General features: G+C 68.1%; 50 protein-coding genes (2 of these 50 running past the window's edge). 34 read left to right on the top strand and 16 right to left on the bottom strand.

The window, feature by feature from the left end:
• Both ABD255_RS21415 and ABD255_RS21410 read right to left on the bottom strand, forming a co-directional pair.
• Positions 1-376: the start of a LacI family DNA-binding transcriptional regulator gene (locus ABD255_RS21415; RefSeq protein ID WP_344216628.1), read on the bottom strand. The gene continues 683 nt to the left of window position 1, outside the view; only the first 376 of its 1,059 coding nucleotides appear in the window; its start codon is at positions 374-376; the stop codon falls past the left edge of the window.
• A gap of 4 nt (positions 377-380) precedes the next feature.
• Entirely contained in the window at positions 381-2,750 is a 2,370-nt protein-coding gene (locus ABD255_RS21410; protein ID WP_344216626.1) for a glycoside hydrolase family 3 N-terminal domain-containing protein, read from the bottom strand.
• A 208-nt stretch (positions 2,751-2,958) separates the two neighbouring features.
• Between ABD255_RS21410 and ABD255_RS21405 the strand changes: the two genes are divergently transcribed.
• The 4 genes from ABD255_RS21405 to xylA are packed head-to-tail and all read left to right on the top strand — an operon-like array spanning position 2,959 to position 7,331.
• A complete protein-coding gene (locus tag ABD255_RS21405; RefSeq protein WP_344216623.1) occupies positions 2,959-4,302 on the top strand; it encodes an extracellular solute-binding protein in 1,344 nt (447 codons plus the stop codon).
• Positions 4,299-5,213: a carbohydrate ABC transporter permease gene (locus tag ABD255_RS21400; protein ID WP_344216621.1), complete on the top strand. Its 915-nt coding sequence runs from the start codon at positions 4,299-4,301 to the stop codon at positions 5,211-5,213. The genes ABD255_RS21405 and ABD255_RS21400 overlap by 4 nt, the downstream gene beginning before the upstream one ends.
• A 1-nt stretch (position 5,214) precedes the next feature.
• Entirely contained in the window at positions 5,215-6,105 is an 891-nt protein-coding gene (locus tag ABD255_RS21395; RefSeq protein ID WP_344216619.1) for a carbohydrate ABC transporter permease, read from the top strand.
• 56 nt (positions 6,106-6,161) lie between these two features.
• Entirely contained in the window at positions 6,162-7,331 is a 1,170-nt protein-coding gene (gene xylA, locus ABD255_RS21390) for a xylose isomerase (RefSeq protein ID WP_344216617.1), read from the top strand.
• On the opposite strand, the gene ABD255_RS21385 is transcribed toward xylA, so the two are convergent.
• The gene (locus ABD255_RS21385) at positions 7,328-7,879 is read right to left on the bottom strand and encodes a PadR family transcriptional regulator (protein WP_344216615.1); all 552 of its coding nucleotides are present in this window, start codon (positions 7,877-7,879) and stop codon (positions 7,328-7,330) included. The genes xylA and ABD255_RS21385 overlap by 4 nt on opposite strands.
• 73 nt (positions 7,880-7,952) lie before the next feature.
• Here ABD255_RS21385 and ABD255_RS21380 point away from each other — a divergent pair, with 73 nt between their 5' ends.
• From ABD255_RS21380 to ABD255_RS21370, 3 genes are read left to right on the top strand one after another with little or no spacing between them, the layout of a single operon-like run.
• Positions 7,953-8,333 carry a nuclear transport factor 2 family protein gene (locus ABD255_RS21380; protein ID WP_344216613.1) on the top strand — a complete coding sequence of 127 codons (381 nt, stop codon included), beginning with the start codon at positions 7,953-7,955 and terminating at the stop codon, positions 8,331-8,333.
• Positions 8,326-8,742: a hypothetical protein gene (locus ABD255_RS21375; RefSeq protein ID WP_344216611.1), complete on the top strand. Its 417-nt coding sequence runs from the start codon at positions 8,326-8,328 to the stop codon at positions 8,740-8,742. Before ABD255_RS21380 ends, ABD255_RS21375 begins: the two co-directional genes overlap by 8 nt.
• 4 nt (positions 8,743-8,746) lie before the next feature.
• The gene (locus ABD255_RS21370) at positions 8,747-9,859 is read left to right on the top strand and encodes a DNA glycosylase AlkZ-like family protein (RefSeq protein WP_344216609.1); all 1,113 of its coding nucleotides are present in this window, start codon (positions 8,747-8,749) and stop codon (positions 9,857-9,859) included.
• Positions 9,860-9,930: 71 nt separating this feature from the next.
• Here the strand turns inward: ABD255_RS21370 and ABD255_RS21365 are convergent, their stop codons facing one another.
• Positions 9,931-10,158: a hypothetical protein gene (locus tag ABD255_RS21365; RefSeq protein ID WP_344216607.1), complete on the bottom strand. Its 228-nt coding sequence runs from the start codon at positions 10,156-10,158 to the stop codon at positions 9,931-9,933.
• 104 nt (positions 10,159-10,262) lie between these two features.
• Between ABD255_RS21365 and ABD255_RS21360 the strand changes: the two genes are divergently transcribed.
• Both ABD255_RS21360 and ABD255_RS21355 read left to right on the top strand, forming a co-directional pair.
• The gene (locus ABD255_RS21360) at positions 10,263-11,129 is read left to right on the top strand and encodes an exodeoxyribonuclease III (protein ID WP_344216605.1); all 867 of its coding nucleotides are present in this window, start codon (positions 10,263-10,265) and stop codon (positions 11,127-11,129) included.
• Positions 11,130-12,281 (top strand): hypothetical protein, encoded by a 1,152-nt coding sequence (locus tag ABD255_RS21355; protein ID WP_344216603.1) that lies wholly within the window; start codon positions 11,130-11,132, stop codon positions 12,279-12,281. It abuts the gene before it with no gap.
• Here ABD255_RS21355 and ABD255_RS21350 read toward each other — a convergent pair.
• Complete coding sequence (locus ABD255_RS21350) at positions 12,274-12,774, bottom strand: mycothiol transferase (protein ID WP_344216601.1); 501 nt, start codon at positions 12,772-12,774, stop codon at positions 12,274-12,276. The two genes, ABD255_RS21355 and ABD255_RS21350, sit on opposite strands and share 8 nt — an antisense overlap.
• 122 nt (positions 12,775-12,896) lie before the next feature.
• On the opposite strand from ABD255_RS21350, the gene ABD255_RS21345 reads away from it, so the two are divergent.
• Entirely contained in the window at positions 12,897-13,928 is a 1,032-nt protein-coding gene (locus ABD255_RS21345; protein WP_344216599.1) for an aldo/keto reductase, read from the top strand.
• Here ABD255_RS21345 and ABD255_RS21340 read toward each other — a convergent pair.
• Positions 13,925-14,629, bottom strand: a complete 705-nt coding sequence (locus ABD255_RS21340) for a M50 family metallopeptidase (protein ID WP_344216597.1) — start codon at positions 14,627-14,629, stop codon at positions 13,925-13,927. The two genes, ABD255_RS21345 and ABD255_RS21340, sit on opposite strands and share 4 nt — an antisense overlap.
• Before the next feature lie 111 nt (positions 14,630-14,740).
• Here ABD255_RS21340 and ABD255_RS21335 point away from each other — a divergent pair, with 111 nt between their 5' ends.
• Entirely contained in the window at positions 14,741-16,711 is a 1,971-nt protein-coding gene (locus tag ABD255_RS21335) for a S41 family peptidase (RefSeq protein ID WP_344216595.1), read from the top strand.
• 163 nt (positions 16,712-16,874) lie between these two features.
• Positions 16,875-17,708, top strand: coding sequence for a phosphatase PAP2 family protein (locus ABD255_RS21330; protein WP_344216593.1), 834 nt, complete (start codon positions 16,875-16,877; stop codon positions 17,706-17,708).
• Here ABD255_RS21330 and ABD255_RS21325 read toward each other — a convergent pair.
• Together ABD255_RS21325 and ABD255_RS21320 are read right to left on the bottom strand one after the other, a co-directional pair.
• Entirely contained in the window at positions 17,651-19,861 is a 2,211-nt protein-coding gene (locus ABD255_RS21325; RefSeq protein WP_344216591.1) for a SulP family inorganic anion transporter, read from the bottom strand. The two genes, ABD255_RS21330 and ABD255_RS21325, sit on opposite strands and share 58 nt — an antisense overlap.
• Positions 19,862-20,016: 155 nt before the next feature.
• Entirely contained in the window at positions 20,017-21,216 is a 1,200-nt protein-coding gene (locus tag ABD255_RS21320; protein ID WP_344216589.1) for a mandelate racemase/muconate lactonizing enzyme family protein, read from the bottom strand.
• A 66-nt stretch (positions 21,217-21,282) separates the two neighbouring features.
• Here ABD255_RS21320 and ABD255_RS21315 point away from each other — a divergent pair, with 66 nt between their 5' ends.
• Entirely contained in the window at positions 21,283-22,056 is a 774-nt protein-coding gene (locus ABD255_RS21315) for an SDR family NAD(P)-dependent oxidoreductase (RefSeq protein WP_344216587.1), read from the top strand.
• Between the two features lie 68 nt (positions 22,057-22,124).
• Here the strand turns inward: ABD255_RS21315 and ABD255_RS21310 are convergent, their stop codons facing one another.
• Positions 22,125-24,311 (bottom strand): fibronectin type III domain-containing protein, encoded by a 2,187-nt coding sequence (locus ABD255_RS21310; protein ID WP_344216585.1) that lies wholly within the window; start codon positions 24,309-24,311, stop codon positions 22,125-22,127.
• A gap of 280 nt (positions 24,312-24,591) precedes the next feature.
• On the opposite strand from ABD255_RS21310, the gene ABD255_RS21305 reads away from it, so the two are divergent.
• Complete coding sequence (locus ABD255_RS21305; RefSeq protein ID WP_344216583.1) at positions 24,592-26,091, top strand: lysyl oxidase family protein; 1,500 nt, start codon at positions 24,592-24,594, stop codon at positions 26,089-26,091.
• A gap of 168 nt (positions 26,092-26,259) precedes the next feature.
• Here ABD255_RS21305 and ABD255_RS21300 read toward each other — a convergent pair whose 3' ends face one another.
• Complete coding sequence (locus ABD255_RS21300; RefSeq protein WP_344216581.1) at positions 26,260-26,877, bottom strand: GNAT family N-acetyltransferase; 618 nt, start codon at positions 26,875-26,877, stop codon at positions 26,260-26,262.
• A gap of 134 nt (positions 26,878-27,011) precedes the next feature.
• Between ABD255_RS21300 and ABD255_RS21295 the strand changes: the two genes are divergently transcribed.
• Both ABD255_RS21295 and ABD255_RS21290 read left to right on the top strand, forming a co-directional pair.
• Positions 27,012-27,602, top strand: coding sequence for an ArsR/SmtB family transcription factor (locus ABD255_RS21295; protein WP_344216578.1), 591 nt, complete (start codon positions 27,012-27,014; stop codon positions 27,600-27,602).
• Positions 27,599-28,291 carry an SRPBCC family protein gene (locus ABD255_RS21290; RefSeq protein WP_344216576.1) on the top strand — a complete coding sequence of 231 codons (693 nt, stop codon included), beginning with the start codon at positions 27,599-27,601 and terminating at the stop codon, positions 28,289-28,291. The genes ABD255_RS21295 and ABD255_RS21290 overlap by 4 nt, the downstream gene beginning before the upstream one ends.
• On the opposite strand, the gene ABD255_RS21285 is transcribed toward ABD255_RS21290, so the two are convergent.
• Positions 28,282-29,820, bottom strand: a complete 1,539-nt coding sequence (locus tag ABD255_RS21285; RefSeq protein WP_344216574.1) for an MFS transporter — start codon at positions 29,818-29,820, stop codon at positions 28,282-28,284. The two genes, ABD255_RS21290 and ABD255_RS21285, sit on opposite strands and share 10 nt — an antisense overlap.
• 122 nt (positions 29,821-29,942) lie before the next feature.
• Between ABD255_RS21285 and ABD255_RS21280 the strand changes: the two genes are divergently transcribed.
• Entirely contained in the window at positions 29,943-30,818 is an 876-nt protein-coding gene (locus tag ABD255_RS21280; RefSeq protein ID WP_344216572.1) for a LysR substrate-binding domain-containing protein, read from the top strand.
• A gap of 42 nt (positions 30,819-30,860) precedes the next feature.
• Here ABD255_RS21280 and ABD255_RS21275 read toward each other — a convergent pair whose 3' ends face one another.
• Entirely contained in the window at positions 30,861-31,676 is an 816-nt protein-coding gene (locus ABD255_RS21275) for a UbiA family prenyltransferase (RefSeq protein WP_344216570.1), read from the bottom strand.
• Positions 31,677-31,706: 30 nt separating this feature from the next.
• Here ABD255_RS21275 and ABD255_RS21270 point away from each other — a divergent pair, with 30 nt between their 5' ends.
• From ABD255_RS21270 to ABD255_RS21260, 3 genes are read left to right on the top strand one after another with little or no spacing between them, the layout of a single operon-like run.
• A complete protein-coding gene (locus ABD255_RS21270; RefSeq protein WP_344216569.1) occupies positions 31,707-32,753 on the top strand; it encodes a type III polyketide synthase in 1,047 nt (348 codons plus the stop codon).
• Positions 32,753-33,280: an isoprenylcysteine carboxyl methyltransferase family protein gene (locus ABD255_RS21265; protein WP_344216567.1), complete on the top strand. Its 528-nt coding sequence runs from the start codon at positions 32,753-32,755 to the stop codon at positions 33,278-33,280. Before ABD255_RS21270 ends, ABD255_RS21265 begins: the two co-directional genes overlap by 1 nt.
• A complete protein-coding gene (locus tag ABD255_RS21260; RefSeq protein WP_344216565.1) occupies positions 33,277-34,296 on the top strand; it encodes an NAD(P)/FAD-dependent oxidoreductase in 1,020 nt (339 codons plus the stop codon). The genes ABD255_RS21265 and ABD255_RS21260 overlap by 4 nt, the downstream gene beginning before the upstream one ends.
• Positions 34,297-34,606: 310 nt before the next feature.
• Here the strand turns inward: ABD255_RS21260 and ABD255_RS21255 are convergent, their stop codons facing one another.
• Positions 34,607-36,160 carry a PucR family transcriptional regulator gene (locus ABD255_RS21255; protein ID WP_344216563.1) on the bottom strand — a complete coding sequence of 518 codons (1,554 nt, stop codon included), beginning with the start codon at positions 36,158-36,160 and terminating at the stop codon, positions 34,607-34,609.
• 90 nt (positions 36,161-36,250) lie between these two features.
• On the opposite strand from ABD255_RS21255, the gene ABD255_RS21250 reads away from it, so the two are divergent.
• Positions 36,251-37,519: an NAD(P)/FAD-dependent oxidoreductase gene (locus ABD255_RS21250; protein WP_344216561.1), complete on the top strand. Its 1,269-nt coding sequence runs from the start codon at positions 36,251-36,253 to the stop codon at positions 37,517-37,519.
• A gap of 626 nt (positions 37,520-38,145) precedes the next feature.
• Here the strand turns inward: ABD255_RS21250 and trxA are convergent.
• Both trxA and ABD255_RS21240 read right to left on the bottom strand, forming a co-directional pair.
• The gene (trxA, locus tag ABD255_RS21245) at positions 38,146-38,535 is read right to left on the bottom strand and encodes a thioredoxin (protein WP_344216559.1); all 390 of its coding nucleotides are present in this window, start codon (positions 38,533-38,535) and stop codon (positions 38,146-38,148) included.
• A gap of 95 nt (positions 38,536-38,630) precedes the next feature.
• Entirely contained in the window at positions 38,631-39,506 is an 876-nt protein-coding gene (locus ABD255_RS21240; RefSeq protein WP_344216557.1) for an aldo/keto reductase, read from the bottom strand.
• 896 nt (positions 39,507-40,402) lie between these two features.
• Between ABD255_RS21240 and ABD255_RS21235 the strand changes: the two genes are divergently transcribed.
• The 8 genes from ABD255_RS21235 (at position 40,403) to ABD255_RS21200 (ending at position 50,269) form a co-directional block, all read left to right on the top strand.
• Positions 40,403-41,218 carry a conjugal transfer protein gene (locus ABD255_RS21235; protein WP_344216555.1) on the top strand — a complete coding sequence of 272 codons (816 nt, stop codon included), beginning with the start codon at positions 40,403-40,405 and terminating at the stop codon, positions 41,216-41,218.
• Between the two features lie 52 nt (positions 41,219-41,270).
• A complete protein-coding gene (locus tag ABD255_RS21230) occupies positions 41,271-41,555 on the top strand; it encodes a hypothetical protein (RefSeq protein ID WP_344216553.1) in 285 nt (94 codons plus the stop codon).
• On the top strand, positions 41,555-42,118 hold the full coding sequence (locus tag ABD255_RS21225; RefSeq protein ID WP_344216551.1) for a hypothetical protein: 564 nt from the start codon (positions 41,555-41,557) through the stop codon (positions 42,116-42,118). The genes ABD255_RS21230 and ABD255_RS21225 overlap by 1 nt, the downstream gene beginning before the upstream one ends.
• Positions 42,115-45,045: an ATP-binding protein gene (locus tag ABD255_RS21220; protein WP_344216549.1), complete on the top strand. Its 2,931-nt coding sequence runs from the start codon at positions 42,115-42,117 to the stop codon at positions 45,043-45,045. Before ABD255_RS21225 ends, ABD255_RS21220 begins: the two co-directional genes overlap by 4 nt.
• Positions 45,046-45,230: 185 nt before the next feature.
• On the top strand, positions 45,231-47,033 hold the full coding sequence (locus tag ABD255_RS21215; protein ID WP_344216547.1) for a hypothetical protein: 1,803 nt from the start codon (positions 45,231-45,233) through the stop codon (positions 47,031-47,033).
• 182 nt (positions 47,034-47,215) lie between these two features.
• Positions 47,216-47,959 carry a hypothetical protein gene (locus ABD255_RS21210; RefSeq protein ID WP_344216545.1) on the top strand — a complete coding sequence of 248 codons (744 nt, stop codon included), beginning with the start codon at positions 47,216-47,218 and terminating at the stop codon, positions 47,957-47,959.
• Between the two features lie 18 nt (positions 47,960-47,977).
• On the top strand, positions 47,978-49,126 hold the full coding sequence (locus tag ABD255_RS21205) for a VldE C-terminal domain-containing protein (RefSeq protein ID WP_344216543.1): 1,149 nt from the start codon (positions 47,978-47,980) through the stop codon (positions 49,124-49,126).
• A gap of 285 nt (positions 49,127-49,411) precedes the next feature.
• The gene (locus tag ABD255_RS21200) at positions 49,412-50,269 is read left to right on the top strand and encodes a M48 family metalloprotease (RefSeq protein WP_344216541.1); all 858 of its coding nucleotides are present in this window, start codon (positions 49,412-49,414) and stop codon (positions 50,267-50,269) included.
• A gap of 394 nt (positions 50,270-50,663) precedes the next feature.
• Here ABD255_RS21200 and ABD255_RS21195 read toward each other — a convergent pair whose 3' ends face one another.
• Complete coding sequence (locus ABD255_RS21195) at positions 50,664-51,767, bottom strand: winged helix DNA-binding domain-containing protein (protein ID WP_344216539.1); 1,104 nt, start codon at positions 51,765-51,767, stop codon at positions 50,664-50,666.
• Positions 51,768-51,986: 219 nt separating this feature from the next.
• Here ABD255_RS21195 and ABD255_RS21190 point away from each other — a divergent pair, with 219 nt between their 5' ends.
• From ABD255_RS21190 to ABD255_RS21170, 5 genes are all read left to right on the top strand, one after another.
• Positions 51,987-53,471 carry a M4 family metallopeptidase gene (locus ABD255_RS21190; protein ID WP_344216537.1) on the top strand — a complete coding sequence of 495 codons (1,485 nt, stop codon included), beginning with the start codon at positions 51,987-51,989 and terminating at the stop codon, positions 53,469-53,471.
• A gap of 41 nt (positions 53,472-53,512) precedes the next feature.
• A complete protein-coding gene (locus ABD255_RS21185) occupies positions 53,513-54,427 on the top strand; it encodes an oxidoreductase (protein ID WP_344216535.1) in 915 nt (304 codons plus the stop codon).
• A 94-nt stretch (positions 54,428-54,521) separates the two neighbouring features.
• On the top strand, positions 54,522-56,105 hold the full coding sequence (locus tag ABD255_RS21180; protein ID WP_344216533.1) for a CocE/NonD family hydrolase: 1,584 nt from the start codon (positions 54,522-54,524) through the stop codon (positions 56,103-56,105).
• A 93-nt stretch (positions 56,106-56,198) separates the two neighbouring features.
• Entirely contained in the window at positions 56,199-57,296 is a 1,098-nt protein-coding gene (locus ABD255_RS21175; protein ID WP_344216531.1) for a lactonase family protein, read from the top strand.
• A 133-nt stretch (positions 57,297-57,429) separates the two neighbouring features.
• Positions 57,430-57,671, top strand: the start of a protein-coding gene (locus ABD255_RS21170; protein WP_344216529.1) for a LamG-like jellyroll fold domain-containing protein. Its footprint extends 2,245 nt past the window's final position; 242 of the gene's 2,487 nt are visible here — the first part of the coding sequence; it begins with the start codon at positions 57,430-57,432; the stop codon falls past the right edge of the window.

Below are 57,671 nucleotides of genomic sequence, written 5' to 3'. Positions count from 1 at the left end.
TCGCGGTCAGTTCCCGGATCCACTGCGTCGCCCGCCCACCGGCCGCAGCCCGGTCGGCAGCGGCTCGCGACCGCGGTGGCCGCGAACTCAGTACTACGTCGACGTCCGCCGCCGCGCCTGCCTCGAGGACGCCCTGGATGACCTCTATCGAGTAGCTGTTCACCACACCCTGGAAGAAGAGCTCGACCGTCGCGCGCTCGACCGGCTCGGGGCGCCGGCCGACGTACTCGTGCTGCCGGAGCACCTCCTGCACCCGGGCGCGGGTCGACTCGGAGACGTCGCTGCGCCCGTTGAGCACCTTCGAGACGGTGGCAACGGAGACCCCCGCGGAGGTCGCGACGGTGGCCAAGGTGACACGGCCACTCAAGGGCGGCACCTCCTCACGCTCCGGGGATAGCGGTCAGCTCGACGGGAGTCACCATCGTACGATCGTGCCCGACCACGCGCACATCTCCGGTCAACCGGACGACAGCGCGGCACGGCAGGTCCTGCGACGACGTTCCGACCAGTACTTCGAGGTCGCCCGGCTCGACGATCCGGCGCAGATCAACCCCCGTGTACGCCGTACGGTCGGCGTGCACCGAGAACGTCACGTCCATCGCCGCACCAGGCTCCGAAGTCACCCGAGCGAAGCCGGTCAGGAACTTCAACGGCCGCGCGACCTGGGCAACCACATCGTGCAGATAGAGCTGCACCACCTCATCGCCCGCCCGAGCCCCGGTGTTCCGGACCCGCACGGTCGCCGTGAACTCACCATCCGTCGGAACCTCGGTGGCACTCAGCCGCAGGTCCTCCACCGAGAAGGTCGTGTAGGAAGCCCCGAAACCAAAGGGATACAGCGGTACTGCGTCCAGCCCGCTGATGCCCGCGCTCTCCACACTCCCAAGCGCCGGCTGCAGATACGTACCAGGCTGCCCGCCAACGTGCCGCGGGATCTGCACCGGCAACTTGCCACCAGGAACCACGCGCCCACTCAGCACGCCCGCAATCGCAGCGCCACCCTCCTGACCGGGAAGGAACGCCTGCACCAACCCAGCCGCTCGGTCCGCGAACTCGCCCAGCGCATACGGACGGCCGGACACGACCACCACGACGACAGGCGTCCCGGTGTCCAGGAGTTGCGTCAGCAGTTCAGCCTGTACGCCGGGCAACCGTAGGTCCTCCGCGTCACATCCCTCACCAGACGACCCATGCCCGAACAACCCCGACAGATCCCCGACATAGGCGACGCAAATCTCCGCACCCCGAGCCGCCTCGACGGCCGCGGCGATCCCGGACCGGTCGTCGCCGAGCACCGCACAACCCTGCTCGTGCACGAGTTCGACGCCATCCAACTCCACCCGCAACGCTTCGAAGGCACTCTGTACGTCGAGGCCGAGTCCGCGATCCGGGTACCTCGGCAGTACGTGATTGGGAAACGCGTAGCACCCCATGAACGTCCGGGGAGCTCCAGAACACGGGCCCACCACCGCAACCCGCCGCAAAGCCGAGGAGTCCAGCGGCAAGACGGACCCGGCGTCGAGCAACACGATCGAGCGCTCCGCCAACTCGCGGGCGATCGCGCGATTCCCCTCGGAGTCGAGATCCACCTCGACCGGATCGACCGAGCCCTTCGGCGTCCAGTCGGGATCGAGCAGCCCGAGTTCCACCTTCTGCTGCAACACCCGCAAGGCAGCACGATCGACCAGGTCCTCGGCGAGCTCTCCCGACCGAACCTTGTCGATCAGCCCCGGCCCGAACCCCAGCGTGTCCGGGAGTTCGACGTCGGTGCCGGCGGTCAGCGCGAGAACGCCCGCCCCGGCGGGGTCGGCGGCGACGTGGTGCATCGTGGCCAGGAACGGCACCGCCCCGTAGTCGGAGACGACCGTGCCGGTGAAGCCCCACTCGTCTCGCAGCAGTTGGGTGAACAGCCACGGGTCGGCGCCGGCCGGCAGCCCGTCGACATCGGAGTACGAGCTCATCACCGAGCCGGCGCCGGCGGTCGCGATCGCGGTCTCGAAGGTCGGCAGGATGACGTCGAGCAGTTCACGGCGCCCCATCGACACCGGCCCGTGGTTGCGCGCGGCCCGCGACGCGGAGTACCCCGCGAAGTGCTTCAGCGTCGCGATCACGCCGGCACCCTGCAGACCCCGCACGTACGCCGAACCGAGCATCGCCACCAGGTACGGGTCTTCGCCGATCGACTCCTCGACCCGCCCCCACCGGTAGTCGCGGACGACGTCGAGTACGGGGGAGAGGCCCTGGTGGACGCCGACGGCGGCCATGTCGCGCCCGATCGCGGCGGACATCCGCTCGACCAGATCGGGATCGAAGGTCGCACCCCAGGCAAGAGCGGTCGGATAGACAGTCGCCCCGTACGTCGTGAACCCGGTCAGGCACTCCTCATGAACCAGCGCCGGTACTCCGAGCCGCGAGCCCTCGAGCACGACCTCGTGCTGGCGGACCAGTTCCGCGACGCCCTCGTCGACCGTCAGCGGCACACTGCCCCAGATCCGGGTCAGTTGGCCGAGCCCGTGCCGGCTGGCGTCCTCCAGTGAAATGGTTCCGCCGGCGGTGAAGACATCCTGCAGGGGAGCGACGTTGAACTGCTCTTCGGCGGGGACGTCGGCATCGGCCAGGTCGTTGCCCACCCAGCGGCTACCCAGCTGAGCGACCTTCTCCTCCAGCGTCATCGCCCGAAGGAGCAGCTCGGCCCGGGTCCCGGCCGGCAGGGCAGTGTCCTGCCATGGGTGGTGGCTAGAACTCGTCACGAAATTCTCCCTACTGCTGGATTGTCGCCGTTGGAAAGTATCGAAAAGTTTCGAGACTCAAGCAGGCGCATCTGCCGCGTAACTTAGACGGTGATGAGCGCGATGATCAAGATCTTGACAGGTTGATCTCCGAAACCTACGTTACGAAACATTACCCATCGGCCGTGGAGGTTTGCGGCCACGGAGTACGGAGATCAGGGTGGATCCCATGACGACATCCCGGCGAAATTTTCTCCGCCTGACCGCCGGTGGCGTCGCTGCCGCCGGGCTGGCGGCCTGCGGCACCTCCGGTCCGCAGAGTTCCGGTAGCTCCACTGGTGGGGCGGCTACCGGCAGTGCGACCTACTGGTTCCTGACCGGCCAGCCGCAGCAGGCCATCCGCGAGGCCCAGGTCAAGCGGTTCAACGACGCGAACTCGGGCACGCAGATCAAGCACACCGAGTTCCAGAACGACGCGTTCAAGCAGAAGATCAAGACCGCGATCGGCGCGGGCCAGGGTCCGACGCTGATCTGGGGCTGGGGTGGCGGCGGCCTGAAGAGCTACGTCGACGCCGGCCAGGTCGAGGACCTGACCGGCTGGTTCGGCGAGAACGCCGAGTTGAAGGACTCGATCTTCCCGTCGGCCTTCGGCGCCGCGACCGTGGGCGGCAAGATCTACGCGATGCCGGTCGAGACCACCACCCCGATCGTGCTGTTCTACAACAAGACCGCCTTCGAGAAGGCCGGCGCCGAGCCGCCGAAGTCGTGGGGCGACATCACGGACCTGGTGCCCAAGTTCAACGACAAGGGCATCGCGCCGTTCTCCCTCGGCGGCCAGTCCCGCTGGACCAACATGATGTGGCTGGAGTTCCTGTTCGACCGGATCGGCGGCGCCGAGGTCTTCCAGAACATCTTCGACGGCAAGCCGAACTCCTGGTCCGACCCGTCCGCGCTCAAGGCGCTCGACGAGATGCAGAAACTGATCAAGGCGAACGGCTTCATCAAGGGCTTCTCCTCGATCACCGCCGACTCCAACGCCGACCAGGCCCTGCTCTACACCGGCAAGGCCGCGATGATGCTGCACGGCGCCTGGACGTACGGCGGGATGAAGGCCGACGGCGGCAAGTTCGTCACCGGCGGCAACCTCGGCTACATGAACTTCCCGCCGGTCGACGGTGGCAAGGGCGACCCGAGCGACACGGTCGGCAACCCGGGTCAGTACCTGTCGATCTCCTCGAAGGCGAGCCAGGCCGAGAAGGACGTGGCGAAGAAGTTCCTGTCCACCTCCACCCTCGACGACGCCTCCGTCGAGGCCTGGGTGAAGTCGGGCAACATCCCGGTGGTCAAGAGCGCCAAGGACAAGCTCGGCTCGGTCACCGACAAGTTCGACTCCGAGTGGCTGAACTTCGTCTACGACACCTCCAGCAACGCGAAGAACTTCGCCCAGTCCTGGGACCAGGCGCTCAGCCCGACCGCGGCCGAGACCCTGCTGGACAACATCGCGAAGCTCTTCCAGTTGTCGATCTCGCCGCAGCAGTTCGCCGACAGCATGAACGCGGTGATCGGCAAGTGACGGCAGCCGCTCCGTCCGGGGTGCGGGCCGCGACCTCCCACGCCGGGCGGAGCGGCCCGGTCGCCTGGATGGTGCTCCCGGCGCTCGCGATCTTCCTCGTGTTCGGCGTCGTCCCGCTGGTCGGCGTACTGGTGCTCAGCTTCACCCAGTGGGACGGTCTCGGCGCCATCAACCCCGCCGGCCTGTCCAACTGGCGCACGGTGCTGAGCGACCCCGCGCTTCCGCACACGATCCTGGTGACCTTCCAGATCATGATTCTGTCGTGGGCCGTGCAGACCCCGATCAGCCTGCTGCTCGGCGTGTTCCTCGCCGGTCGCCAGCGGTACCGCGCGCTGCTGGCCGTGCTGTACTTCATCCCGCTGCTGCTCAGCTCGGCCGCGATCGCCATCACCTACAAGGCTTTGCTCGACCCGAACTTCGGCCTCGGCGCCGGCCTGCACCTGGACTTCCTGACCCAGGACTGGCTCGGCAAGGGCAATCTCGCCCTCGGTGTCGTCATCTTCGTCGTGTCCTGGCAGTTCATCCCGTTCCACTCACTGATCTACCAAGGTGGCGTGCGGCAGATCCCGACCTCGATGTACGAGGCCGCGTCGATCGACGGCGCCGGGCGGATCCGGCAGTTCTTCAGCATCACCGTTCCGCAACTGAAGTACACGATCATCACCTCCTCCACCCTGATGGTGGTCGGGTCGCTGACCTTCTTCGACCTGATCTTCGTCCTCACCGCCGGTGGTCCCGGTGACGCGACCCGGGTGCTCGCGCTGGACATGTACAAACGCGGCTTCCAGGCGAACCTGATGGGCCCGGCCAGCGTGATCGCCGTACTCCTCGTTCTGCTCGGCCTGGCCTTGGCTCTCCTGCTGCGCAGGCTCGGCGGCAGTACGACGGCCAGCCAGCAGGAAGGGGCCTGAGATGGCAGTGGCGACCAGCGACGCCCGTACTGCGGCCCGCGGCGCGAGCGGCGGCGTGTTCCGCCCCCGCAAGCTCCTCCAACTCAACTGGTTCGGCGGTACCGCGGGCTGGCTGTGGCTGGTGATCGTGCTGATCCCGCTCTACTGGATCGTCGTCACCAGCTTCAAGGACCAGAGCGCGTACTTCACCCAGAACCCGTTCGCGCTGCCGTCCGAGCCGACGATCGAGAACTACAAACTGGTCATCCAGTCCGACTTCCCGCGCTACTTCCTGAACAGCGTGATCGTCACGGCGGGCACGATCCTGCCCGCGGTCGGGATCTCGTTCATGGCGGCGTACGCGATCGTTCGCGGCGCCGGCGGCCGGTTCCTTGCCGGGGTCAACGGCCTGTTCCTGATGGGACTCGCGATCCCGCTGCAGGCCACCATCATCCCGGTCTACCTGCTGATCATCCGGATGCGCCTCTACGACAGCCTGCTCGCGATCATCCTGCCGTCGATCGCGTTCTCGATCCCGCTGTCGGTGCTGGTGCTGACGAACTTCATCCGGGACGTGCCAAAGGAACTGTTCGAGTCGATGCGGGTGGACGGCGCCACCGAGTGGGGAATGCTGCGCACGCTGGCGTTCCCGTTGACCCGGCCCGCGCTCGTGACGGTCAGCATCTACAACGGCCTCGGCGTCTGGAACGGCTTTCTGCTCCCGCTGATCCTGACCCAGAGTCCGGAGCAGCGAACGCTTCCGCTGGCGCTGTGGACCTTCCAAGGCCAGTACTCCGTGAACGTGCCGGCCGTGCTCGCCTCGGTCGTGCTCACCACGCTGCCCATCGTCATCCTGTACGCGCTCGGCCGGCGCCAACTGCTCAGCGGCCTGACCGCCGGCTTCAGCCGATGACCCGTGGCGCCAACGACGACGCCTGCTTTCGTGAACGACCAGAATCGAGGATCTCCATGACCGACGACGCCTTCACCCCCACCCGTGAGGACAAATTCTCCTTCGGTCTGTGGACGGTCGGCTGGCAGGGCGTCGACGTGTTCGGCGGTGCGGTCCGGCCGGTGCTCGACCCGGCCGAGGCTGTGCACAAGCTGAGCGAGCTCGGCGCCTACGGCATCACCTTCCACGACAACGACGTGTTCCCGTTCGGGAGTACGGCAGCCGAGCGCGACGCGGCGCTGAAGCCGTTCCGGGCCGCGCTCGAGGAGACCGGGCTCAAGGTCCCGATGGTGACCACGAACCTGTTCTCCCACCCCGTCTTCCGCGACGGCGGCTTCACCAACAACGACCGCGACGTCCGCCGGTACGCGATCCGCAAGACGGCGGACCAGCTCGACCTGGCGGTGGAGCTCGGCGCGGAGACGTTCGTCGCGTGGGGCGGCCGCGAGGGCGCCGAGTCCGGTGCGGCCAAGGACGTCCGGGCCGCCCTCGACCGCTACAAGGAGGCCTTCGACATCCTCGGCTCCTACGCGATCGAGCAGGGCTACGACATCAGGTTCGCGATCGAGCCCAAGCCGAACGAGCCGCGCGGCGACATCCTGCTGCCGACGATCGGCCACGCGCTGGCCTTCATCGAGTCGCTGGAGCACTCCGAGCGGGTCGGGCTCAACCCGGAGGTCGGGCACGAGGAGATGGCCGGCCTGAACTACGCGCACGGGATCGCGCAGGCGTTGTGGCACGGGAAGCTGTTCCACGCCGACCTCAACGGGCAGACCGGCCCACGGTACGACCAGGACCTGCGGTTCGGTGCGGGCAACGCGCGCGGTGCCTTCTGGACGGTCGACATCCTGGAGCACGGTGGTTACGAGGGTCCGCGGCACTTCGACTTCAAGCCGCCACGGACCGAGGACATGGACGGCGTCTGGGCCTCAGCCGCCGGTTGCATGACCAACTACCTCGTACTGCGCCACAAGGTCCGCGCCTTCCGCGCCGACCCCGAGGTCCAGCAGGCCCTGCTCGACGCCCGGCTGGACCAGTTGGCTCAGCCGACTCTGGCTGCGGGCGAGACTCTCGCGACACTCCGCGCGGAAAGCGACTTCGACCCCGAGGAAGCCGGCCGCCGCGGCATGGCCTTCGAGCACCTCGACCAACTCGCCCTGGAGTATCTGTACGGCGTGCGCGGCTAGGCGCGCTGATCGAGCAGCTCGAGCACGGTGGTGCACCACGCGATGTTCTGCTGCTCGAACATCCGGCCGCCGATCAGCGTGAGGTAGGGGCCGATGCGGTCGGCCGTGCGGAGGTAGGTGTCCTCCGCCTGGCCGGCCAGCAGGTCGTCACGAAGCTTGTCGTACAGGGTGAGCTTCTGGCGGGCCTGTTCCAGCCGGATGAGCAGTTGCTTGCGGATGGCGTCCTGGTCGGTGCTGTCGAAGGCCTGGATCTTGACCAGGAGATCGTCGCGGATCGCGGTCGGCTTGGACGGCTGCGCGGTGAACGCGTGCAGGTGGTCGCGGCCCGCGGTGGTGAGGGTGAAGACGCGCTTGTTGGGCCGGCCCTGCTGCTCGACCACCCGACCCTCGATCATGCCGTCCTGCTCGAGGCGGTCCAGTTCGCGGTACAGCTGCTGGGGGGTGGCCGACCAGAAGTTGCTGACGGACACGTCGAAGCGTTTGGCCAGTTGGTAGCCCGACGCCTCACCCTCCAGCAGGGCCGCGAGCACGGCCTGGCGCAACGCCATCTGGACACCTCCGGAGTCGCGACGTAGTCTCATTGACACCTATTCAACTTGTTGACTATCAAGGGGTCAAGTCGTGCATCCGTTCCGGACCGCCATCGAAGCCCGAGACATCGACGCCGCCGTAGCGCTGCTCGCGGAGGACGTCGTCTTCCGCAGCCCTGTGGTCTTCACGCCGTACTCCGGTCGCGAGGCGGTGCGGCCGATCCTCCAAGCCGTGATCCAGGTCTTCCAGGACTTCTCCTACCTGCGCGAGATCGGCGCCGAGGACGCGGCTGATCACGCCCTGGTATTCCAGGCGCGAGTGGGCGACAAGCGGCTCGAGGGCTGCGACTTCCTGCACGCCGGCGAGGACGGCTTGATCGACGAGTTCACCGTGATGGTCCGCCCGCTCAGCGGTGTCATCGCGTTGGCCGAAGCGATGAACGCGCTCCTGACCGACCCGACCCATGCCTGACGACCTGCCGTACGTCGACGAGCATGCCGTCAGGATCGCCGCGCCCCGCGATGTCGTCTGGCCTGTTCTCGAGCGGCACGGCAAGAGCCTCGGCCTACCCCGCGGCAATCTCCTGGCGAAGGTGTTGGGCACTCGACCCGAGGCCGGCTTCGAGATCACCGCGAGCGTGCCGGGCGAGAGCCTCGACCTGACCGGCAGTCACCGCTTCTCCAACTACTGCCTGCGTTTCGAACTGGCCGACGCTCCTGGTGGGTCGACCCAGCTTCGGGCCCAGACCTACGCGGCCTTCCCAGGGCTCACCGGCGAGATCTACCGGACTCTGGTGATCAGATCCCGCCTGCACGTCATCGCCACGATGTACGTTCTGCGTTCGGTCGAGCGAAACTGTCGGCCGCTTCCTCTACGTTGACGCCATGTCCTCGCATGCGTGGTTGCGGCGTCAGGCCGTCGGGTGGTCGTTTCCGCGGGCCGGCAGTCTGGCCGCGGTCCTGCAGGACATCGAGTTCGTCCAGGCCGACCCGATCCGGTCACCGGCACGGGCGCAGGATCTGATCCTGCGGCAGCGCGTCCGCGGCTACCGCGTCGGCGATCTCGACCGGTACTACCCGAAGCTCGAGCTCGACGAGGAGCAGCTCTACGCGTACGGATTCGCCGTACGCCGGTTGCGTCCCTACCTGCATCCGCGCCGCGATCGGCACGCGCCGGACGGGAAGTACGTGCTCACCGGCCGGGTCGCGGAGGTGCTGGAGTTCGTCCGGGAGCACGGGGTGACGCATCCGCGCGAAGTACAGGAGTACTTCGGGCATCAGCGTGTCACCAACGACTGGGGCGGCAAGTCGTCGGCGACCACCCTCGACCTCGAAGTACTGCGGCACTACGGGTACCTGCGCGTCGCCGATCGCATCGCCGGAGTACGCCGGTATGAGCCGGCTCCGCCGCTGGGCGACCCGATCGAGCCGGAAGAACGAGCCCGGGTCCTGACGCTGCGGGTGGCCCGGACTCTGGCGCCGGTGCCGCTGGCCAGCCTGAGCTCGGCGGTGAGCTATCTGATCAGGATGACGCGTGGACCCAGTAAGAAGCCCGGTGGGCGGCCGGTGGTCCTGGATCTCCTCGCGCGAGGAGAACTGGAGGCGGCGAACGTCGGCGGCACCCGCTACGTCTGGCCGGCCGACCTGGTGCCGGTCGAGGCGGATCCGGCGGCGCGGGTGCGGATCCTGGCGCCGTTCGACCCGGTGGTCTGGGATCGGAGCCGCTTCGGTGAGCTGTGGGGCTGGGACTACCGCTTCGAGGCGTACACGCCGGAGGCCAAGCGCGTGATGGGGTACTACGCGATGCCGCTGCTGTGGCGGGACCGGGTGATCGGCTGGGCCAACTGCGCCGGCGCCGGACAGGACATCGAGGTCGGCTACGTGGATCGCGCGCCCGCCGGTACGACGTACGCGAAGGCGCTCGACGCGGAGATCGAGCGGCTGAGGGCGTTCCTCAGAACTGGACTGAGCAGACCGGCGCAGACCAGTACGGCCTGATCGGTGCAAACCGGGTCCACCCGCCGTCGCAGTACGCAGGCGGGAGGACCGGTCCGTGAAGCTGAGTTGGATCAGAGGTTGTGGAGCTTGGCGAACGGCGCCACGACCCGCAGCAGCCGACCGCCGCCGAAGTCGACGACAACCGCACTGGTGCCATCCACCGAACTGATCCGGCCCAGCCCTTCCTTGTCGTGGGAGACCTGCTCGCCGACCTCGAAAACCTTGATCGGGTCAGGCACGCGGGGCTTGAAGGGACTCGTGGACAGGTGACGACGCGTCGTCGCGCGAGAAGACTCCATCAGACCTCAAGTATGCGCCTTCACCCCAGCCGCTGTCTCCCGGCCGCGACGTCTTCACCGTCCGTCACGGTCGAGGAGGCCTCCGGCGAGCTAACGTAGGGCGGGTGCGAGTAGCTACCTGGAACGTGAACTCGGTGAAGCAGCGGATGCCGCGGTTGCTGGAGTGGCTGGACGAACGGCAGCCGGATGTCGTCTGCCTGCAGGAGACGAAACTGGCGGACGACGCCTTCACGAAACTGCTGGGTGACGAGTTGGCCGGGCGTGGGTACGAGACCGCCCTGTACGGCGAGGTGCAGTGGAACGGGGTCGCGCTGCTGTCCAAGGTCGGTCTGGAAGATGTCGTCACCGGGGTCGCCGAGGCGCCCGGATTCCCCAACCCGGAGGCACGGGCGGTGGCTGCCACGTGCGGCGGGATTCGAATCCACTCGTTGTACGTGCCGAACGGGCGGGTGCCGGACTCGGACCACTACCAGTACAAGCTCGCCTGGCTGGCCGCGTTGAAGAATGTCGTCGCCAGTGGGCCGGACGCGGCGATCGTCTGCGGTGACATGAACATCGCGCCGACGGACGCGGACGTGTTCGATCCGGCCGCGTTCGTCGGTTCGACCCACGTGACCGCGCCGGAGCGGCAGGCGCTGGCCGACCTGATGTCGACCGGCCTGCACGACGTCGTCCGCGAGCGCTGGCCGGAGGAGCGGGTCTTCAGCTACTGGGACTACCGGGCCGGCATGTTCCACCAGGATCTGGGGATGCGCATCGACCTGGTGCTCGCGTCGGATCCGGTGGCCGAGCGGGTGAAGGCCGCGTGGATCGACCGCAAGGCGCGCAAGGGGACCGGGCCGAGTGACCACGCGCCGGTGATCATCGATCTGGACACCGCGCCGGACGGCGACATCGGACCGGTCGTCCCGCCGCCGTCGGCGCCCCGCGGCGCGAAGAAGAAGACCCCCAAGCTCCCGCAGAATCGCTGAATGAACCCGCTCCGTCACGGCGCCCGACTGCCCCTCCGGATGGGCCTGATCGCGTTGGCTGCCGGCGTGCTGCTCGCCGGGTCCGCCTGTAGTGAGGACAAGGCCGCGCCGCCGCCGGCCCCGATTGCCTGGACAAAGGTCGACCTGCCGGCGGAACCCGTAGTACTGACCGGGCACGGCACCGAACTGCTGATCGGGCTGCGGGATCGTGGTGCCGAAGTCGTGCCCCGCTTGCTGATCCAGCAGGAGGACGGCAGCCGGCAGGAGGTCAAGGTCGAGGCGAAGAGCCCGTACGCGCTCGAAGCGATCTGGCAGTCGATCGCGTACGACGGCCGGCGGCTCCTCGCGCTCGGTGGCGCCGCGGGCGGGGCTCACTCCAACACCCGCTGGACGGTGTGGTCCGGCTCCGCGAAGACGCTGACGGAGTATCCGCAGGAGTTCAACACGTTCGGCGGCCAGACCGCGGGCGCCCTGTACTCCGCTCTCATCACTCCCGCCGGCGAGGCGCTCGCCGGGTCGTGGGGCTCGGCCCAGACCGGTCTCGACGCCGCGATCTGGTTGCCGCAGGGGCCCAGCAAGTGGGTTCGTCAGGATTCGGCGAAGACCTCGCTGCAGAGCGTGCCGTCGCTGCTGGTCGGCCCGAACTACGGCACGGTCGCCGGGGACGGGATCGTTCTGGTCGGATCGCAGGTGCGGCTGGCTCCGAACGTCGTTCAGCAGGAAGCAGCGGTGTGGCGGTCCACCAGTGTCAACAAGGGGTGGTCCCGGATCGCACTGCCGGAGCCGGGGAACCGCAGCCAGGGGAACACGGCGAGTTGCACGGAGACGGTCTGCACGATCACCGGCTTCGCGGACGGCAAGTTGGCGATGTGGAAACTCGAGGGTTCGCAGGGCAAGCGGCTCGCCGGGGTGCCGGCGATCGCGGTCGGGGACAAGGACAAGCAGCCGCCGCCGATCGACGTCGACGGGCGGCTCTACCAAGTGGTTGCTGAAGGCAATAAAGTCAAGGTGGTCAGCGGGCAGGACGGCAACTGGACCGTGCAGGAGTCGACCGGCCCCGAGGGTCTGGTGACGGGCGCCGCCGCGATCGGCAAGACGCTCTACCTCCTGGCAGGCCAACCAGCCACACTCTGGAAGTCGACCCTCAGCTGAGCAAACCTCGGACGTACGCCGCTTGGCCGGCGTGCTGGAGGTCGTCGGACAGGACGCTGACCAGCCGGACGCCGAGGGTGACGGGTGGCTTCCAGCGCTTGTCGACGATCCGGTCGAGGTCGTGGTCGGACAGGCCCTTGAGGTAGTCGAGGGTGCGCTCGTGCACGGCGTCGTAGTACCCGGTGAGCTGCTCGGCGGACAACTGGACAGCCGCGACCTGGGCGGCGCCATGCCCGTAGCCGGTGTCGGCCGGGTCGAACGGCAGGCCCAGCCGCTCGTGCCAGCCCTTGGCGGTGTAGATCTGCTCGTAGCCGCCGGCGTCGGCCAGGTGGTCGTCCTGGATCCGGGTGAGGTGCCAGGTCAGCCAGGCGATCGAGTTCCCGGTGTCGTCGGGGCGGGCGCCGAGAGTCTTCTCGTCGAGCCCGTCGACGGCCTCGTGCACGATCTCCCGGATCCGGCCGAACGCGTCGAGCAGCAGTTCGCTGGTGTTCATCGTCTTCCCCTTCGTCCCGCGGACCGTGCCAGGCTACTTCCCGCCTCGGACGGTTTCCCGCGCGATCGCCACAACCGCCGGGACTAAGGTGGTCAGGACAAAGTCTCGAGCGAGGAGCAGTCGTGGAATACCGCACCCTGGGCAACAGCGGCGCAGTCGTGTCCACCTATGCGTTGGGCACGATGACGTTCGGCAACGAGACCGACGAGGCCGGCGCCCACCAGCAACTCGACCGGTACGTCGAGGCCGGCGGCAACTTCGTCGACACGGCCGACGTCTACACGGCCGGCGCCTCGGAGGAGATCATCGGCAGTTGGCTGGCGAAGTCCGCGGCCCGCGACAACGTCGTCCTGGCAACCAAGGGGCGGTTCCCGACCGGGGACGCGCCGAACGACGTCGGCACCTCCCGCCGGCACCTGCGCCGCGCCCTCGACGCGTCGCTCTCGCGGCTGGGTGTCGACCACGTCGACCTCTACCAGTTGCACGCGTGGGACCCGATCACCCCGCTGCAGGAGACGCTCAGCTTCCTGGAGGACGCAGTACGGGACGGCAAGATCTCGTACGGCGGTCTGTCCAACTTCACCGGGTGGCAGTTGCAGAAGGCGTGCGACCTGATCGACCGGCTCGGCTGGTCGCCACTCGTCACGCTGCAGCCGCAGTACAACCTGCTGGTCCGGGAGATCGAGTGGGAGATCGTCCCGGCCGCCCTGGAGAACAAGCTCGGCCTGCTGCCGTGGTCGCCGCTCGGAGGTGGCTGGCTGACTGGCAAGTACTCCTTCGACGAGGAGCCGACCGGCGCCACCCGGCTGGGCGAGGACCCGAACCGGGGCGTCGAGTCGTGGCACCGCCGCAGCAAGAACCAGCGCGTCCGCGACGTGGTCGAGGCAGTCCGCACGATCGCCGAGTCCCGCGACATCTCGATGGCCCAGGTCGCGCTCGCCTGGCTCGTGGACCGCCCCGCGATCACCTCGGTCATCCTCGGCGCCCGGACCCTCGAGCAACTGGACGACAACCTCGCCGCCGCCGACCTGCACCTCACGGCCGAGGAGACCCAGCAGTTGGACAAGGCCAGCGACCCGGGCGCCGCCGACTACCCGTACGGCGGTCCGGGCACCACCCAACGCGACCGCCCGATCGCGGGCGGACGCGCCTAGTCAGGCAGTACGCCGGACCAGACGACGCCGAGGGCGAGGCAGGCGAGGGTCAGCAGGCCGAAGAACCCAACCCAAAGCAGAGCCGGTACTCCGGTCAGCCGGCGCAGTTGGTCCGCGTCGGAGTTGCGGCCGCCTCCTCCTCGGCGAGAGTGCTGCAACTCCAGTACCGCGCGCGGCGCCGCGAGCAGCAGGAACCAGGTCAGCAGCTGGGCGAATCCGGACTGCACCTGCTCCGACCCCCACCACGACACCGCGAACACCAAGGTGCCAAAGGCAACTACCGACCACAGCCCGAAGAGGTTGCGGATCTGCAGGAGCAGCAGAACGAGGAGCAGGAGCAGCCCCCAGAGCAGCGCGACCGGATATCCCCGGCTGAGCACGAACGCCGCGCCGAGCCCGAACAGCGCCGGCCCCGGATAGCCGGCCAGCAGCACCGCGATCATGCCGGGACCGGTCGGGTGCCCACGAGACACGGTGACACCCGACGTGTCCGAGTGCAGCCTGATCCCCGCCAGCTTGCGGCCGACCAGCGCGGCGATCAGCCCGTGCGCGCCCTCGTGCGCGATCGTCACGACCTGCCGGGTATGCCGCCAGACGGGCCGCCACGCGATCAGCAGCAACGCGGCGACCGCGGTCCCGATCACCACGCGCACCGACGGATCGGCCTGCGCGGTGGTGATGTTGTCCCACACCTCACTCATCGCCCCATCCTGACAGGCGACCGGTCGCACCGAGCCGTTGACATCGGGAAAGCGGCGGCGGACGGTAAGAGGATCGCGGCCCAGGGGAGGGGCCGCCTCCTTGGGGGAGTCATGTCGCAGCCTCGTAAGACCGTCGCCAAGCCAGCCCGGAAGACCACCACTCGCAAGTCCACCAGCAGGAAGACAACGGAGGCAGCGGCCGCCGTGCCGTTGCCGCAGTTCCTCGCGTCGGCGGGAACGCTGACGCTCGGGCAGCGGAAGCTGCTTGTGGACCAGGCCCTGTTGATGCTCGAGCAGAACTACGTGCACCTGCCGTTGAAGGCCGCGATGCACGTCGTCAATCCGCTGCAGCGGCTACGGGTGATGCGCGCCCGGGTGGAGCGCCAGACCGCGGAGACGATGGAGGCCGAGTGGATCTTCCACCGGCAGATGTCGACCATCTTCCACTCGGTCCGCGACCTGCACACGAACTACCTGCTGCCGGTCCCGTTCGCGGGCAAGATCGCGTTCCTGCCGTTCCTGATCGAGAAGTGTTTCGACGGGACCGGCGAGCACTACCTGATCACCAGGACCGTCACCGGTTTCACCGCGCCGCAGTTCGGGCCGGGCGCCGAGGTGACGCACTGGAACGGTACGCCGATCGCCCGCGCGGCGGCGCTGAACGGAGCCCAGTTCGCCGGCAGCAACGAGGCGGCGAACCTGGCTCGCGGGCTGGAGTCCCTCACCCTGCGGCCGCTGGTGATCCAGTCGCCGCCGGACGAGGACTGGGTGACCTTGAGCTACATCGGCCTGGACGGTTCGAGCCAGGAACTGCGCGAGCAGTGGAAGGTGACGACCAACCTGCCGCCGATGACCGACCTCGACGCGATCACCCCGGCCTCGGCCGCGATGGGTCTCGACCTGGACTCCGACGAGAAGTCGCGGGCCAAGAAGGCGCTGTACGTCCGCGAGGTGGTCGAGTTGGAGCAAGGCCAGAGCTCGGCCGAACTGACCCACGCGGTCGCCGTCGGTGGCGCCGACCTGGCGACCACGATGCCGGGCGTCTTCCGGGCCCGTGAGGTGGTCACCGCGCACGGCACCTTCGGGCACATCCGGATCTTCACCTTCAGCGTGCAGGACCCGGTCGCCTTCCGCGACGAGTTCGTCCGGCTCGCGGCCGCGCTGCCGCAGAACGGGCTGATCGTGGACGTCCGCGACAACGGCGGCGGTCACATCTACGCCAGCGAGTTCACCCTGCAGACGATGACGCCGCACCGGATCGTGCCCGAGCCGGTCCAGTTCATCAGTTCTCCGCTCAACCTGCGCCTCTGCCGGCGGCACAAGGACAACCCGTCCGGGATCGACCTCGGCCCCTGGTTCGACTCGCTCGACCTGGCCACCGAGACGGGCGCCGTGTACTCCGCGGCGAAGCCGATCACCCCCGAGGACGGCGCCAACGAGATCGGCCAGACGTACTACGGCCCGGTGGTGCTGGTGACGGACGCGCGCTGCTACTCCGCGACGGACATCTTCGCGGCCGGGTTCGCGGACCACCGGATCGGCAGGATCCTCGGCGTCGACGACAACACCGGCGCGGGTGGCGCGAACGTCTGGACCCACGGACTCCTCGCCACCCTGCTGAACGAACCACCGCCGGCCGACCCGACGTCGCCGTACGAGGCGCTGCCGAACGGGGCGAACCTGCGGGTCTCGATCCGCCGTACCCTGCGCGTCGGCGAACTGTCCGGTACTCCGGTGGAGGACCTCGGCGTGCGCCCCGACGTCACCCACCAGATGACCAGGGCAGATCTGCTGAACGGCAACGTCGACCTGCTCGACGCGGCCGGCGCGATGCTCGCGGCGATGCCGAACCGGCGGCTCGGGCTCACCACGAGCCTGGCTGCCACGACGCTGACGGTCGAGTTGGACGTCGACGGCATCGACCGGGTCGACCTCTACCTCGACGACCGCCCGATCAGCTCCGAGGACCTGAGCGGTGACCCGATCGCCATCGACATCCTCGAGGTGACCGCGGGCCAACTGCTCCGTGCCGACGGCTACTCTGCCGGTGACCTGGTCGCCTCGAGGAGGGCGCGAACCTGACGTCGCCAGGAGCCCGCCTGTGAGCTGCTTCATATTCTTCGTAACTATCAGCAAATTGCGATAGTTTGGAAGAGCTGGAGTGGGGTCAGGATCACAGTGAAAACGAACGACCGTTCTTGATAGATTCGGAGAACGGGCGTTCGGGTTCCAGGGGAGGGGCGACATGGCGCAGGTGACTCTCTGCAGGCCGCTGGATGATCTCGCGCCGTTGTCCGCGGCCATCGAACGCCAGGCCCGACGCAGGCGGATCCTCCGTGAGATCGTCTTGCTGGCGGTGTTTTTCGGCATCTACAACCTCGGCCGGTTCCTCTCGGCCAAGCACGCCGGATCGGCCTTCCTCAACGCCGACGTCCTGATCCACTTCCAGGCCGGCCTCGGCCTGCCGAGCGAGGCCGCGGTCCAGTCGCTCGCCCTGCAGATTCCCGACCTCGCCCAGGCCGCCAACCGGTACTACGCCGGCGTGCACTTCCCGTTGACCGCGATCGTCCTGCTCTGGATGCTGGTCAAACGCCCAGCGGAGTACGCCAAAGCCCGCTGGGCGCTGGCGGCGCTGACCGGGCTCGCGTTGATCGGGCACCTGGTGTTTCCGTTGGCGCCGCCGCGGATGCTGCCGCAGTACGGGTGGGTCGACACCGGAGTACTGCTCGGGCAGTCGGTCTACGGCCCGGACGCCGAAAGCGGTCTGGCGAACCAGTTCGCGGCGATGCCGAGTTTGCATGTCGGTTGGGCGTTCCTGGTCGCGGTGTTCCTGATCCGGGCCACCCGGTCCCGCTGGCGGTGGTTGTGGATCGCGCATCCGGTGATCACGTTCGCGGTGGTCGTGGTGACCGCCAACCACTACTGGCTGGACGGGCTGATCGCGCTGGCGATGGCCGTGCCGTTGGTGCTGATCTTCGACAGCCGGCGGGTGCGCCGGAACAACGCACCCGCCGGTGCCGGTCAGATGTCAGCCGGCGACGTGGCCGTGGCCAGTTCCTCGTCGGCGCGCACCAGGTAGGGCTCGCGCTCCAGGACCAGCCGGGCCGCGGCGGCGCTGATGTCGAAGTACAGGCCGGTGAGTTCGAGCCGGCCGCTCTCCTCGGCCTTGCGGACGCAGGCGAAGGTGCGCAGGTTCTCCAGTTGCACCGCCACGTTGGTGACGGCCAACTTGTCGGCCGGCGACAGCTTGATTCCGGTCACCGGATCGACGATGTCGGGCAACGCGGCCGACCGGCGGACCGATGCCTCCAGGTGCCGCAGCCAGCTCTTCAGGCCCGAGCCGCTCTCCGGTGAAGCAGCCTCGAGCGCCGCCGTGGTCGCACCGCAGTGCGAGTGGCCACAGACCACGATCGAGGTCACCCCGAGCACCTCGACCGCATACTCGACCGCCGCGTCGACGGAGTTGCTGTTCGACCCGTACGGCGGAACGAGGTTGCCCACGTTCCGGACGCAGAACTGGTCGCCCGGTCCGCTGGTGGTGATCATGTTCGGCACGATCCGCGAGTCGGCGCAGGTGATGAACAACTGGGCCGGGCGCTGACCGTCGACCGCGAGCCGGGCCATCATCGGCCGGATCGACTCGGCCGTCGCCTCGAACTCGCGGATACCGTCCAGCATCGCGGCGCGCTGGTCCACCTCCGGCACCACCTGGCGTTGCTGCCACGGGATGATCCAGCGGTGCGTCTCGCCGTGCAGCGCGGACCGGAACGCGGACCGGTTCATCACCACCGAGCCGCCGCGCGCGAGGTGTCCGCGCCGCCAGTCCTCGATCGCCTCGTACGCCGCGTGGTCCAGGTGGTTGACCTGGAGATCCACCTGAACCTTGGCGCCGACCGGGATCGCGCGCAGAGTGCGAACCAGCGAGGCAACGCCCAGAAACACCAGCGTGCCGCGGATCCGGACGATCCAGACGCCGTCCTCCTCGGTGGCGGTGACCGTTGCCCTGGCCAACCGGTAGAGCACCCGGCCGAGCGCCAGCACGAGTCCGGCGAGCACTCCTTCGGCCAGGCCGAGCACGGCCACTCCGGCGGCGGTCACGACGTACACGAGGAGTTCGTCGTGGCGTTTGAGGGTGCGGATGTGGGCCAGTTGGACCAGGCGCAACCCGGTCACCAGCAGGACGCCGGCCAGCGCGGCCATCGGGATCAGTTCGAGCATCGCGCCGGCGGCGAGCACGAACACCGCGATCCAGAGGCCGTGCAGGATCGCCGAGGCCCGGCTGCGGGCGCCGGCGGCGACGTTGGTGGAACTGCGCACGATGACACCGGTGACAGGCATCCCACCGAGAGCGCCGCACACCGCGTTGGCCGCGCCCTGCCCGATCAGTTCGCGGTCCAGGTTGCTCCGTTTGCCGCGGTGAAGCTTGTCTATGGCAACGGCTGAGAGGAGTGACTCGACACTGGCGACGAGCGCGACGGTGAGGATGGCCGTCGCGATCTCCAACGGACCGCCGTGCGGCAGGGCGGGAAGTATCAGTTCTTTGAGCGGCTCGTCCGGCAGGGAGACGCGGGTGACGTCGACCATGTACGCGGCGGCCGACGCGGTCACCGTGACGACGGCGACCAGCGGCGCGGGAACGAGGTTGACCTTGGGCAACCGAGGCCAGACCAGCAGGATCACCACGGTCAGTACGCCGACCAGGACCGAGCCCGGATGGTGGGCCAGCAACTGCTCGGGAAGCTCGGCCAGGTTGGCGATCAGGGAACTCTGAGCCCGTCCGCCGAGCACGACGTGCAACTGCTGGACGGCGATGGTGACGCCGATCCCGGCGAGCATGCCGTGCACGACGGCGGGGGACAGGGAAAGGGCGAGCCGGCCGACGCGGGTGACGCCGAGCAGGATCTGCAACAGGCCGGCCGCGCAGGTGATGCCCGCGGTCGCGGCCCACCCGTACTGCGTCGCCAGGCCGGCGACGACGACCGTGAGGCCCGCGGCCGGGCCGCTGACCTGCAAGGGGGAACCACCGAGCGCGCCGGCGACGACACCGCCGACGACGGCGGCCACCAGTCCGGCGATCAGCGGGGCCCCGGAGGCGGCCGCGATCCCCAGCGACAAAGGGATCGCGATCAGGAAGACCACCAGCGAGGCCGGTAGGTCGTGGCGAAGGACGGACCTCCACGGGACGCGGTCGCGCGCGGGCCCGGATGAGGGTGGGGAGTGGTTGGGTGACATGGTCGGCACGGGTCCCTCCGGCGTCAGTGCTCACAGCAACGGAACGTCGAAACAAAGAGTGTCGATCTGATTACTCATAGTACTGGGCGGTTCAAGCCCGGACGACCAACACTTCGAATTCGTTGCCTACCGCACCTTGATTGTTGCCTCGGCGCTTAGTTGCCGACCGCACCGGATATCCGGCGCTCGACCCGGTCGAGGTCCGGGCGGAGCTTCACGCCGTGGCCGGGCTCGGAGGTCGCGGCGATCCGGCCGTCGACGAGTTCGGGCAGCCCCTCGACCAGTTCGCCGTACCAGGTGCGCAGGAAGGCCCGGACCGTCTCCTGGATCAGGCCGTTCGGCGCCGACTGAGTGAGGTGCACGCAGGCCGCCAGGGTGGCGGGTCCGGTGCAGTCGTGCGGCGCCACCGGTACGCCGTACGTGTCGGCGAGGCTGGCGATCTTACGGGCCTCGGTCAGTCCGCCGGTCCACTGGACGTCGACCGTCACCACGTCCACCGCGCCGCGCTCGAGCAACGGCAGGAAGCCGCGCCGTCCGACGACGGTCTCGCCGGTCGCGATCGGTACGTCGGTGTCGCGGGTCAGCGTCGCGAGCGCGTCGACGGCGTCCGGGCGGATCGGATCCTCAACCCAGTAAGGGCGATACGGCTCCAGAGCCTGCAGGATCGTGGTCGCGCCCCGGCGGTTCCACAGGCCGTGCAGCTCGACCATCAGCGCCATCTCGAAGCCGACCTCGGCCCGGATCGCCTCGATCACGGCGAGGCCGCGCGACAGCCCGGCCGGTGAGATGTCGGTGCCGTTGGTCGCCTCGGCCGCCTGGTCGAAGGGCCAGACCTTCATGCCGCGGATGCCTTCGTCCCACAGCTCGCGGGCGAGCGGGCCCGAGCGGTTGAGGAACGCGTCGAGGTCGTCCCAGCGAGCAGGCCCGCCCACCGGTACGCCCCAGTTGTCCGACCGCTGCCGCGTGTTCTGGCTGATGTACCCGGGCCCGGCGCAAGTGTTGTAGATCGGCAACGACTCCTGCACGGGTCCGCCGAACAGCTTCACCAGCGGCAGGCCCGCGCCTTGACCCACGAGGTCCCACAGCGCCAGATCGACGGCACCGTTGCCCCGCGTCTCGACTCCCGCGCCAGCGAATCCCGTGTACGACGTGAGCGTCCGGGAGATCGCCTCGGGCGTCGGGTCGTCGGTGCTCAGCAGCACCTCGGCGACGGACTCGTGCAGGTAGGACTCGACCGTGCGGCCGCCGAAGAACGCCTCGCCGAGGCCGATCCGCCCGTCGTCGGTGTGCAGCCGCACGAACAGCAGGTTCGGCTGGATGCTGGGCCGGATCGTCTCGACCGCCGTGATCCTCATCCCGGGCGTCCTTCCGTCGACTGATACCCATCCTCTCAAGCCGCCGGGCCCGGATACGCTGACCGGGTGGATCTTCAACTGTCGGGCCGGACGGCCGTGGTGACCAGAGCGAGCAAGGGAATCGGGTTGGCCTGCGTCGAGGCGCTGGCTCGCGAGGGCGCCAAGGTGATCGGCATCTCGCGTGATCCCGCCAATCTGGCCGCCGCTCAGCAGGAACTGGCTGGACGTGGCGTGACCTTCGAGGTCGAGGCGGTCGACCTGACCGATCCGGACGCGTCCGCCGCGGCCTTCGAGCGGATCGGCGTACCGGACATCCTGGTGAACTGCGCGGGCGCGGCCCGGCGGACACCGGCGGCGGAACTGGACAGCAAGGCGCTGCACGCGGCGATGGAGGCGAAGTACTTCACCTACATGCACGCGACCGAGGCGGTCGTGCGCGGCATGGCCGAGCGCGGCAGCGGCGCGATCGTGAACGTGGTCGGCCAGGGCGGCCGCGCGGCGAACCCGCTGCACATCGGTGGCGGCGCGGCCAACGCGGCCCTGATGCTCGCGTCGGTCGGCTACGCGAAGGCGTACGCCGATCGCGGCGTCCGGGTGAACGTGATCAATCCCGGGCTGACCCGGACCGGCCGCGTCGACGAGGGCCTCGAGGCCGCGGTCCGGGCCACCGGCCGGCCCAAGGAGGAACTGCTCGCCGAGCAGGTCGCCGAGATCCCGATCGGCCGCGCCGCCGAACCGGCCGAGGTCGCCAACGTCGCCCTCTTCCTCGCCTCCCCCTTGGCCAGTTACGTCACCGGCGCGATCATCACCATGGACGGCGGCGTCACCTCCGCCATCTAGACCGAACGAGAAGGGGCGGACCGCGGGCAGGCGGTCCGCCCCTTCTCGGCGGAGGTGGTGCGGGGTGACTAGACGGTGATCCAGTCGATGTCGGCGATGTAGCCGGTCGGGTTGTGGATCTTCAGCGAGTTGGCGCCCGCGGCCAGCTTGACCGGCAGGTAGACGACCTGCGGCGTACCCCAGTCGTTGTCGCCCAGGCCGTGGTAGTTGACCCAGTAGCTGTCGGCGTCGTTGACCGTCAGCATGCTCTGGCGGCTGGTGTCGCCGTCGGTGTAGGCGATCTTGACCAGGTAGGTCCCGGCGGCCGGCACGGTGATGTTGTTCAGCGTCACCGACGCGTCACCACCGATGTTGCCGATCTTCGCGCCGCCCGAGCACAGCGTGCAGCCCGAGATGCCGGCGTTTCCGGTCAGCGTGCTGGTCGATGCCTCGGCCTCGTAGCGGACGGGACCGCCCGACTTCGCGGTGAACATCGTCACCGGCGCGCTGGCGTCGGACGTGGCGCCGCCGTTGACGCCCTTCACCTCGAACCTGTACTGCGTCTGCGGCAGCAGGCCGTTCACCACGACGCTGGTACTCGCGCTGGTCGCCACCTGCTTGCCGTTCGCGTAGACCTGGTAGGACTTCGCGCCCGTGCTCGGCCGCCAGGTCAGCGACACCGTGGTACGGCTGACGTCGGTCGCCGTCAGGTCGGCCGGCTTGCTCACCGCGCCGACGCTGTTCGGGGTGATCCGGTACAGCTTCGACCCGTGCGCCGGGAGCGCCGCGCTGACCTGGCCGCTGACGTGCTTGGTGTTCTGGTTCGCCCAGACGTCGCGGACGGTCGCCCGGCCGCTGATGCCGAGCTCGTCGAACTTGCCCGTCACCGTCGCCGGGGTCTCGGCCAGGTTGAACAGGCCGACCGTGACGCTGCCGTCGGCGTTCTTGGCATACCAGGTCTGCTGCAACTGGTCCTGGTTCAGCGGGCGGGCCGGGTTGCCGGACTGGTTGATCGCGATGACCTCGCGGTTGGTCAGCAGCTTCAGGCCGTACGCGTCCAGCTTGGTCATGTCGTCACCGACGAACAGCGGGGCCGCGTTGATCGCCCAGAAGGTCATGTAGCTCTGCCGCTCGGCCTCGTTCAGGCCGTCCATCTCGCCGACGCCGACGTTGATCGCGTCCAGGTTGTTCCAGTGCCCGGGTCCGGCGTCGTCGATCCACTGCGGCAGGTCCCACCAGCGCTGCTTGACCGAGCCGTCCCAGCGCACGATGGTGTCGCAGTAGCACTCCACGTCGGTGTCGATCCGCCAGCCGTTGGAGTTGGCCTTCCAGGTCTCGGCGTACCGGTGGCTCAGCGACCAGGACAGCGTGTACTGCATCGGGCGGCCGGCGTTCTGCACCGCGCGCCACCAGGCCTCGACGTCCTCGGTGTTGTTGTGGTTCGGGTCGTCCGGAGCGCCCTTCCAGGAACCGGGGCCGACGCCGTCCATCTTGATCAAGTCGACACCCCAGCTCGCGAACAGGTTCGCGATCGAGTCGGCGTACTTCTGTGCGCAGGGGCTCTCGTAGTTGATCTTGTACGCCTGGTCCCAGCCGTTCGTGGTGCGCAGGTCCGGGTAGACGATGTCGCGGGTGAAACAGCCCGGCGCGTTGTAGATCGGGGTGTTGCCCTCGCGGTAGACGTCGAAGCCGAGGCCGACCACGGTGTAGATGCCGAACTTCAGGCCGAGCTTGTGCAGGTCGTCGCCGACCGCCTTCATCCCGCGCGGGAACCGGGCCGTGTTCGCGACCGGGCGGCCGTACTCGTCACCGCCGAGCTGCCAGCCCGCGTCGATGTTGATGTACTCGTAGCCGTACGGCTTCAGCTTGGTGGCCATCGCGTTCGCCTGGGCGAGGATGTTCTTCTCGCTGATGAAGCTGCCCGGCCCGTCCGGGTTCACGCCCGGGTAGTTGGTGGACTGCAGGCTCCAGCTGCTCCAGCCCAGGTAGGGCTTCGCGGCGACCCCGGAGTAGGTGGCGGGCACGTTGGCCTCGGCGCTGGGCAGCTCGACCGGTGCGTTGCCCTGGAAGCTCTTGTCAGGCTCGACCAGGGTGGGCTTGGGGCCCGGCTGGGCGCTCGAAGCGGCCCCGGACAGGCTGGCGCTCGCCGGTGCGATCGAAGCCGCCGCCGACACCAGGGCGGCAGCGGCAACGACCACCACACCGGCACGGCGCTTGCGTCCCGGTGTTCGGCGGACCGGGTCCGCGGCGGGCGCGGAACCAGAGGGGACTGACATGGTGTTCCTCCGTCTCGTGGGCGGATCAGGGGGAGCGGACGGTGCTCACCCCCGGCCGCTGCCGAGCCTAGAGCCGGTTAATTTACGTCGTCAAGTAACAGGCCCCGATAACTGTCGGTAGTCGCCGTGATGCAAATGCCATCCAACTGAGATCAACCTTCGAACGACCTTGCCGGTCGTACTTCGTGACAGGGCTCGAGGACCCGTGTGAGGCGGGTCGGCCCGAACGGAGGGGTGAATCATCAACAATTCAAGGAGAATCGGCCGTACCGCGGTCGCGGTGGGCGGGGCTGCGGCAATGGTGGCGCTGGCCGCGGGAGCCGCCGGCGCGGCGTCCTCGGGGAGCGCGAAGGCGGCCGCCGAGCCGTCCCTGAAACTGGTTGCCGGAAGCACCGATGTGACGTTGGAGCGGTATCCCGAAGGTGGCGTGTTCCTGGATCTCGGGACGCACCTGGTGGCCGGCAGGAAGCCGGTCGAGGTGCGGGCGACGCGGAAGTCGTACGGCGATCCGATCGTCGCGAACCAGTTCGTGGCGGGGAAGCCGAAGGCGTTGCCGCCGGGGTCGGTGACGAGTTTCGCCGGGCTGGGCAAGTTCCTGCGGCTCACCATCACCGATGCCACCGGCAAGAAGGTCTACGACCGGGACCAGACCACCTGCCTCAACGGCGAGGGGTCGCGCACCCGGCCGGACGCGCCCGCCACGTCGCCGTACCCGGAGGGCTGTGGCGCGAATCCGTTCACGCTCGGCTCGGTCTGGGGGTTGCAGGCGGGTTGGTCGGCGAACACGGTCGCCTACGACGGCACCGAGGTGGATCTGCCGAACGGCAAGTACACCGCGAAGCTCACCATCAACAAGACGTACCGGGACTACTTCAAGATCGGCGCGTACGACTCGACCGTCTCCCTGAACGTCACGGTCAAGGATGCCGAGGACTGCGGTCCCGGGCACACGGAGGGCTGCCGGCAGGCCGGTCCCCAAGCGTCGAAACTGGTGGCCTCGGAGGCCAGGGCGAGCGCAGTACCGGAGTCGACTCCGAAGCCGCACGCGCAGCGGCCGACCGGGAAGGCGAGCGTGCCGAAGGGACCGAAGCCCGACCTGAGGTCGCTGCCGGCCTGGCAGATCGGTGTGGTGCCAGGCGAGGCGGGGACGCCGGACGCGGACAAGGACTTCCTGCAGTTCTCCGCGAACGTCTGGAACGCCGGGCCGTCGCCGCTCGTCCTGGACGGGTTCCGGCAGAAGGGCAAGGACCTGATGGACGCCTACCAGTACTTCTACGACACCAAGGGCAAGGAGGTCGGCTACCAGAAGACCGGCACGATGGAGTGGGATGCCCGCGACGGCCATCACCACTGGCACTTCACGGACTTCGCCCGCTACAGCCTGCTGAACGCGACCCAGACCGAGGTCGTCCGCAGTCAGAAGGAAGCGTTCTGCCTGGCCGCGACGGACGCCATCGACTACACGGTGAAGAACGCCAACTGGCACCCGTCGAACACCGACCTGCACACCGCCTGCGGCAACCAGGGTTCGCTGTCGGTGCGTGAGGTGCTCGACGTCGGCTCCGGTGACACCTACGTCCAGTCGCTGCCGGGCCAGTCCTTCGACGTGACCGACCTGCCGAACGGGACGTACTTCGTCCAGGTCGTCGCCAACCCGGAGAAGCGGTTGTTCGAGGAGAACCTGAACAACAACGTGTCGCTGCGCAAGGTCATCCTGGGCGGCACCAAGCACCACCGCACGGTCAAGGTCCCGCCGGTCCAACTGGTCGACGCGCCTTAGTCGACAGCCCGGTGGCGACCCTTCCTGGGGGAGGGTCGCCGCCGGGCCTCTCCGTCTGCGTGCAGGCTCTTGACCAGTCCAGTCCGGCTGGCGACCTTCGTCCCACCTGCGAGGGAAATCAATTTCTCCCGCCTGTGATCGTCCTGGCTCCGGCTCGACAATGTCTCGCTAGTACCGCGCTAGCCGCTTCTCCAGCTGAGCCCGGGTCTCGGGCCACTCCGTCGCGACGACGGAGAAGATCGCCGAGTCGCGCAACAGGCCCTTCTCGCCCGGAGCCCACGAGTTCGACCAGTTCCGCAGGACGCCCTCGAACCTCGCACCGACGCTCTCGATCGCGGCCCGGCTCCGTGCGTTGCGCGCGTCGGTCTTCAGGTCGACCCGGGCCACCTCCCAGGTCTCGAAGGCGTGCCGGAACAACAGGTACTTCGCCTCCGCGTTGACGCCGGTGCCCTGGGCGAAGGACGCCAGCCAGGTGAAGCCGATCTCGATCGCGCACAGCCGCTCACCGTCCGGCCACATCCGTGGATCCCAGTAGGACGTAGCCCCGATCGCGCGCCCTGACTGCTGCGAGATCTGCGCGTAGGGCGCGAGCTTGCCGGTCGCCGCGCGCCCGAGTTGGGCATCGATGTAGTCGCCGACCTCGTCGGCGCTCGGCACCCAGGTGAGGTCGTACGAGCTGCGGTCCGCCTCGGCGGCCTCGGCCAACTCGGCCGCGTGCCGGTGATCCAGTGGCTCGAGGCGCACGAGTTCGCCTTCGAGCACCGGTCCTTCGAGCTGGAACGGCATCGCCCCCACCACCTCTTTCGTCGGCCCTCATCGTTCCAGCCCGGCCGAACCGGCGGCGAGATATTTCCGCGATCCGGACTGCCGACGAACCTGGTGTTCTTGACAACTATTGTTGTCGGTGACAGGGTCGAGCCATGGACGACGTGCTGGTGATCGACGATCCGGCCGCGGCCGGTGTCTCGCTGGACCCGGTCCGAGTGCGCCTGCTGGCCGCGCTGGCCGAGCCGGGCTCGGCGACGACGCTGGCGACGAAGTTGGAGCTGCCCCGGCAGAAGCTGAACTACCACCTGCGCGCGCTGGAGAAGCACGGTCTGGTCGAGTTGGTGGAGGAACGCCGCAGGGGCAACTGCACCGAACGCGTGCTGCGAGCGAGCGCCTCGGCGTACGTGATCTCGCCGCGGGTGCTGGCCGGCGTGCAGCCCGATCCGGCGGTGTCGCCCGACGGGCTGTCGGCTCGCTGGTTGCTGGCCCTCGCCGCGCGGACGCTTCGCGAGGTCGGGGAGTTGCTGGCCGGCGCGCGGAAGGCCCGGCGCAAGCTCGCCACCTTCGCGGTCGACGGCGAGATCCGGTTCGCCTCCGCGGCCGAGCGGGCCGCCTTCGCCGGGGAACTGTCGGAGACCCTGCTGCGGCTGACGGCGAAGTACCACGACGAGTCGGCGCCGAGCGGTCGGACCCATCGACTGCTGGTTGCCGTGCACCCCAAACCGAGTGGAGAACACCGATGACCGAGGAACGCCGGCTGGAGCTCGAGATCGCGCTGGACGCGACTCCCGAGCAGGTCTGGGACGCGATCGCGACCGAGGCCGGGATGACCGCCTGGTTCGCGCCGATGGACCCCACCCCGGACAAGAACGGGCGGACCGCCGACGGCCGGGCGACGAGGTGGGAGCCGGGCCGCGGCTTCAAAATCGAGGCCGGGACCGGGTCGTACGAGTATCTGATCGAGGCGCGCGACGGCAGTTCCGCGGTACTGCGCTTCACCCAGACCGGGTTCACCGCGGACGACTGGGAAGCGGAGTACGAGGCGACCGCGCGCGGCTGGGGGCTCTACTTCCACACGCTCGCGCTCTACCTGTCGACCTTCGGCGGCGCGCCGGCCATCTATATTGTTGCCGAGGGCCCCGAATCCGAGAACACGGCGGAGTCCTGGCGCTGGCTGATGTCGACGATCGGGACGTCGACCGTGGGGGACAAGGTGGAGCTGCGGGTCCCGGGGCTGGAGCCGGTCGTCGGAGTGCTCGACTACTACGGCCCCAGCCACGTGGGAGTTCAGACCGACGATGCGCTGCTGCGATTCCACGGCCGCGATCTGCTCGGCATGTCTGTTGCGCTAGGCCACCACTACTACGGCGACCACGACGCCGAGCGCCTGCAGAACGCCTGGCAGTCGTGGATCACCGACATCTACCGGTGATGCAGCGGCTTGCGCCTGGTACGTCGTGGGCGCGGGTGCTGGTTGTCCCGCTGGTGATGCCGCCGCGCGATCGTGAACGGCCGGTCGATCCGCGGCGCCGCCGGCCGCTCGACCCGTACTTCGGTCTGGGCGAGCCCCAGGCGAGGTGGCTGCAGCCACGGTGACCTGGTCTCCGGGCGGACCACGACGACCCGGAAGCGGCCGTCCCGGCGGAGCCTGAGCGCGATGGCGATCGTGGCCACGGCCGGGACCAGCCCGGACAGCATCAGGCTGGTACGGGCGCCCCAGTGCTGGGCGATCGCGCCGACGAGCGGCCCGCCGATCGCACCACCGCCGATGAAGACCAGGTTGTAGATCCCGGACACCCGGCCGCGCAGTCCGTCCGGAGTGGTGAGCTGGACCATCGACTGGGCCGCGGTGAGGAACATCAGCGTCGCCATGCCCATCGCCGACAGCACCGGGATGAAGGTCCACAGCGACGGCTGGACGGCGGCCAGGACCTGGGTGACGGTCAGCAGCGACGCGATCCCGACCAGGTTCCGCAGCCGGGTCGGCCGCACCCGCCGGGCGGACAGCAGCGCACCGGTGAGCGCGCCGACCGCGACCACGGAGTTGAGCATGCCGTAGCCCGACGCGCCGGTGTGGAAGACCCGGTCCGCGAACGCGGTGAGCGTGACCGGCAGGCTGATCGCGAACATCCCGTAGATCCCGACCAGCGCGATCGCCCACCGGACGGCCGGCTCGTGCGTCGCGTAGCGCAGGCCGTCACGCAGGCCGTCGCGGATCCGCAGGCCGGCGCCGGCCCGCCGGGCCGCGTGCAGGCCCGGCATCTCGGACTCGCGCATCATCAGTAGCGCGGAGATCGAGCCGAAGAAGGTCACCGCGTTGACGGCGAAGGCCCAGCCGGTGCCGATCGTGCCGAGCAGGACGCCACCGAGCGCCGGCCCGATCATGCTGCCGAGCTGGAAGGTCGAGGACACCATGCTGATCGCGTTCCGGACCCGCTCCTTGCCAACCAGTTCGGTGACGAAGGACTGCCGGGTCGGGTTGTCGACGGCCGTCGCGAGCCCGAGGAACAGGGCCATCGCGTAGACCTGCCAGACCTGCACCTGACCGGCGAAGGCCAGCACGGCCAGGATGCCGGCCCCGGCGCCCATCGTCGCCTGGGTCACCAGCAGGACCTTGCGCTTGGGGAAGCGGTCGGCGATCACACCGCCGTACAGGCCGAGCAGGAGGGTCGGAAGGAACTGCAGCGCGGTGGTGATGCCGACCGCGGTGGCGCTGCCGGTCAGGGTCAGGACCAGCCAGTCCTGGGCGATGCGCTGGATCCAGCCGCCGGTGGAACTGACGAACAGGCCGCAGACCAGGAGGCGGAAGTTGCGGACCTGGAGGGCACTGAAGGTGTCCCGGAAGCCCGGCCGGCGCTGGGCCGGGGACAGTTCCGCGGGACGGGCGACCGGACTGGTCGCGGGGCGATGGGTGTGGAAGTCGGGGACGGGTGGGACAGAACCGGTGGCCCGGGTGGTCAAGAGTGATCCCTACGAAGTGGACTTGTCAGGGGGAGGACGCCTCCATCCTCACTGGTCCAGCCCGGATTCTGACAGCGAATTACTCCTATTAGTCTTATTGCGTCCCGCAATGAAGGAGTGATGTGGCCTACGACCCGGATCAGTTGCGCACGTTTCTCGCGGTGGCGCAGTCGCTGAGCTTTACCCAGGCCGCGGAACGGCTGGGCATCCGTCAGCCGACCGTCAGCCAACACGTTCGCAAACTCGAGACGGCGGTCGGAAGGCCGTTGTTCGTGCGCGACACGCGGACCGTCACGCTGACGGCCGACGGCGAGGCGATGGCCGGGTTCGCCCGCACCATCCTGGCCGCACACGAGGAGGCGGCCGGCTACTTCACCGGCTCCGAACTGCGCGGGCGCCTTCGGTTCGGCGTCACCGACGACCTCGCGCTGACCCCGTTGCCGCGGATCCTGCGCGACTTCCGCCAGTTGTATCCGCGGATCGACCTGGAACTGACCGTTGCGCAGAGCCCCAATCTGCTCCGCCGGGTGGAGTCCGGTCACCTGGACCTGGCGTACGTGAAGCACAGCCTCGGCGGCGGCTACGAGCCGAACGGCCGGGTGGTCCGGCGCGACCCGCTGGTCTGGGCGGGCATCGCCGGCACCCGGATCGCAGCCGATGGTCCGGTGCCGCTCGTCGCCTACCAGGCTCCCAGCCTCAGCCGGTCGCTCGGTGTCCAGACCCTGGAACAAGCCGGCCGGTCCTGCCGGATCACCTGCATCGTCCGGGGCGTCAACGGCGTCCTGGCCGCGGTCCGGGCCGGGCTCGGGATCGCGATCTTCGCGCGGTCGCTGATGCCGGCCGACCTGGTCGAGCCACCGCCGAGCGCGGGGCTGCCCGAACTGCCGGCCATCGACCTGGTGCTGATCACCAACCCGCGGGCGGCGAAGGAACCGGCCGAGGCGCTGACCGCCGCGATCCTGGGCAGCAACGCGCCCCTGAAGCCGGCGGCGGACTAGAAGCCGGCGACGGACTGGGGGACCACGCCTCGCCGCGCAGGACTAAGGGACCAGCGCGTCGCCGCGCAGGACCAGGGCGACGATGCTGACCGCGGCGACGGCGATGGTGACCAGGAACGGCGCGTTCTTCCAGGCGACGATCACGGTCAGGAGCGCCGCGACCACCGCCAGCGTGAGCCACCCGATCACGCCGATCGCTCCGGGCGGTCCGACCACCAGCAGCACCGTGGCCGCGGCGAGCGGCAGCGGAGCGAAGTACCGGGAGAGGCGTCCGATCCGCTGCGGCCAGCCCCGTACTCCGGTCGCGGCGTCATCCGCGAGATCCGGTACTACGTTCGCCAGGTGCGCGCCGACTCCCAGCAGAGCCGTGGCGGCCGATGCCCACCACGGCGCCCACGTGTCGTTGGTGCCGAGCGTGACGAAGGACGGCAGCAAGCCGAACGCGACGGCGTACGGGAGCCAGGAGATCACGGTCGATTTGAGCTTCAGGTTGTACGCCCAGGCGGCGGCTACGCCGACCAGGTGAGCCAGGCCCGCGAGCAGGCCGCTGGCCAGTGACAAGGGGACGCAGGCAGCCAGCATCGCGACGGCCCCGATCCAGACGGTTCGGCGACTCACCAGTCCCAGGACGATTGGTTTGTCGTTTCGGTGGACACTGGTGTCGCGGGTTGCGTCAATCGCGTCATTGCTCCAGCCGATTGAGAGGTGGCCGGTGAGGATTGCTGCGGCGACTAGTAGGCACCCGGTGGCGTCACGCCCGGCTGACCAGGCGACGACGGTGACCAGGGTGGTGACGGCAACGGTCGGGCCGGGATGGCTGGCCATCGCCAGACCTCGGAGGGTGCGGGTCGCGGACACCTCGCCCACGATGCCATCAACGATGCCGCGATGACGCGGATCGCCGGGGTACAGGCCGCGTTGCCGCCGCACCGATACGCCCAGCACGAGTTGACCGACGCCTTCGCGGAGCTCTGCCTGCCCGATGGCAAAGGGCTCGCGTTGCTCCGTCGGCTGCATGCCAACGCGGGCGTGTCGTATCGGCATCTCGCGCTGCCGTTGGAGCAGTACGCAGTACTGAAGGACTTCGGGGCGGCGAACGACGCGTGGATCTCGGCGGCGGTCGACCTCGGCGCGGAGGCGGTGGCGGGTGCTTTGAAGGCCGCCGGACTCACGGTGGATGACGTGGACGTGCTGATGCTCACCACCGTCACAGGAGTGGCGGCACCGTCGATCGATGCTCGCGTCGCGATGCGGCTGGGTCTGCGCGGTGACGTCAAGCGGCTGCCGCTGTTCGGACTGGGCTGTGTCGGGGGAGCGGCCGGGATCGCGCGGCTGCACGACTATCTGCTGGCCTGGCCCTCGCAAGTCGCGGTGCTGCTGTCGGTCGAGCTGTGCTCACTCACGCTGCAGCGGGACGACTCGACGCTGCCGAATCTGGTCGGTGGCGCGCTGTTCGGTGATGGCGCGGCCGCGGTGGTGCTGACCGGTTCGGACCACTCGGCGGCGGCCGGTCCGTCGGTGGTCGCGACCCGCAGCCGGCTCTACCCCGAGTCCGAGCGGGTGATGGGGTGGGACGTCGGGTCCGGCGGGTTCCGGATCGTGCTCGGCGCGGACGTGCCCGAAGTGGTCCGGAAGTACCTCGGGGACGATGTCAAGGCGTTCCTGGCCGCCCAGGGCCTGACCGTGCCCGAGATCGGCACCTGGGTGAGCCATCCGGGCGGGCCGAAGGTGCTGGAGGCGGTCTCGGAGACGTTGGGACTGCGCCCGGGCGCGCTCGAGCTGACCTGGAAGTCGCTCGACGCCGTCGGCAACTTGTCGTCCTCGTCGGTGCTGCACGTGCTCGGTGACACCATCCGGCTGGATCCTTCGGGTCACGGGCTGCTGCTTGCGATGGGCCCCGGCTTCTGTTCCGAGCTCGTCCTGCTGGAGTGGTGATGGATTCGTCGTTGTGGTGGTACGCCGTCCTGGTGCTGGTGGTCGGGCTCGAACGGGTCGCCGAGTTGGTGGTCTCGCTGCGCAACGCCCGCTGGAGCTTCGAGCGGGGCGGGGTGGAGACCGGCAAGGGGCACTACCCGTTCATGGTGCTGCTGCACACCGGGTTCCTGGCCGGCTGCCTGGTCGAGGCGATCGTGGCCGACCGGCCGTTCATTCCGTGGCTCGGCTGGACGATGTTCGCCGTGGTGCTGCTCGCGCAGGGGTTGCGGTGGTGGTGCATCACGGTGCTCGGTCATCAGTGGAACACCCGGGTGATCGTCGTACCGGGGTTGTCTTTGGTTGCTGCAGGCCCCTATAAGTGGCTCCGGCACCCGAACTACGTGGCGGTGGTGGCGGAGGGGATCGCGCTGCCGCTGGTGCACACCGCGTGGATCACGGCCGCGGTGTTCCTGCTGCTGAACATCCCGCTGCTGGCGGTCCGGATCCGCGCTGAAGAGGCGGCCTTGGACTCCGCGCTGACGAAGTGATCGATCTTCTCGTGGCCGGTGCTGGGCCGGCGGGCGCGGCGACCGCGATCCGGGCCGCTCTGGCCGGGCTGTCGGTCGCCGTCGTCGAACCGCGGTCCACGCCGATCGACAAGGCCTGTGGCGAGGGGATCGCCTGCAGTGCTGTGTCGTATCTTGACCGGCTCGGGGTGTCGCTGGAAGGGCGGCCGTTCTACGGGATTCGCTATCTCGACGCGCGGCACGTGGTCGACGCGCGCTTCCGCGCCGGACCGGGCCTCGGAGTACGGCGTACTGTCCTGCAGCAGGCTTTGTCCGACCGGCTGGCCGCGCTCGAGATTCCCGTCGTGTCGTCGCGGGTCGAGACGATCACCCAGAACACCTCCTCGGTGACGGCCGCCGGCATCACCGCCCGGTACCTCGCTGCCGCGGACGGTCTGCATTCGCCCATCAGGCGGCAACTCGGCCTTTCGCAGCCGCGCGAGCCTGCGGAGGTTCGCCGCGGATTGCGGCGGCACTATTCGATCGCCGCGTGGAGCGAACTGGTCGAGGTCTACTGGTCGGCTCTCGGCGAGGCGTATGTGACGCCGGTGGCCGACGATCTGGTCGGGGTCGCGATCCTGACGTCGGAGCGTGGGTCTTTCGACGAGCATCTGGAGGCGTTTCCCGCGCTGAAACGGCGGTTGGGCGCCGCCACGGAGGCTACGTCGGTGCTGGGGGCGGGGCCGCTGCGGCAACGCGTCCGGGGGCGGGTGAGCGGGCGAGTGTTGCTGGTCGGCGATGCGGCCGGGTATGTCGACGCGCTGACGGGCGAGGGGATCGCGGTCGCCTTGCGGACGTCGGCGGAATTGGTCCGTTGTGTTTCGCAGGATCGGCCCGAGGCGTATGAGGCGGCCTGGCGGCGGGTGTCCTGGGAGTGCCGGTTGCTGACCGGGTCGTTGCTGTGGGCCCGGAACCGGTCGTTGCTCGCTCCCCGCATCGTGCCCGCGGCGGCGCGGCTTCCGGGGGTTTTCGGGGTGATCGTCAATCGGCTGGCCTGAAGGCCTTTGAACCCGGCGTCGGGCTCTGAAACCCGCGTCGGGCTCTCCAACCCGCGTGGGTCGCTGAAACCCGCGTGGGCCCGGCGATCGCTCAGACAATCGCCGGGCCCAACGATGGCCGAGCATCCTGGTGAAATGCTCGCCCGGGGTGCTCCAGCCTCCTGGTGAAAGGCTGGAACGGTCTGCCCCAGCATCCTGGTGAAAAGCTGGGACAAGCTCTCGGTGTTTCTGAGTAAAAGATTGCCAGTCGGATGTTGCCCAACCATTGCCGGAATATGAAGCCTTGTTACTCAGCCCTGTGGCCTACGTCTCAGTGCTCTGTCCGGACCGCCGCGATCTGGAGTTGCAGCGCGAGGCGTTCGCGGGGATCGGACAGGTCGAGCTTGGCGATCTCGCCGATCCGCTTCATCCGGTGCCGAAGGGTATTGGTGTGCAGATGGAGGTCCCTGGCCGCCTGCTGCGGCTGACCCGGGTACTCGAGCCACGCCTTCAAGGTGTCGACGAAGGCGGTGTCGTGCTCGATGTCGTGCCGCAGCAAGGTGGCGAGGGGTCCGTCGAGCTTGGTCGTGTCGAGCGAGGTGACCGCCCGGTGCACGGTGAGGATGTGCCAGGCCTGGTCTACGCGGAGCGCCGGGCCAGGAGCCAGCTCACGGCGTACCAGGTTGAGGAGTTCGACCGCCTCGGCTCGGGAGCTGGGGAGGTCGGCGGGGCCACGTGCGGGACCGCCGGCGGCGGCCGTAGTACCGGGGGAGTCTTTGGCGAGGTCTGTGACGAGCTTGCGGAGCCAGCGCCACGAGCCAGGGCCGTCTCCGTCCGACACCACAGCCAGTACCGTGCCGTCGAGGTCGGCCAGCTGCGGCTCGCTCCACCCGTGCCGGCGACCTGTCGACTCCCAGAGGTCCAGCTCCTGCGGTACGTCGTACCCGGCGGGTGAGCCGAGCGCCACCACCCGCCACGGCGGCGGAGGCAGCCGTACGTCGACCGTGGTGTCGGGGGAGTACTGCCTCAGGATCGTGCGGAGGCGGTCGATGGCGCTGCGCCTTGCGACATCTGCCTGAGCCCTGAGGCGGAGGAGGTGCAGCGCTAGTACGGAGGCTGCGTTGCTGAGCTCGGCAGTGACCTCTGCGCTCACTGGACCGTCCACCACCGCCCAGATCGACCCCAGCCACTCACCACCAGCCCGCACCGGTACTACGAGCCGCGGGCGGATGCCGTTCGGCCCGTCCGGTACCAGGAAGGGCTCGCTCGACCGGGCCAGGCGGCGGAAGATCCCCCGGGCCCGGAAGTGGGCGATCACCTCTGCGGGGACCCGGCGGCCGACGATCGTCGACACCCGGGTCGGATCCGTGTCCGAGACGTCGTGAAGGCTCGAGTAGGCGAGCACGCGCGACTGGTTGTCCTCGATCGTCACAGGGGCGTCCACGATCGCTGCGGCGGCGTCGGCCAGAGCGAACAGCTCTTGGTGGACTCCTGCGTCGCCAGCCGCGGGGGAGTCGGGCGCAGCCGCCCGGTCGATAACACCGCGCAGCAGCCACACCACATGGGCCCAGGTGACGCTTGGCTGGAGGGCGACCAGCGTGAGCAGCCACTGCTCCGCTGCGGCGACTACCTCTGGGTCCTGGGCGAGGCCGGTCCGCAGAACGATGCCGGAGGCGTTGCCGGCGGCGCACCGCTTCACGAGCTCCACTGCCTCTTCTGCGTTACGCAGGCCGAGCCCCAGGACCAGGTCGCCAGGCTCACCCGTGGCAGGCTCTTGCGGGTCGGCGACGAAAACGTCGCGAACCTCACCCTCGCCGCGGCCCGCGACAACGACCTCGAAGAGGGCTGGTCCGACGGCAATGACCAGGTCAGGCGCAGTGATCATGAGGTTATTGTGCTCTCACCACCGTCATTTCGCTCATTTATGGTGTCATCGCACCATGACAGCGGTTCGGGGCGGCCGCACCATCGATACATGGTCGCTTCCGCGCAAGGCACTCACATCGTCCCCGACCGGGTCGCCGTCGTCGGCGCCGGCATGGTCGGCCTCGCCACCGCCTGGTTCCTCCAGGAGGCCGGGGTCGAGGTCACCGTGCTGGATCGCGAAGGCGTCGCGGCGGGTGCCTCCTGGGGCAACGCGGGCTGGCTCACCCCCGGCCTGGCCACCCCGCTGCCGGAACCGGCCGTCCTCAAGTACGGCATCGGCGCGGTGCTGAGTCCCTCCTCGCCGGTCTACGTGCCGCCGACCGCGAGCCCGCGGCTCATCTCGTTTCTCACCCGGTTCGCTCGCAACAGCACCGCCGGTCGCTGGAAGACCGCGATGGAGGCGCTGGTGCCGATCAACCGGCAGGCGCTGAACGGGTTCGACGCGCTGGCCAAGGCTGGCGTCGAGGCGGAGACCTATGAGGCGAAGTCCTTTCTGGCCGCCTACCGGACCGAGGCCGAGCGCTCGGTGCTGCTCGAGGAGATCGAGCACATCCACGCGGCCGGCCAGGGCATCGAGTTCGAGCCGATCAGCGGCGACGACGCCCGGGAGATCGAGCCGTCGCTGTCCGACGAGATCGGCGCGGCCATCCGGCTGCACGGCCAGCGCTTCATCAACCCCGGCGACTACGTGCAGATGCTGGCCGACTCGGTTCGCGCCCGCGGCGGCGAGATCGTCAGCGGTGTCGCGGTCAAGGACATCGTCGACGGGATCCGCGACGTCCGGATCATCACCGCCGACGGCGAGAGCCGGCCGTACGACGCCGTCGTGATGGCCACCGGCGCCTGGCTCGGGGATCTGGCCCGGCAGTTCGGCGTACGGACCGTCGTCCAGGCCGGTCGCGGGTACAGCTTCAGCGTGCCGATCGCGCACGTGCCGGCCGGCCCGGTGTACTTCCCGGCGCAGCGGATCGCCTGCACGCCGCTCGGTGACCGGCTGCGCGTCGCCGGGATGATGGAGTTCCGCAAGCCCGACGCGAAGCTCGACCCGCGCCGGATCGAGGCGATCGTCGAGGCGGCGCGCCCGCTGCTGCGCGACGCCGACCTGGACGCCCGGACCTTCGAATGGGTCGGTCCGCGTCCCTGCACCCCCGACGGCCTGCCGCTGATCGGCGCCACCGCGTCGCCGCGGGTCTTCGCCGCCGGCGGTCACGGCATGTGGGGTATCACCCTCGGCCCGATCACCGGCCAACTGCTCGCAGAGACCATCACCACCGGTCGCACCCCGCACGAACTGCTCCCTTTCAACCCTCTCCGCTGACCGACCTCCCGTCGCGGGCGAGCCGTACCCCAGCCGCCTCCCCGCGACGGGACCTACCGCGGCCTCCACCCTGCAACGAGGCCCACGCGGCCTCCTCCCTGCAGGAGGCCGCCGCACCAGCCGACCCCGCATCTCCCGGGGCTCCGGCCGCACCACCCGGGCCCCGCGACTCCGCGGCACCCCGGCAGCACCACCCGGTACGTGCGACCTCACGCACAACCCGGCCGCACCATCCGGTACGTGCGACCTCACGCACGCCCCGGCAGCACCATCCGGCTCGTGCGACCTCACGTACGGACCGGCCGCACCACCCCGGACCCGCGAAACCTGCGGGACCGGGCCGCAGTACCGGCTCGTGTGATGCCCTCGCACGGCCGGCCAGCACCACCGGCGGTCATCCGGCAGCGCCTGGCGGACCCGCCGGCATTACCGGCCTCCGAGACGCCTCACTCCCGGAGACCACCGCGGACGGTTCCCACCCTGCCGGGAACCGTCCGCACCACCCGGTCCTTTGCGGGGACCGGCCGCGGTTCTAGAGCGCCTGCCGAAAACCGCTGAAGAACACAGGAAAGCGGTCCAGACCGAATGTTCAGGTCTGGACCGCTCTCTGTATATATAGGTACGGCTCAGTGCGTGTGCGGCTCCGTGCCGTGCTCCGCCTCGTGGGCCGCGATCTGGGCGCGAACCTCTTCCATGTCGACCGCGCGCAACTGGGTGATCAGGTCCTCCAGCGCGGCAGCCGGCAGCGCGCCCGGCTGGGAGTACAGAACGACGCCGTCGCGAACCGCCATCAGCGTCGGGATGGAGCGGATCTGGAACGCCTGGGCCAGCTCGACCTGCGCCTCGGTGTCCACCTTGCCGAACGTGATGTCCTCGTGCGTCTCGGAGGACTTCTCGTACACCGGCCCGAACATCTTGCACGGACCACACCACTCAGCCCAGAAATCCACCAGGACGAGCCCGTCGGAACCGACGACCTCGTCGAAGTTCTGCTGGGACAGCTCGACCGTTGCCACTACGACCTCCGAAGTTAGACGAATACCCCCACTACAACAGCGCGGGCCCCGCCGGTGTTCCCCGGCCAGGCCCGGGCTGCCCGCAGTACGGAGAGTCAGATCGGGATGTCGATGAACGGTGACGTGTAGTCCTGCACCTCTTCCAGGATCGCAGCCGCGTCCTCCGGGCTGAGATCGACCCGCTCCTTCTCGGCGACGATCATCTGCTGCAGCAGCCGGGTCTCACCCGCGGTCGCCAGCCCGGCGATCTCGGGATGCCCGTTGAGCAGCCAGGCTGTGGCGGCCGTCACATAGCGTTGCTCGTCGAACGGCCGGTACCAGGTGTCGTACGACTTCTCCTCGCCCTCGCGCCAGTTGCGCCGGGCGATCATCTTGATCACCATCAGCGCCGCGTCCGAGGCCTTCACCGCCTCCACCAGCTCCGCGTAGTCATCGGCGTACTTCGGATCGGTGGACAGCCGGTAGTTCAACGGGGTGAGCACGCTGTCGAAATCGAACCGGCGCAGCCCCTCACGGTGCACCGACGGCGCCTGGTCGGTGTGCCCGGTGATCCCGATCGCGGACACCATGCCCTCCTCCTTGGCCCGGATCGCGGCCTCCAGCGAGCCGCCCTTGCCGGTGACCAGGTCGAGGTTCTCCAGATCGCAGACGGCGTGCATCTGGATCAGGTCGACGTGGTCGGTCTGCAAGCGCTCCAGCGAGCGGTTGATCTCGGCCCACGCCTCGTCGTACGTGCGGCGTCCGGTCTTGGTGGCAAGGAAGATCCGGTCCCGGATCTCGCCCATCCGCGGCCCGAGCCGCAGCTCGGCGTCGCCGTAGTCGGCCGCCACGTCGAAGTGGTTGATACCGGCGTCGAGCGCCTCCTGGATCGAAGCGTCGGCCCGATCCTGGTCGACACCTCCCAGCGAGGCGGCGCCGTAGATCAGAACCGAGCTCTGGTGCTCCAGCCGCCCGAGTCGACGAGTCTCCATGCGAGTCCCTTCAAAGGTCTGCAAGTCATTCAAAACCCTAGTACTTTGACCCCTCGCCACGGGAGAGTTTTCCACAGGCTGGTCCACGAAATCGGTTACTATGCGTGATCAGTTGATGCGTTCTTTACCATGTTCTTCGCACGCATATTCGAACCTGTCGCCCGCGTGTGGCATGGTTTGCGCAGCCCGATCGAACCGGCTCGGGCATGAGAGAGGAGTTATGGCGACGGTACCGAAGGTGTCACGCTTCACCCGCGGATGTGCAGCATGCGCAGAAGCGGGTAACTGTATGGCTGCGGGGAGCGATGGAGCTTCCGGATCCTGGTCTCGGGTCTCCCGGTGGGCAGTTGCGTGCCGTATTCTCCCGGCTACTGTCCGCGTAACTGCTGTTTGAGGGGCGGGTAGCGATGAGTTGGTGGCGAACGTTGCTGAATCTGCCGCCAAAAGGTGAGCATTGGGCAGACCAGCGGCGCACGAAGAAGCCGGGCAAGCAACGCCCGCAGAACACCGCACCGGAGTGGTGGTCACACCCCGACGGACCGGTGTCCCCTACGCCTCGCCAGGCGCAGGGAGTAGCCGCGCAGTACAGCGCACCACCCGGACCGACTCCTGGTGGCGTGATGGCACCTCCGCGCCGCCCCCAACCGCCCGGTCAAGCTCCGACGGACCAGCCCCCCACAGGCCAGCCGCCGGCAGGTCAACAGCCCGCCGCCCGTACTGCGGGTCCGCAGCAGCCTGGTTCGCGACCACCTGAGCGGCTCCGGCAGCGATCCCCCCACGGGGCTCACGCGGCACCAGGCCCGGTCCGAGAGCCCCTTCAGCCGTCGCAAGCACCTTGGTCGACCGAACCGGAGTCCTCGTTCTCCACCTGGGCACGGCGGTTCTTCCGCGGCTTGGTGGTCGCAGTACTGCTGCTGGCCGCGATCAGCGGAGTACGGTCCTGGATCCGTCCGAACGAAGCTCCCGAGACGATCATTGCCGGTCAGTCCGGCTACCCCTCGGATGAGGCCCGCGCTGTCGCCACCCGCTACGCGGTGTCCTACATGACCTGGGACGAGGCGAACGCCGACGCCCGGGCGAGCCAGATCAGCCTCGACCTGGCCGCCGGCCTGGACGCCCGCGCCGGCTGGAACGGCCGAGGCAAGCAAGCCGCCGGTACGGCGTACGCGGGCGAGGTCAAGGTCGATTCCGGCGGCGTGGCCGCCACGGTCGACGTACGGGTGCAGGTTCGGGCGTTCGTCCGGCAGGGCCGCGCTTTCGTGCCTGGGGCCTTCACCTGGGTCCGCGTTTCCGTACCGGTCGCCAAAACCTCGTCGCGGATCGTCGCCAGCGGTCCGCCGTCGTTCGTCCCGGACGAGCGGGCCGCGCTACCGGACAACATGCCCGAGGCAGGCGTCCCGGACGACGACCTGACCGCGGCGACCCTGAAGGACGCTGAGGCTTTCTTCAGCGCCTACGCCGAGTCCGACGCCAAGGTGGAGGCGGTGACCGCGCCGGGCGCCGCGATCCGCAGCCTCAACGGCACGGTGAAGCTCGGCGAACTGAAGGACTGGCAGGTCTTCGCCGGAAACGATGACGAGCGCCGGGCCACGGCCGCCGTCACCTGGGACGGTGCCGGGGACACCACCCTCGACCAGACCTATTCGCTCACTCTTCGGCGTACTGTCGCCGCGGACGGAGCACAGCGATGGCAAGTGGCTGCCGTCGGATGACCACAGCTGACTGCCGTCGGATGACCGAAGCACCAAGGGAGATACCGCAATGATGACTCACCAACTCGTCGCGAGCGTCGTGGAGCTTGCCGCGCCGCTGGCCGACAGCAACGTCCCGACGGGGGCGGATTTCAAGGACTGGGTCCTGGTCATCGCGGGGAACATCTTCATCGCGATCCTGGTGTTGCGCGCGATCGGGCACTACTTCAAGCGCGAGTGGGGCGAACTGTTCGGCCACATCGCGGCCGGCATCCTCGTCGGTGGCCTGATCTACGCGAACAACCAGACGATCAACGTGCTCAAGGGCTTCTGGGGATTGCTGGCCGGAGGTAATTGATGCGTGTCGGCCGGACCCTGACCCATCACTTCGAGATCGAGACCCGGCAGTACGACCTGCTCGGCATCGACCTCGGAGAAGGCGCCCGTCGACGGATGATCATCTTCGGTGCGGTGATCATCCTCGTCTGGATCGCCCTGCTCGTCCCGTTCATCGGGGTGCCGCAGAAGGCCACCGTCAGCCTGTACGTCGTACCGCCGTTCGTGATCACCGCGTTCGGCTGGCGGGCCGGCAAGCACCACGAACGCCGCCGCCGCGTGACCGAGTGGGCGCTGGCCGTCCGCTACGCGTTGCGTGCCCACCGCCCGATCATCGGACTCGGCGCCCGGGCCGCCGACAAGACGGAGTACCTGCCATGGCGTGAGCGCGTCGCGACCCAGAAGGTGGCCAACCTGGCGAAGGCCAGGGTGACCCCGGAGTGGGAGCGCGAGGACGTGGTGGAGCTTGACCCGCAGGTCCGCGCCGGCGCGGACATCACCGTGAACCAACGGGCCCGCCTCCTGGGGGCGGACCACGTGCAGAGGGTCAGTCGCAGGTCGTCGTCAGGGAAGAGGCACGGATGAAGATCGCTGACAAGCTCCTGAACCTGGTCGGTGTGGGTCGTGAACGCGGCCTGCCGCCGCCTCGTCTGGTCGCCATCGCCGACGGTCTGCTGGTGACCGAGCGCAGCGCCGAGGCGTGGTTCCTGATCTCGGTGGCGAACACCGACCTGGCCACGGAGGCCGAGCAGGACGCCGCGCTCGACGCGGCCGTCAGCGCGGCCGCCACCATCCTGGGCGACCGGCTCAGCCACCTGAAGGTGGTCTGGGGCCGCTCGACCGGCCAGGACTACATCGACAGCGTCACCGGCCACTACCGGCTCGGCGACCACGAGGGCTGGGCGCAGACCCGCGCGGACCGGATCGACGAGATGCGGATGCCGGAGCGGTACGTCGCGCTCGGCGTGCACCTCAGCGACCGTGACCCGCGGGCCACGGCCCAGGTCCGCGGCTCGATCAGCGACGCCCTCGGTACGACGTCCTGGCGGGTCAGCGCGCGCGAGCTCGCCCACCTCGACGAGCGGGTCCGCAAGCTCGGCCGCCAGCTCGGCTCGACCGTCTGGCGCGCCCACACCGCTCCTGCCGAGGTGATCTCCTGGCTGGTCAGCCGCGAGATGCACCGCGGTGCCGTCGCGGCTCCCCGCCGCGGCCTGATCACCGGCGCCTCGCTGGCCCGCCTCACGGCCGGACGGGTAGTGCCGTACACCGATCACCTGCGCATCTTCGACACCCGCGGCCAGATCGCGGCGTACACGACGGTCCTGGCGATGACCGACTTCCCGGAGGAGCTGGAGACCCCGGGCGCCGGCGAGTGGCTGCGGACCTTGTCGGAGATCAAGGCCATCGATGACGACGGCGAGGAGATCGACGTCACCGTCGAGGCCTCGGTCCGGTTCCGCGTGCTCACCAAGAAGACCGCGCGGCACCTCGTCGACGAGACCCGCAAGAGCGCCAAGGAACAGCGTCGCTCAGCCGCGAAGGGCACCGCCGAGGAGACCGCCGACGAGATCGTCGAGACCGAGCGGGTGATGCGCGAGGTCAAGCGCGACATCAACCGCAGCGGCCTGACCCTGGTCGAGGACCACCCGCGGCTGCTGGTCAGTGCCGACACCCGCGAGGACCTCGAGACGTACGTCGACGCCGTCATCGCGCACTACGCCGACCGCGGCATCACCGTGGCGGCCGGCGCGGACGAGCAGCGCGACCTTTGGCTGGAATCGCTGCCAGGCGACCAACTCCGGGTGCCCGACCTGGGCCATGTGCGTGAGTCGACCGCGTTCTTCGGTTCGTGGTTCTGGGGCGGCGCGTCGATCGGTGACGCGACCGGTCCGGCCATCGGTTATCTGACCGGGTCGACGCCTGGTCTGGTGCGCTTCGATGCCGCGGCTGGTTCGGCTCTGGGTGACGCGACGACGACGTTGTTCCTCGGCCGTTCTGGTCGAGGCAAGACGACCGCCGCGATGCTTGGTGGTCTCGACTCCGCCTTCGCGGGTGCCTGGGTGCCGCTGCTGGACCTGAAGGGTGACGCCGCCGGCGTGTCCGCGGTCGCCGCTGAGTACGGCGTACCGACTGCTGTCATCGAGATCACGGCACAGTTCTCTGGTGCCGCCGACCTGCTGCGCGTCCTGCCTGTTGACGACGCGTTGCTGCAGGCTCCGTCGCAGCTGATGTTGCTCCTGCCGCCGCATCTGCGAGGTGCCGCGGAAGCCCCCGTGATGGCGGCGACGCGTGCCGAGATTCAGTCGCCGGACCCCTCTTCCTGGGGTGTCATCCAGCGACTCTGCGCCTCCGAATCCGAGACCACCCGTACTGTCGGCTTCGCGCTGCGCGACCTGGTCGAGACCGGCCTGGGCTCCGTCGTCGCGGGCCCGCCGTCAGGCCTGTCGTCCTTGACCACAAATCCTGGCCTCTGGGTCGTGCAGATGCCCGGCCTGACCCTGCCGTCGCCCGAATCGGCCCCGGAGTCCTGGTCCCCGATCGAACGCGTCGGCATGGCCTGCCTCCGCGGCTGCCTCGCCTGGATGGTCCGTACCACGGGCCGCCGGGAGTTCCGCGGCCGCTCGAAGGTCGTCATCGTGCCCGAGGTCCACCTGCTCACCAAGACACCCGACGGCGCTTCGTTCCTCGACTACATCGCCCGCGTCGGCCGCGCCCTCGGTGCTTCGCTGGTCCTGGACACCCAGGACCCGGCGTCCATTCTGAAGCTCCCCGGCCTGGTCGAGCAGATCACCACCCTGTTCGCCTTCAGCCTCCGCTCCCGCGAACAGGTCGACTCCCTGCTCGAACTGCTCGGCCGACCGCAGACACCGCCGTACCAGACGCTCGTCCGCGGCATCAACACCGCCGCCAACGGCAAGAGCATCCGCCACGGCCACTGCATCATGCGCGACCGCTGGGACGAGGTAGCCACCGTCCAGATCGACATCCCCAGCCAACGCGTAGCCGACCTCCTCCGCACCACCCCCGAGTCGGAACACGACCTGGAACCCACCCAACCGATCCTCCCGCCATACGAGGAACCGGACCCCTTCGCCGACGACGACCTAGACGACACCCTGGAACCAGCCGCCGTAGCCCACGCCCAGGCCGAAGCGCACACCATGGAGCCCGTCCAGGACACCCCCCTCCCCTCAGTCCCAGTCGTAGAACACTCCACCCACCACACCCCGGCGACCGCCGCCTCCAACGGCGCACCCACCCCCAACGGCGCAGCCCCCACGGCCCCCAACGGTGCCGCTCCCGCAACGCCCAACGGCGCCGCTCCCACGCCCCCCAACGGCCAGGACCACGCCCACCCCCCACGCTACGAAGAACCCATAGGCCCCAACGAGGTCTACGACCAAGAGGCAGACGAAGCCGCCTACAACGAAGCTATGTACCCCACCCCCGAAGGCGACCCAACCCCGCCTTCCAACGGCAACGGCCCGTCAAAGAAGGAGCACGTCGCATGACATGGTCCCGCCGTCTCCGCACGGCGCTGACCACCCTCACGATCTCCTTCATCGTCACAGCCCAACTAGCCCTAGCCGCCGACCCAGAACCAGGCCCCACCAACCCCACCGGCTTCGCCGACCTACTCCCCACCCCCGACCTAACCCACGGCGACACCCGAACCCTCTTCGAGCAGTACAGCCCGATGGTCTACGGCCTGGACTTCGAAAAAAGCATCCGCGACCCCATGGAAGCCGTCTTCAACGGCTACGCCCACTTGGTGATGATGTACATCGTCGCTATCGTCCGCGGCGCGATCTCCGTGGGCTGGTGGCTGTTCTCCTTCACCGACATCCGGCCCTTGACTGACACTGCCTCTGGCGCCATCGGTGGGATCAATACCCAGTTGGTCGGTTGGCTGCTTCCCTCAGCCCTGGCCTTCGGTGCCATCGCTGCCTACACGCAGCGGAGGACCAGCGGTAGTGCGATGGGCCAGCTGATCTGGGTGTTCGCTGCCGGCCTCCTCGCGACGAGTTTCGCCATGGCTCCGACCACATGGCTCAACGGTGTCGACGGTGCCAGGCAGATCGGTGCCCAGGCGGTCATGGAGCCGTCTCAAGCCGCTTTGGGCAGCACTGTGCAGTCGCCGATTCCGTGGCCTGAACCCAGCTTTTCGGGGACCACTCGAGACACCTTGCTCCGCAAGTCAGCCGACGCAACTTGGCGAGGGTTTGTCGTCACGCCGTGGTGCATCGCAGAGTTCGGCTCCATCGAAGCATGTAAGCGATACGGCAAGGGCATTCTCGACAAGGGCACGGATGGGGACGCAAGAAGAAGCTACATCGACAATGAGGTTGCGAAGGCTGAGGGCGGTGACGATGCCGCGACGGTGAAGTGGGCCAAGGGCGACAACCCGTTCGGTCGGGTGGGGGTGCTCACGCTTGGGGCGATCGCTGCGTCGATGTTCGCCTTCTTGAGCATCGGCCTGGCTTTCACAGCTCTGATGGCATTCGTCGGCTGCCTGCTGCTGCTGGTGGTGGGTGTCTTCTTCGCATGCCTATGGATCATCCCCGGACGACCTAGACAATGGGGAATCAACTGGTTCGAGGCGCTGCTTGGACTGGTACTGCAATCCATTCTGGCGATGCTGGTCTTCAGCGCGACCTTGACGTTGATCACGGCGGTTTTCAGCTTGACCAGCAGCCTCGGCTGGCTCCCGGTCAGTGGGTTGGCCATCGCCATTCTCATTGCGGCCTTCAGGCTAAGAAGGCTGTTGGAGAGCATGACCTCGATGATGAGGCCTGGCGCAGGCAGTCTGGTGATGGGTGGTGCAGCACGCCGCGGTGCTATGAGCGCGGTGCGTCGGATCATGGGTGCGGTCGGCAGCCGCGCGGCGAGCCCGTTGATCGGCGACAGGTCGCGCGAGCGCTCGGCGTCGCCTGAAGCCGCCACGCTTCGCGCCACCTCTGTACGGGTTTTCCGGCAGGCTCCCGCTCCAGGCGCGGGCGCAGCAGGCACCCAGGGTGGTGCGGAGTTGGCAGGTAGGTCCGACCGCCGCAGTATCGAGGCGGGATCAGGGGTGGGTGGATCACCGTCGGGCGTGCGGCGCGGCACTGCTCTCGAGCGTGCTCGGATGGCACAGCACATCAATCCCAGGTCGCCGATCTCTGGCACTACATCCAGCGGACCAGGCATCGGTTCGCGATCGGACGCCAAGCGGACGCTGACCGTGAATGCCGCGGGAGTAGCCACTCCGGTCGCCTCCGGCAGAGCAGCCAGCAGTGCGGATGCTTCGAAGGGACGTCACACTAAGCGGGTGGCTGCGGAATCGGCGGGGAGCCGCTACGAACCCAGGGCCCACTCGCACTCGGCGAGTCTCCGAGACGGTCCGCCCAAAGCTCCGCGTGACCGGCGCCGCGCTCCCTCCGGGCAGCAGCGGCGATTCCGGGAGTACTCCTCCGTCTCCAAGGACGGCGTCACGGTTCTAGTACCCAACCCTCGTAGGTGAGCGCCGTGTCCTCGCGGAAGGGTAGGGGTAAGGATCGCGACGTCTCCGATCAGTTCGTTGCGTCTGCCGAGGCGTCGTCGAGGAGAGGCAAGCGGAGGCAGAAGCAGGACCAGGTAGGCAGTCCGCCGCCTCCTGAGAGTTGGCGTGATGTGGTCAGCACCGACTACGAGTACCCAGCCGAGATGGACGAATTGAGTAGGCGTGAGCGCCGCCAAGCCAAAAAGGAATGGCGTCGGGACGATCACACACAGCGGGTGGCTTGGCTGCGTGAACAGAGGCGGGCTGAACCGGTCAGTCCGGTCAGTGTGCTCGTGGTGGTGATTCTGCTTGGCATCGTCATCCTGGGGATCGGTGGTGGCTTGCCCAAGATTCTCGGCAAGGAGGAGAGTAAGCAGCCCGTTGGCTTGCTCACGCCGGCAGATCCGCTGCCCCTGCCATCGGCTTCAGGTGCTCCGTCGTCCGCGCCGAATCAAACCGCGCCGACGAGCGGCGATACCACGCCACCACTGCAGACGAATCGACCCTCGCCGGCAGCCACCCTCGCTTCGAACGACGTGGTCGGTGCTTGGGCGCGAGCGTTCTATACGCGTACTCCGGCAACCGAGTCGTATGACCAGTTGGTCAGCAAGGTTTCGCAGTACATGACGGCCGACATGGCGGCGAGCTTCACCGCACAAGGGGATTCGACGTATGAGGCGCTCAAGACTGACGGCGGTACGTCGAAGGTCGTGTCAGCGGTGGTCACCGCGCCGAAGGTCGGGACAGCTCCGACCGATACTCCGAGCCGCATCAGCCGCGTGGTGAATGTTGTCATCGACGTCACCGGAAGCAAGCCGCAGCGGATCACCGTGCCACTACTGGTCACCGTCGTCCAGGAAAACGACACCTGGGTGATCAGCGATGTTGACGGCGGTACGGGTCCATGACGCGCGGAGGAGGCTGAGATGTACGACGAGAGAGATCTTGCTCGCGCTGCCGGCGTCGTTCTCAGCCGCAGCTTCGCGGTGAAGATCGGCGGTATCGCTGCTCTGATCGGCGTCCTTGGCTTGCTGATGCTCGCACCGTTCGGTGTCAGTGGAGACCAGGTATCCGCTGCTTGCCCGCCGGGAGCGCCTGTGGTGGATGAAGACCCCGAGGTGAGCGGGGAGTTGCGGCAGCAACAGGTCGGCTTCGCGAAACTGATCGACGAGGTCGCTGTGGCAAGAGGCTTGCCGGGGCAGGCGACGCTGGTTGCGCTGATGACCGCGCTTCAAGAGTCCCAATTGCAAAACCTTGAGGGTGGTGACCGGGACTCTGTCGGACTGTTCCAACAAAGGCCGTCGGCAGGTTGGGGAACGATCGAACAGATCCGCGATCCGCGGTACTCGGCCGAGGCCTTCTTCGGCGGCGTGAATCTACCGGACCCGCCCGGTCTGGTCGACATCAACAGTTGGCCATCCATGACGTACAACGACGCCGCCCAGGCCGTTCAGGTTTCCGGTTATCCGAACGCCTATGCAAAGCAGGAGAAGGCGGCGAGAAAGATAGCCGCCGAGGCCGGTATCGACCTCAACCGTACTGGTGATCCCTACGCCGGTCGGGCCGGCGCCAAGCCGTCTGGAGATGACGACGGGGGAACATCGAGCTTGATCGATGATGACTGCGGCGGCGGCTTGATCTCCGGCCGGCCGGTCAACGGCGTCTGGCCGCCCGAACAAGCCACCATCACTGACCCGTCTGGCACTGGAGGGCAGGTGACTCCGAGGACCGCGGCGTGGGTCGCTCAGGCCCGTGCGGCGCTTGGCACCTTGAGCTTGGGCTGCTGGGACGCTCACTTGTGGAATCCCAGCAGCGATCACCCGAAGGGGCGAGCCTGTGATCTCTTCGTGGGAACGGATGCGCGGCGGTCGGCTCCAGCCAAAGCGGCAGGGGACCGGATCGCCAACTGGGCGATTCAAACGGCGGCAACGACTGGACTCAACTATGTGATCTGGTATGGGCAGATATGGTCGGCCCGGACCGGCAAGTGGCGCACCTACAACGGTGGCGGGGTCTACGACACGACGAATCCAACCGGCGGCCATTACGACCATGTGCATGTGTCCCTGTACTGACGAGGTGCAGCGTGACCTGGTCGAGAGCTGATATCGATAAGGTCGGAATCTGTGTCGGATGAAGGATCGATAGCGTCATGAGGGGATGCTCGGGTGACTGGGACAGATAGGCCGGGAGAGCCGCCTGATCCTCAGCGCTGGGACGGTGGTCAGGATTCCGGACCGGTATGGCCGCCCAGTCGACAGCCCGAGACGCCCGGGCCGCCGGCGGTGCCCGACTGGCAGCCGCCACCGGGGCCCCGTCAACTGGGTGGCGGAAACCCGCTGCCAGTGCAGCGTTCCCAGTTGTCGGACCTGCTTCCCGCGATCAACTGGTTCTTCTGGAGTTTTGTTGTTGTTTTCTGGGTCTCCGGGTTCTTCGGCCTTGAGGACGGCGCGTGGATTGTCGTCGGAATCTGGCTGCTTTCCGGTGCTGTGATCCTCTGGCGGCCTCTGGAAGACATCCAGGCGAAGCTCGTCTTCAGGTTGCGGCGACCCACCATGGTCGAAGAGTCGCGGTTGAGGCCCATCTGGTCGTCATTGGCAGCCCGCGCGGGAATCGATGGTGGAACCTACGCGCTCTGGATTCAGGAGACTGAAGAAATCAGCGCCGCGCCGACAGTCGGACACACTGTCGCCGTCACCCGGTGGTCTTTGTATACGCTGCCGCCGAGTCATCTCGAAGCCGTACTGGCACATGAACTCGCACACCATCTTGGTGGCCGTTCGTGGTTGCGATTGCTCGGCTTCTGGTATTCATTGCCCGCTCGCGGGGCGCTGGCCGTGATGCGGTTGCTGTTGAAGCTGATCAAGGCGGTGCCGGTTCTCGGTTGCTTGATCGTCGGCTTCTTCCTGGTTGCCTATCTCGGCGTGATCGTCGCGATGCTGATGTTCAACGAGAGTTTGCTGACACCACTGCTGTATTTCACGCCGTTGCTCGCTGCCCCGATCTTGGCCTGGCTCAGCAGATGGAACGAGCAGAACGCAGACCGCACTGCGGCGGAGTTGGGCTATGGCCCCAAGCTTGTCGAAGTCTTTTATGGCTGGCAGGTTCGAGGTCAGGATGCCGGTCGGCCAGCAGGCACCCTGCGGTCCGACTTGCTCTCCTCGCATCCTCGTGTCTCCGAGCGCATCCGAGCGCTGGAGAAGCTGCTTTCTCGATAGCCGGGATGCATCACCGGCCGGACAATGCGTTGGTGTCACTGGCTCGGTCGAATGGCGCACGTGTCGGGCCGGTCCTCGTAACCTGCGGACATAGCAGACCGCGGCGCACGGAGTCAGGTCCGCAAGATGCGCCGCGGTCTCATCGGCCTCAACGGTGTTAGCGCACCTCCGCCGACTGCCTAACTCTACCCGAGTCAGAGGCGGGTGTGAGGGAACAGCCCTCCGGCGCTTACGCGGTATCGGTTGTTAACCGGTTGGCACCAACAGAATTGCGTTGACCTACGTTCATGGCGAACTCGACTGGTTTGCTTCGGCAGATCGTTCTTGTTGTTCTCACCGGGGCTTTTGCCGCTTTTGGCTGCTGTGTCGGCTCTGCTGGTGCTCTGCGGCGCGATTACTCGAGGAACTTGATTTCGGGGGTTTTGGCTTCAGGGGTGGTGAAGGTGAGTAGGTGGTGGGCCTCGGATTCGATGGACTTGCGGGCGGTGGCGGTGAGTTTCGTGATGGGTTCGATTTCGATCGTGGCCGTCTTCTTGGGTTGTTTGGGTTGTTTCCAGAGGGCGGTTACGCGGCCGTCGTGGAGGACTGAGCCTCTTGAGAGGGTTTCTTGGAGGACTAGGCGTTGTCGGGTTTTGTTGGGGATCCAGCGGGTTCGGTCGGTGTGGGAGAGGAGGAGGTTGTCGTATTCGGGGAGGAAGCGGGTGGGGACTTCGGTGTCTTCGTGGGGGAGGGTGATGGTGGGGAGGTCGTAGAGGGTGCGGCCGGAGTCTGCGTCTGTGTGGGTTACCAGGTCCAGGCGGTCGAAGACCTCGGAGAGGCGGGTTAGGCCGGACCAGGTTTGGGCGTCTTGGATTGAGGCGGGGCCGTAGGCGGCTAGGTAGCGGAGGATCACGGAGTCGATCGAGGGAGTTGGGTCGATGTCGGTGCCTAGCCATTGGGTGGCGGTGGCCATGGTGGGGTTGCCGCCCTTGCCCCAGATGCCTCGGGGTGGGATCTGGATGGTGGGGAGTAGGCAGCGGACCGCGTGGGCCAGTGAAGGGGCGTCGCGGTCGGGCCAGAGTTGGGTGAGGTGTTCGCGGAGTTGGACGGCGGTGGCGGGGCTGGCGGCCATGCGGTCTACACCGGCTTGGAGTACGGCGTCCATGTCCAGGCCTTCCAGGCGGTGGCGGCCGTAGGTCTGGTTTTGGTAGACCTCGCGTTCCAGGCGGGGCTGGATCAGGGCGCGGATCGCCAGGAAGTCGCGGCTCGAGACCAGGTGGATCGTTGCCCGCATCAAAGAACCGCGAACCGCCTGGCGGGATTCCAGCAGGTCCGCCAGTTCCGCGGGCTTGAAGTCGACTTGGCGGGTCCACAGGCCGACGTACGGCGCGAGCGGGCTCTGCGCCTGCATGCCGACGAGGTGCTCGATCGTTTCGAGCGCGGTGGCGGAGCGGCGTTCGATCAGCCACTGGCGATCCAGCGTGGCGCGGTTCAGGGCTCGCAGACTCAACTTCGGCATGGCTGATCCTCTCCTGGGGGCGAGGTCAACTCTAGGAAGAGAAGCGGCCAGGTTCTGTCCGCTATCCGCGAAGGCCGAAGACTGCGGGAGGCCAGATGTTTTCCCTTGCCGCAACTAAACGACGGAAAGTTTTGCTTCCCTCCGACGTGCCCGGCGAACTAGGGTCGCCACGGATCGCAGTCGTACCACCACGGTCGTCCACCCTGGGAGGGAATGAGTATGACGAAGCACGTGCACCGCCGGAAGGCGGTCGCGGCCATCACGGCGGGATTCGCCACCATCGCGATGGGACTGACCTACACCAGCGCCGCGGGGGCAGCGCCGGCCACAGACGAAGCCAGTACTGCGGTGCCCGGCGACCTCAAGCTGATCAAGACCAAGACCTCGCTGCTCGGCAAGCACTACTGGTACCAGCAGACCTTCAAGGGCTTGCCCGTGATCAACGGGTACTACGCCAAACACCTCGACAAGTCCGGCAAGATCGTCCAGGTCTCCGACGGGCGGGACGCCGTACCGGCCTCGCTCGACGTGAGCGCCAAGGTGCCGTCGGCAACTGCCACCAAGTCCGCCAACGCGGCCGTCACCGCCCGCGCCGCGCGGAGCCGGAACGCCGGCGGCAAGAACGTCACTCCGACGCCGGCCGCGACGCAGGGAGCGGCCCAACTCGCCGTCGTCGGCGGACCGGACGCGCGGCTGGTCTGGAACGTCACCTCGAGTTCGGCCGAGGGCGTCACCCGCTCGCTGGTCGACGCCAAGGACGGCAAGGTCGTCGAGTCGAAGGTGATCAGCGACAACGTCGACGGCAAGGGATCGGTGTTCGACCCGAACCCCGTCGTCACGTTGAAGAACGAGGACCTGACCGATCAGGACGACGCGAACCAGAACGAGTTGTTCGTGGCGCAGAAGAACGTGATCCTGCGCAACCTGGACGGTTCGGGCAAGCTGGTCGGTCCGTACGTCAACATCGTGAAGGCCAAGGGCGGGCTGGCCAAGAGCGCCACCAACACGTTCGTGTACGAGCGCGAGAACGACAAGTTCGAGCAGGTGATGGCGTACTACCAGGTCAACCAGACCCAGGAGTACATCCACTCGCTCGGCTTCACCGAGGTGAACAACGAGTCCCAGGACTTCGATATCAACACCTTCGAGGGTGACAACTCGTTCTACGACCCGTCCAAGGACCGGATCACGATGGGCGAGGGCGGGGTCGACGACGCCGAGGACGCCGAGGTGATCTGGCACGAGTACGGGCACGCGATCCAGGACGATATCGTCCCCGGCTACGGCGAGTCCCCGGAGGCCGGCGCGATGGGCGAGGGCTTCGGCGACTACTGGGCCGTCACGATGTCCGTACCGGTCAGCAAGAACTACGACCTGCCGTGCGTGATGGACTGGGACGCGGTGTCGTACACGCCCGGCCCGAAGCACTGCCTGCGGCGTACCGACACCGGCAAGACCACCGACGACATGGTCGGCCAGGTGCACGCCGACGGCGAGATCTGGTCGCACGCGCTGTGGGACATCCACAAGGCGCTCGGCCGGAACAAGGCCAACAAGGTGATCCTGCAGGGCACGTTCTTCTACGCGCCGGACACCACGTTCGCCGACGCCGCCCGGGTCACCGTGCAGTCGGCCCGGCTGCTCTACGGCAAGGGTGCCGCCGAGCAGGTCACCCAGGCCTTCCAGGCACGCAAGATCCTCTAGTAGCAACTACCCGCTCATGCGCCCACGACTACTGTGGGCGCATGAGCTGGAGTACTTCGAAGATCCCCGATCTCACAGGCCGCCGTGCCCTCGTCACCGGCGCCACCAGTGGAATCGGCTACGAGACCGCGCTCGAACTCCTCCGGCACGGCGCCGAGGTGATCATCGCGGCCCGCAACCCCGAGAAGTCCCAGCGGGCGGCCGCCAAGCTCGCCGCGGCCTCCGGCCGCGAGGAACCCGAGATCCTCGATCTCGACCTCGCTGATCTGACCAGCGTGAAGAAGGCGGCCGGCCAGTTCGAGCACGACCACCTGGATCTCCTGGTGAACAACGCGGGCGTGATGGCGACGCCGTACCGGCAGACCGTCGACGGGTTCGAGCTGCAGATCGGCACCAACCATCTCGGCCACTTCGCTCTCACCGCGCGGCTGCTGCCGTTGCTGCTCAAGGCCGAGAACCCGCGGGTGGTCACCGTCAGCTCGTTCATGCACAAGACGGTCAGCAGCATCCGGCAAGCAGACCTCCGGGCCGAGAACGGCTATGCCAAGTGGGACGCCTACAGCAAGTCCAAGCTGGCCAACCTGCTCTTCATGTTCGAACTCGACCGCCGTGCTCGCGCGGCCGGCTCCAACCTCCTGAGCGCCGGCTCACACCCCGGCTACGCGCGGACCCACCTGCAGACCTCCGGGCCTCAACTCGGCGGTGCCAGCCGGGAGGCGCGGGTCGTCAGCGGCTTCACCAACCTCGTAGCCCAGTCCGCCGCCGCAGGCGCCTGGCCGAGCCTGTACGCCGCCACGGAGCCCGGCGTGCGCCCCGGCTCGTTCATCGGCCCGTCCTTCTTCGAGTACCGCGGCAAGCCGAAGGTGGTCAGCCCGACCAAGGCCGCCCAAGACCCCGAGCTCGCCCAGCGCCTCTGGGCCTGGTCCGTCGAGGCGACCGGAGTCGACGCGTTCTGACGGATAGTGCCGAGCTAGTGACACACCGGTAACTTCATGGTTACCCTTCGGTAAAACTGCCGAGTAACACGGACGCCCGCCCCGGAGGTCACCGATGCGCCGACTCGTGCTCGCCCTTGCCGTCCTCGCCGCGAGTGTCGGCCTCGGGCCGGTCCCGGCCCAGGCCGCCCCTGGATTCAGTACTGCGTACGAGCGCATCCCCGGCGCGGGCGGCACCGAGATCGGGGCGGTCGTGCTGACTCCGACCGGCCAGGGCACCGGGCCGTTCCCGCTCGTAGTGATGCCGTCCAGTTGGGGCCTGCCGAACATCGAGTACGTCGGCCAGGGCGCCAAGCTCGCCAAGGCGGGCTTCCAGGTGATCTCGTACACCAGTCGCGGCTTCTGGGACTCCACCGGGGAGATCGACATCGCGGGCCCACCGACCGTCGCCGACGTCAGCGAGGTGATCGACTGGGCCGGCGAGCACACTCCGGCCGACACCAGCCGGGTCGCGTCGGTGGGGATCTCGTACGGCGCCGGCATCTCGCTGCTCGCCGGCGCTCAGGATCCGCGGATCAAGGCCGTCGGCGCACTGAGCGGCTGGGCGGACCTGATCGCCTCGCTGAACCCGAACGAGACGGTCGCGCTCCAGTCCGTCGCCGGTCTCCTTGCCCTGGGCAACATCACCGGCCGGCCGGGACCGGAGATGCGGACGCTGCAGACCAAGTTCGTCAGCGGCGACTTCGACGGCGCGATCGCGGCCGCCAAGCAGTTGGCGCCGGTCCGGTCCGCCACGACCGTGGTCGACCGGATCAACGCGAACCAGCCCGCGGTCTTCCTCGCCAATGCCTTCGAGGACTCGATCTTCCCGCCGACGCAGTACACCGACTTCTTCACCAAGTTGACCGGGCCGAAGCGCTTGCTGCTGGCTCACGGCGATCACGCGACCCCCGAGGCGACCGGTGCGATCGGCCTGCCCAACGAGACCTGGGACGAACTCGCGCCGTGGCTGCGGCACTACCTCACCGGCGCGGACAACGGCGCTGATCAAAAGGCGCCGGTGCAACTGAAGTCGCAGCGCGGTGTCTGGCGGAGCTACCCGACCTGGGCTGCCGTCGGGACCATGAAGACGTCGTACCTGACCAAGCCGGCCGGCTTGTCCCGCACCGGCGGCCTTCAGTCGACGGCTGCGACAGGATGGTCGAACCGGATCGGCGCAGGCATTCCGACCCTGGCGGACAGTGGAATCGCGCTGTTCTCTGGCGCTCTGCAAGGCCTGCTGTCGATCCCTGTCGGCGTCGCGACGCCCCTGGTAGACAGGACATTCGCCGGAGTCTGGTCAGGGCCCACCTACAGCCAGAAGACCGTACTGAACGGCGCTCCGCGGCTGCACGTGACCGTCACACCGACCGGCCGCGACACCTCCCTCTTCGCCTACCTGTACGACGTCGACGCGCTCGGCGTCGGGTCGCTCGTCTCGCACAAGCCCTACACGTTGCGCGGGGCAACAGCAGGTCAGCCGATCCCGCTCGACTTCAGGCTCGAGGCAACCAGTTGGGAGGTCGCGGCCGGCCATCATCTGGTCCTGGTTGTGGACACCGTCGATCCGCGCTACCTCGGCCGCAGCAAGGTCGGCACGAGCGTGACCTTCAGTTCGCCGACAACAGACCCGGCCTGGCTGAGCGTTCCCGTTGCATAGATTGCAACGAGAGTTGTATGGGTTGCCACATCTGCCGAGGTGGGCCACTCTATGTGGTCGGACGATCACCTAGAAGCTCGGAGGATGTGTCACATGGGTACGAGCCGCCGCCGTTTCCTCGGACTCACCGCAGCCGCCGTCGGCAGTGCCGCGGTCGGGGTCAGCCCAGCCGCCGCGTCCTGCCGGACCGGCTCGACGCTGTACCTCGGCACCTACACCTCGCCCGCCGGAGGTGGCACCGGGATCGGGGTGGCGTCGTACGACCTGGCGAGCGGGCAGATCACCTCGACCGGCGTGCTGGCCGGAGTACAGGATCCGTCGTTCCTGATCCTGTCGCAGTCCGGCCGCCACCTGTACGCCGTGAACGAGCAGGCGGCGGGTGGCGTGACAGCGGTGACGGTGGACGCCCCGGGCAAGCTGCGGCTGCTCAACCGGCAGCCGAACGGTGGCTCCGCGCCGTGCCATCTCGAACTGGTTGCCAATGGCAAATACCTGGTGAGCGCCAACTACAGTTCGGGTGATCTGGCCGTGCATCCTGTCAACACCGATGGAAGCCTCGGGCAACAGACGGACCTGGTGAAGCACGCCGGTTCGGCGCCGCACGCTCATCAAGTGCTGCAAGACCCGACCGGCAACTACGTGCTGGCAGTCGACCTGGGCACCGACTCGATCTACACCTACACGATCGCCGCCGGGAAGTTGACCCTGCGATCCCAGGCGAGCGTGGCGGCCGGCGCCGGACCGCGGCACTTGGCCTTCCATCCGAACGGGCGCTTCGCCTACGTCGCGAACGAACTCAACAGCACCATCACGGTCTGCCAGTACGAGTCCGGCCGCCTGACCCCGGGCACAACCCAGACCACGATCCCGGCCGGATCGCCGCAGAACTATCCCGGCGAAGTGATCGTGTCGCCGGACGGCCGCTTCGTCTACCTCACCAACCGCGGCCACAACAGCATCGCTGTCTTCGCCGTCGAGTCCGGGGGAGCGGCGATACGCCTGGTCGGTACGCCGTCCTGCGGCGGTGACTGGCCACGGCACGTGACGCTGGACCCGACCGGCAAGCTGATGTTCGTTTCCAACCAACGATCGAACACGATCAAAACCTTCCACCGGAACACCCAGACCGGTGAACTGACCTCGGCGGCGACCTTGAGCACGCCGATTCCGGTCTGCGTGGTCCCTGGCTGATGTTTGATCGTGACTGAACTCTTGCCTTTTTGTTCCACTCGGCTTTGAATGACGAGCGTGTCCGCTTGGTCACGCTTGGTCATGTGAGCGCGACCACGGACTGACCTTTCTCCGCCCACGAAAGGGAAGTCAGATGAACCTCAGACATCGCCTGACGGCGGTCGTGGTCGCCGGTCTGCTGACCGCGACCGCGCTCGCCGGCCGGCAGGCAACCGCGCAACAGATCGACGAGCCGGCCTGGCAGCCCGGCACGCCCCCGCTCAGCACCCCGTGGACCGACGACGTCTCGCCGAGCAACGCCCTCCCGGAGTACCCCCGTCCGCAACTCACCCGCTCGAAATGGCAGAACCTGAACGGCCTGTGGGAGTTCGCCCC

Source organism: Kribbella sancticallisti (assembly GCF_039530625.1).
Taxonomy (GTDB): Bacteria; Actinomycetota; Actinomycetes; order Propionibacteriales; family Kribbellaceae; genus Kribbella; species Kribbella sancticallisti.
Note: the sequence above shows the minus strand (reverse complement) of the source record. Positions and strands in the feature narration are given on the sequence as shown.

Bases quoted from the DNA above. Each gene is read 5' to 3' on its own strand.
- ABD255_RS21405 (WP_344216623.1), top strand. From the start codon at position 2,959: ATGACGACATCCCGGCGAAATTTTCTCCGCCTGACCGCCGGTGGCGTC.
- ABD255_RS21395 (WP_344216619.1), top strand. From the start codon at position 5,215: ATGGCAGTGGCGACCAGCGACGCCCGTACTGCGGCCCGCGGCGCGAGC.
- xylA (WP_344216617.1), top strand. From the start codon at position 6,162: ATGACCGACGACGCCTTCACCCCCACCCGTGAGGACAAATTCTCCTTC.
- ABD255_RS21385 (WP_344216615.1), bottom strand. From the start codon at position 7,879: ATGGCGTTGCGCCAGGCCGTGCTCGCGGCCCTGCTGGAGGGTGAGGCG.
- ABD255_RS21375 (WP_344216611.1), top strand. From the start codon at position 8,326: ATGCCTGACGACCTGCCGTACGTCGACGAGCATGCCGTCAGGATCGCC.
- ABD255_RS21370 (WP_344216609.1), top strand. From the start codon at position 8,747: ATGTCCTCGCATGCGTGGTTGCGGCGTCAGGCCGTCGGGTGGTCGTTT.
- ABD255_RS21365 (WP_344216607.1), bottom strand. From the start codon at position 10,158: ATGGAGTCTTCTCGCGCGACGACGCGTCGTCACCTGTCCACGAGTCCC.
- ABD255_RS21355 (WP_344216603.1), top strand. From the start codon at position 11,130: ATGAACCCGCTCCGTCACGGCGCCCGACTGCCCCTCCGGATGGGCCTG.
- ABD255_RS21350 (WP_344216601.1), bottom strand. From the start codon at position 12,774: ATGAACACCAGCGAACTGCTGCTCGACGCGTTCGGCCGGATCCGGGAG.
- ABD255_RS21340 (WP_344216597.1), bottom strand. From the start codon at position 14,629: ATGAGTGAGGTGTGGGACAACATCACCACCGCGCAGGCCGATCCGTCG.
- ABD255_RS21335 (WP_344216595.1), top strand. From the start codon at position 14,741: ATGTCGCAGCCTCGTAAGACCGTCGCCAAGCCAGCCCGGAAGACCACC.
- ABD255_RS21330 (WP_344216593.1), top strand. From the start codon at position 16,875: ATGGCGCAGGTGACTCTCTGCAGGCCGCTGGATGATCTCGCGCCGTTG.
- ABD255_RS21325 (WP_344216591.1), bottom strand. From the start codon at position 19,861: ATGTCACCCAACCACTCCCCACCCTCATCCGGGCCCGCGCGCGACCGC.
- ABD255_RS21320 (WP_344216589.1), bottom strand. From the start codon at position 21,216: ATGAGGATCACGGCGGTCGAGACGATCCGGCCCAGCATCCAGCCGAAC.
- ABD255_RS21310 (WP_344216585.1), bottom strand. From the start codon at position 24,311: ATGTCAGTCCCCTCTGGTTCCGCGCCCGCCGCGGACCCGGTCCGCCGA.
- ABD255_RS21300 (WP_344216581.1), bottom strand. From the start codon at position 26,877: ATGCCGTTCCAGCTCGAAGGACCGGTGCTCGAAGGCGAACTCGTGCGC.
- ABD255_RS21295 (WP_344216578.1), top strand. From the start codon at position 27,012: ATGGACGACGTGCTGGTGATCGACGATCCGGCCGCGGCCGGTGTCTCG.
- ABD255_RS21290 (WP_344216576.1), top strand. From the start codon at position 27,599: ATGACCGAGGAACGCCGGCTGGAGCTCGAGATCGCGCTGGACGCGACT.
- ABD255_RS21270 (WP_344216569.1), top strand. From the start codon at position 31,707: ATGACGCGGATCGCCGGGGTACAGGCCGCGTTGCCGCCGCACCGATAC.
- ABD255_RS21265 (WP_344216567.1), top strand. From the start codon at position 32,753: ATGGATTCGTCGTTGTGGTGGTACGCCGTCCTGGTGCTGGTGGTCGGG.
- ABD255_RS21255 (WP_344216563.1), bottom strand. From the start codon at position 36,160: ATGATCACTGCGCCTGACCTGGTCATTGCCGTCGGACCAGCCCTCTTC.
- ABD255_RS21250 (WP_344216561.1), top strand. From the start codon at position 36,251: ATGGTCGCTTCCGCGCAAGGCACTCACATCGTCCCCGACCGGGTCGCC.
- ABD255_RS21240 (WP_344216557.1), bottom strand. From the start codon at position 39,506: ATGGAGACTCGTCGACTCGGGCGGCTGGAGCACCAGAGCTCGGTTCTG.
- ABD255_RS21230 (WP_344216553.1), top strand. From the start codon at position 41,271: ATGACTCACCAACTCGTCGCGAGCGTCGTGGAGCTTGCCGCGCCGCTG.
- ABD255_RS21225 (WP_344216551.1), top strand. From the start codon at position 41,555: ATGCGTGTCGGCCGGACCCTGACCCATCACTTCGAGATCGAGACCCGG.
- ABD255_RS21220 (WP_344216549.1), top strand. From the start codon at position 42,115: ATGAAGATCGCTGACAAGCTCCTGAACCTGGTCGGTGTGGGTCGTGAA.
- ABD255_RS21215 (WP_344216547.1), top strand. From the start codon at position 45,231: ATGGTCTACGGCCTGGACTTCGAAAAAAGCATCCGCGACCCCATGGAA.
- ABD255_RS21210 (WP_344216545.1), top strand. From the start codon at position 47,216: ATGGACGAATTGAGTAGGCGTGAGCGCCGCCAAGCCAAAAAGGAATGG.
- ABD255_RS21205 (WP_344216543.1), top strand. From the start codon at position 47,978: ATGTACGACGAGAGAGATCTTGCTCGCGCTGCCGGCGTCGTTCTCAGC.
- ABD255_RS21195 (WP_344216539.1), bottom strand. From the start codon at position 51,767: ATGCCGAAGTTGAGTCTGCGAGCCCTGAACCGCGCCACGCTGGATCGC.
- ABD255_RS21190 (WP_344216537.1), top strand. From the start codon at position 51,987: ATGACGAAGCACGTGCACCGCCGGAAGGCGGTCGCGGCCATCACGGCG.
- ABD255_RS21185 (WP_344216535.1), top strand. From the start codon at position 53,513: ATGAGCTGGAGTACTTCGAAGATCCCCGATCTCACAGGCCGCCGTGCC.
- ABD255_RS21180 (WP_344216533.1), top strand. From the start codon at position 54,522: ATGCGCCGACTCGTGCTCGCCCTTGCCGTCCTCGCCGCGAGTGTCGGC.
- ABD255_RS21175 (WP_344216531.1), top strand. From the start codon at position 56,199: ATGGGTACGAGCCGCCGCCGTTTCCTCGGACTCACCGCAGCCGCCGTC.